Below are 48,782 nucleotides of genomic sequence, written 5' to 3'. Positions count from 1 at the left end.
CCGCGACGAGCCTCTCGTACTCGGCATCGAGACCTCCTGCGACGAGACCGGCGTCGGCGTCGTCCGCGGCACCACCCTGCTGGCGGACGCCGTCGGCCGGGTGGCCGCCACCCCCCGGACCGTCAGAAGAGGCTGATTCCGCCGGCGCCGCCGTTACCGCCGATGCCACCGATGAAGCCCCCGCCGCCCTTGCCGCCGGCGCCACCGGCACCGCCCTGGAAGATGCTGTTGCCGCCCTTGCCGCCGGTACCGCCCGCACCGCCCTGGAGCAGGCCGTCACCGCCGCCACCGCCGCTGCCGCCGCCACCGCCGGAGAGGATGCCGGTGCCGCCGTCTCCGCCCTTGCCGCCCGCGCCGCCGATGACGCCTTCGCCGCCGCCACCGCCGCCACCGCCGCCACCACCGACGAGGATCCCGTTGCCGCCGTTGCCGCCGGCACCGCCCGCGCCACCGACGCCGGTGACACTGCCGCCACCGGAGCCGCCCGCCCCGCCGCCGCCGCCGACGACACCGTCGCCGCCGGCGCCACCGGCCCCTCCGGCGCCTCCGCCGTCCAGGAAGGCCACGGTCGACGTGGGCATCGGGGCCGCCATCGCCTCGGACACCGGCAGGAGGACACCACCGGTGACCACCGCGGCCGCGGCCATGACGGTCGCCAGACGGAGACCTCGGCGCTTCGGGCGAGCCGTTTCGTGGGTGTGAAGAATGCGCGTCATGATTTCTCTCCCGTATCTGTGAGAATTTCAGTGAAGAATTCCGGAGGGCTTTTCCGCCTCCGTGCCGCCTCGTTTTCTTTCCGGTGAGGCCGCACTTCAAGTAGGCCCGAACGGGGAAGAGGGGTCACGTTCCGAGGACTCGGGACTTGACGGAGCGGCGGACGCCGGGTAGCGCCCGGACCAGCGGCAGGGGGCGGCGCGAACGGATACGGATCGGCACCGGTCGGCGCGGATCAGGCGCGGATCGACTGCGGATCAGACGCGGATCAGACGGGGATCAGCTGAGGACCGGCCGGGCCCAGGAGGGCGGTTCCGGCGGTGGGACACGGTCGGCCGGCGCGGGCCCCGGGGCCGGGTCCGGGTGCCGGTCCGGTTGCACCGCCGGTTGCACCGCCGGCGCAGGGGTCTGCGGGCCGGCCTCGTGGATGGCGCCGCGCAGGGCCGCCACGAAGTCCAGACAGGTGTCGTAGCGGTCGTCGGGGATCTTCGCCAGGGCCCGCCGCAGTACCTCGTCGGCGTCACCCGGGATCTCCGGCCGCTCCTCGCTCAGGGCGGGCGGCGGGTCGTACTGGTGGGCCCAGAGCAGGTCCAGGTGGTCCGCCCGCTCGAAGGGCGGGGCCCCCGCGAGGGTCTCGTGGACCACACAGGCGAGGCTGTACTGGTCGGACCTGCCGTCCACCGGGCGCCCGGCGATCCGCTCGGGTGCCACGTAGTCCAGCGTGCCGACGAACTCGCCCGCGGTCGTGAAGCCGGTCAGCGACAGCGACTTCTTCGCCAGCCCGAAGTCGGTGAGGTAGACGTGCTCGGGGTGGTCGCTGTCGACGCCCTTGGCCACCAGCACGTTGCCGGGCTTGACGTCCCGGTGCACCAGGTCGCGCGCGTGGGCCGCGTCGAGCGCGGAGGCGAGCTGGGCGGCGATGCGCAGCGCGGCCGGCAGCGGGAGCGGGCCCTCGCGGTCGAGCAGGGCGCGCAGGTCGAGGCCGGAGACGAAGCACATGGCGATGTAGAGGATCCCGTCGGCCTCGCCGGCCTCGAAGACGGGCACGATGTTGGGGTGGTCGATGGCCGCGGCCACCCGCGACTCCTGCGCGAAGCGGTTGCGGAAGGACTCGTTGCGGGTGTACTCCGGGGCGAGCAGCTTCAGGGCGACCGTGCGGCCGAGGCGCAGGTCCTTGGCGCAGTAGACGACGGCCATGCCGCCGCGGCCGAGTTCGCGTTCCACCCGGTAGCCCGCGATCTCGGCCCCGATCAGCCCGGAGGGGCTCTCGGGGGGCCAACTCACGCCTGAATTCTACCGGGCCGTCCCGGTACGGGGGCATCCCCGGACGGCCAGGCCACCCGGTAGGGGGGGCGTGGCGTAGCCCAGGGCACCCCCCGCCCGGGCGCATACCCGAGGCCCCGGGCCACCCCGTACGGGCGTACGGCAGAGGCCCGGGTCTCCCTTACGGGACCCGGGCCCCGCCTATCCGGCGGCGTCCGTCACGCCGCCACCGGAACCTCCGGCTCCGCGCCGTTCACGGCGGGCGCGAGCGCCAGCTCCAGGACCTGGCGGACGTCGGTGACGGCGTGGACGTCCAGCTTGTCCAGCACCTCGGCCGGAACGTCGTCCAGGTCGGGCTCGTTGCGCTTGGGGATGATCACGGTGGTGACCCCCGCGCGGTGGGCGGCGAGCAGCTTCTGCTTCACACCGCCGATCGGCAGCACCCGGCCGGTCAGCGAGACCTCGCCGGTCATGGCGACGTCCGTGCGGACCAGGCGGCCGGAGAGCAGCGAGGCGAGGGCCGTGGTCATCGTGATGCCCGCGCTCGGGCCGTCCTTCGGCACCGCGCCCGCCGGGAAGTGGATGTGCACGCCCCGGTCCTTCAGGTCGGCGACCGGCAGCTCCAGTTCGGCGCCGTGGCTGCGCAGGAAGCTCAGCGCGATCTGCGCCGACTCCTTCATCACGTCACCCAGCTGACCGGTGAGGGTCAGCCCCGCCGCGCCCGTCTCCGGGTCGGCCAGGGACGCCTCCACGTAGAGCACGTCACCGCCGGCACCGGTGACCGCCAGACCGGTCGCCACTCCGGGCACGGCCGTACGGCGCTCGGCCGGGTCCTGGGCGGACTCGGGCACGTGGTGCGGGCGGCCGATCAGGTCGCGCAGATCGGCGTCGGTCACCGTGAAGGGCAGCTCCCGCTCGCCCAGTTCGTGCTGCGCGGCGATCTTGCGCAGCAGCCGTGCGATGGACCGCTCCAGCGTCCGCACGCCCGCCTCGCGGGTGTACTCGCCGGCGAGCTTGCGCAGCGCGCCCTCGTCGAGGGCGACCTCGTCCTTGTCCAGTCCGGCCCGCTCCAGCTGGCGCGGGAGCAGGTGGTCACGGGCGATGACGACCTTCTCGTCCTCGGTGTAGCCGTCCAGGCGGACGATGTCCATGCGGTCGGCGAGCGCCTCCGGGATGGCCTCCAGGACGTTGGCCGTGGCGAGGAAGACCACGTCGGAGAGGTCCAGCTCGACCTCCAGGTAGTGGTCCCGGAAGGTGTGGTTCTGCGCCGGGTCGAGCACTTCCAGCAGGGCGGCGGCCGGGTCGCCCCGGAAGTCGGACCCCACCTTGTCGATCTCGTCCAGCAGGACCACCGGGTTCATCGACCCGGCCTCCTTGATGGCGCGCACGATGCGGCCGGGCAGCGCCCCGACGTAGGTACGGCGGTGGCCGCGGATCTCGGCCTCGTCGCGGACGCCGCCGAGCGCGACCCGGACGAACGCGCGCCCCATGGCGTGGGCGACGCTCTCCCCGAGGCTGGTCTTTCCGACACCGGGCGGGCCGACCAGGGCGAGCACGGCACCGCCGCGCCGCCCGCCGATGACACCCAGGCCCCGGTCGCTGCGCCGCTTGCGCACGGCCAGGTACTCGGTGATGCGCTCCTTCACGTCCTCCAGACCCGCGTGCTCGGCGTCCAGGACCGCCTTGGCGCCCTGGATGTCGTAGGCGTCCTCGGTCCGCTCGTTCCACGGCATCTCGAGGACCGTGTCCAGCCAGGTGCGGATCCACGAGCCCTCGGGCGACTGGTCGGAGGCGCGCTCCAGCTTGTCGACCTCCTTCAGGGCCGCCTCGCGGACCTTCTCCGGCAGGTCGGCGGCCTCCACCCGGGCGCGGTAGTCGTCGGACTCCTCGCCCTCCTTCTCGCCGTTGAGCTCGCGCAACTCCTTGCGCACCGCCTCCAGCTGACGGCGGAGCAGGAACTCGCGCTGCTGCTTGTCGACGCCCTCCTGGACGTCCTTGGCGATGGTCTCGGCCACCTCCTGCTCGGCGAGGTGGTCGCGCAGCTGCTGGGTGGCGAGCTTGAGGCGGGCGACCGGGTCGGCCGTCTCCAGCAGTTCGACCTTCTGCTCGGTGGTCAGGAACGGCGAGTAGCCGGAGTTGTCGGCCAGTGCCGAGACGTCGTCGATGGCCTGGACGCGGTCCACGACCTGCCAGGCGCCGCGCTTCTTCAGCCAGTCGGTGGCGAGCGCCTTGTACTCCTTGACCAGTTCCGCGACCTGGCCCGGCAGCGGATCGGGCACGTTCTCCTCGACGCGGGCGCCCTCGACCCAGAGCGCGGCGCCGGGGCCGGTGGTGCCGGCGCCGATCCGCACCCGGCTCCGGCCACGGATCAGAGCCCCCGGGTCGCCGTCGGCCAGCCGGCCGACCTGCTCGACGGTGCCGAGGACACCGGTCCTGGCGTACGTGCCGTCGACGCGGGGCACCAGCAGCACCCTGGGCTTCCCGGGTTCGGAGCGGGCGGCGGCCTGGGCGGCCTCCACCGCGGCCCGTACCTCGGCGTCGCTCAGGTCCAGCGGAACCACCATGCCGGGCAGCACGACCTCGTCGTCGAGCGGCAGCACGGGCAGGACGAGCGTGAACGCCGTGGACTCAGCAGCCATGATCTCCCCTTAGGCAGTCAACTTGAGCTATGCCGACTCAACTACAGGGGCGGTGCCGATGTTCCCGGGCTCGTGTTCGCTGTCAGCGATCACCGATTCCGTGCGGCGGGGCCGGCCGGTGCCAGCGGCGCACCAGCGGCCAGGCGGCCACGCCGACCGCCAGGGCGACGAGGTGGCCCCAGTCGGTCACCGGGTCCTCGAAGTCGTACAGGCCGTCCAGGACCGCGCCGCCGGCGAGGAACAGCAGCGGCCAGCGCAGCCGGGGGCCGAGCAGTCCGGCCAGGGCGCCCACGCTGGCGGCCACGCCGAAGCTGACGCCGTAGTCGAGGCGGTGCAGCGAGGTGCCGGGCAGACGACCGGCGAGGACGGCCAGACCCACCGGTATCTCGGTGGCGAGGGTGGCCAGGACGTGGCCGGCCAGGAAGACACAGGCGGTGCGCACCCCGCCTATCCGCCGCTCCAGCGCGGTGAGCGCCAGCACGAACGCGGCCGCGTACGGCGACAGGAGACCGCCCGCGATCCACAGCGCGCTGGCCAGCAGCACCGGCACGGGCGAGCGCAGCAGGTGGGCCACGTCCGTGCTGGAGTCCTGGTGGAGGGTGTGCACCCAACCGGGCTCGGCCAGCGCCGCGACCAGGGAGGTGACGGCGAGGACGGCCGCGTAGGCGACGGTGAATGGGGTACCGGCCGGCGTCGGCAGCAGGCCGGCGAGCACCGGGGGCGGGGCGGCGCGGGCGGCGCCGCCGGGAAGGGTCCTGCTCGCCGGGACGGGCTCGGAGGTGTGCGCGGGGCCCGTCGTGCTCCGTTCCACGGTGAGGCACTCCTTCCGTCGCGCCCCACCCTCGGCGCTCGGCGTGGTCCTGTCTATGACCGGCGCCACGCGTGAGCCGTTCCACGGCAGCCCCTCACCCGCCGGCCGCGTCCGGCGCCCGGCCGCGGCCACTCGTCCGTGGGCGTCCTGGGTAATTCCCGTGAAGGACAGGCTCCGTTCGAGCAGGATGGGGTCATGACTGCCGTGTACGACACTCCCGTGGTCCTGGACCGGCGCGACGGCCCGTACGGCGAGGTGGTGCTGCGCAGACACGGTGCGCTGCTCCAGATCATCGCCAACGGCTGCTTCCTGATGGACACCTCCGACGGCCGCTCGGAGCGGCTGCTGGTCGACGCCGCCCGCGAGGCGCTGGACGGGCGCCCGGCACCGGAGGTGCTGATCGGCGGTCTGGGCGTGGGGTTCTCGCTCGCACACGCCGCCGCCGATCCCCGGTGGGGGCGGATCACCGTGGTGGAGCGGGAGCCCGCCGTCATCGGCTGGCACCGCGGCGGACCGCTGGCCGAGGTGTCCGCCGGAGCGCTCGCCGACCCGCGCACCAGGATCGTCGCAGCGGATCTCGTGTCGTACGTCAATGAGACATCGGACACGTTCGACGCCCTGTGCCTCGACATCGACAACGGCCCCGGCTGGACGGTCACGGAGGACAACGACGGCCTCTACGCACCGGCCGGACTCGCCGCCTGCGCACGGGTGTTGAGGCCCGGCGGGGTACTCGCGGTGTGGTCCGCCGAGCGGTCTCCGGAATTTGAAGGAAGCTTGCGGAATGCCGGGTTCCAGCAGGTGCGTACCGAAGAGGTGCCGGTTGCCCGGGGCGTTCCGGACGCCGTTCACCTCGCGGTCCGACCTGGATAGCGACAGCGCGGTGAGTCCCCGTAATGTGCTGCCCTGACGCGGATCATTCAAGCGTCAAACGCAGACATGGGATCACCCCACGGATTCCGGAAAGCAACAACAGGGGCGGGCGATGGAGCAGACACACACCTCCCAGAGCGGCGCGGCGACGGCCACCCCGGGCGCGCAGCGCCGGGTGCTGGTCGTCGAGGACGACACCACGATCGTCGACGCCATCGCGGCCCGGCTCCGCGCCGAGGGATTCCTGGTGCAGACGGCGGCCGACGGCCCGGCCGCGGTCGACACGGCGGAGGCCTGGCAGCCCGATCTGCTGATCCTCGACATCATGCTGCCCGGCTTCGACGGGCTCGAGGTCTGCCGGCGGGTGCAGGCGCAGCGGCCGGTGCCGGTGCTGATGCTCACCGCGCGGGACGACGAGACGGACATGCTGGTCGGGCTCGGCGTCGGCGCCGACGACTACATGACCAAGCCGTTCTCGATGCGGGAGCTGGCGGCCCGGGTGCACGTGCTGCTGCGCCGGGTGGAGCGGGCCGCGCTGGCCGCCACCACCCCCCGCTCGGGCATCCTGCGCCTCGGCGAGCTGGAGATCGACCACGCGCAGCGCCGGGTGCGGGTGAAGTCCGAGGACGTCCACCTGACGCCCACCGAGTTCGACCTGCTGGTCTGCCTGGCGAACACCCCGCGCGCGGTGCTCTCCCGGGAGCAGTTGCTGGCCGAGGTCTGGGACTGGGCGGACGCCTCCGGCACCCGCACCGTCGACAGCCACATCAAGGCGCTGCGGCGGAAGATCGGCGCCGAGCGCATCCGCACCGTGCACGGCGTGGGCTACGCGCTGGAGACGCCGGCCCCGTGAGCGGCGACGGGCGCCAGGCCGCACGGAGGAGCCCCGGGAACCTCGGCGAGGAACCCTGGGGCGGCGTCCGCCCGTTCTCGATCAAGACCAAGCTGGGCGCGCTCGTCATCATCGCGGTGCTCATCACCACCGGACTGTCGATCGTCGCGGTGCACACCAAGACGGAACTGCGCTTCATCACGGTCTTCTCGATGATCGCCACGCTGCTGATAACGCAGTTCGTGGCCCATTCGCTCACCATGCCGCTGGACGAGATGAACGCGGTGGCCCGCTCGATCTCCCACGGCGACTACACGCGCCGGGTGAAGGAGAACCGCCGGGACGAACTCGGCGACCTGGCCGAGACGATCAACGTCATGGCCGACGAGCTGGAGGCCCAGGACCGGCAGCGCAAGGAACTGGTGGCGAACGTCTCGCACGAGCTGCGCACCCCGATCGCGGGTCTGCGCGCGGTGCTGGAGAACATCGTCGACGGGGTCACCGAGGCCGACCCGGAGACCATGCGCACGGCCCTGAAGCAGACCGAACGGCTCGGCCGGCTGGTGGAGACGCTGCTGGACCTCTCCCGGCTGGACAACGGCGTCGTACCGCTGAAGACGCGGCGGTTCGAGGTGTGGCCGTACCTCTCGGGCGTGCTGAAGGAGGCCAACATGGTCGCCTCCGCGCGCGCCGGGATCGCCTCGGGCTCGGGCAGTCACACCCGTACGGACGTCCATCTGCACCTCGACGTCTCGCCGCCGGAGCTGACCGCGCGCGCGGACCCCGAGCGCATCCACCAGGTCGTCGCGAACCTGATCGACAACGCGGTCAAGCACAGCCCCCCGCACGGCCGGGTGACGGTGCGGGCGCGGCGCGGGCCGCAGCCGGAGTCGCTGGAGCTGGAGGTCCTGGACGAGGGCCCCGGCATCCCCCGCTCGGAGTGGCACCGGGTGTTCGAGCGGTTCAACCGCGGGGCGGTGACCCGCCCGCACGGGCCGGGCAGCGACGGCGGTACGGGGCTGGGGCTGGCCATCGCCCGGTGGGCGGTGGATCTGCACGGCGGCCGGATCGGTGTGGCCGAATCCGAGCGGGGCTGCCGGATCATCGTCACCCTTCCGGGACTGACTTCCGCCCCGAGTTGACGTAGGGTCCGAACCGGAAGCACAAGATCCACGACGGTCGCCGCCACTCCGCGCAGCTGGACACGTGTGATCAGGGCAGGCCCGCGCCATCCGCCGGTCGACGGCGCGCCGGGCCCGGTCCGGTGCACCCTCCCACATGCGGAACCACGCTTGTTTCCCGCCATATCAAGCCCTGAAACAAGATTTCTGATGTGACTTACGCGACGATGAACGGGCCCGACCTGACCTCAGCGGTCTTGGAGGCGTAGCCTTTATTCCCGCTGTCCATCACCTTGTGAAGCGGAAGAGGGCGGTTGCCGCCGTGTCGCCACAGTCCCCCAGTAACTCGAGCATCTCGACCGACGACCAAGCCGGGAAGAACCCCGCTGCCGCGTTCGGTCCGAACGAGTGGCTCGTCGACGAGATCTATCAGCAGTACCTCCAGGACCCGAATTCGGTAGACCGCGCCTGGTGGGACTTCTTCGCCGATTACAAGCCGGGGGCTCCTGCCACCCCGGCTCCGGCGGGTGCTGCGGCCACGGGGGCCGCAGAGACCACCACGGCCCCGCAGGCGCAGCCCGCGGCCCCGGCCCCCCAGGCCGCCGCCCCGGCCCCCGCGAAGCCCGCCCCGGCTCCGGCCCCCGCCCCGGCGGCGAAGGCCCCGGCCCCCGCCCCGGCCAAGCCGGCGCAGCCCGCACAGGCGCCCGCTCAGCCGAAGGCGAAGGCCGCCCCCGCCGCCGAGGCGCCCGAAGGTCCCGAGTACGTGACGCTGCGTGGCCCGTCCGCCGCCGTCGCGAAGAACATGAACGCCTCGCTGGAGCTGCCGACCGCCACCTCGGTCCGCGCGGTCCCGGTGAAGCTGCTGTTCGACAACCGGATCGTCATCAACAACCACCTGAAGCGCGCCCGGGGCGGGAAGATCTCCTTCACGCACCTGATCGGCTTCGCGATGGTGCAGGCCATCAAGGCCATGCCGGCGATGAACTGGTCGTTCGGCGAGAAGGACGGCAAGCCGACCCTGGTCAAGCCGCCGCACGTCAACCTCGGCCTGGCCATCGACCTGGTGAAGCCCAACGGCGACCGCCAGCTCGTCGTGGCCGCCATCAAGAAGGCCGAGACGCTGAACTTCTTCGAGTTCTGGCAGGCCTACGAGGACATCGTCCGCCGCGCCCGCGACGGCAAGCTGACGATGGACGACTTCACCGGTGTCACGGTCTCCCTGACCAACCCCGGCGGCCTGGGCACCGTCCACTCCGTGCCCCGCCTGATGCCCGGCCAGTCCGTGATCATGGGCGTCGGCTCCATGGACTACCCGGCGGAGTTCCAGGGCACCAGCCAGGACACCCTGAACAAGCTCGGCGTCTCCAAGGTCATGACGCTCACGTCGACCTACGACCACCGGGTCATCCAGGGCGCCGCCTCCGGCGAGTTCCTGCGCCAGGTCGCCAACCTGCTGCTCGGCGAGAACGGCTTCTACGACGACATCTTCGAGGCCCTGCGGATCCCGTACGAGCCGGTCCGCTGGCTGCGGGACATCGACGCCAGCCACGACGACGACGTCACCAAGGCCGCCCGCGTCTTCGAGCTGATCCACTCCTACCGGGTCCGCGGCCACGTCATGGCCGACACCGACCCGCTGGAGTACAAGCAGCGCAAGCACCCCGACCTGGACATCGTCGAGCACGGCCTCACCCTGTGGGACCTGGAGCGCGAGTTCGCCGTCGGCGGCTTCGCCGGCAAGTCGATGATGAAGCTGCGCGACATCCTCGGCGTGCTCCGCGACTCGTACTGCCGCACCACCGGCATCGAGTTCATGCACATCCAGGACCCCAAGCAGCGCAAGTGGATCCAGGACCGCGTGGAGCGGCCGCACTCCAAGATGGAGCGCGAGGAGCAGCTGCGCATCCTGCGCCGGCTGAACGCGGCGGAGGCCTTCGAGACCTTCCTGCAGACCAAGTACGTCGGCCAGAAGCGCTTCTCGCTTGAGGGCGGCGAGTCCGTCATCCCGCTGCTCGACGCGGTGATCGACTCCGCGGCCGAGTCCCGTCTGGACGAGGTCGTCATCGGCATGGCCCACCGCGGCCGCCTGAACGTCCTCGCCAACATCGTCGGCAAGTCGTACGCGCAGATCTTCCGCGAGTTCGAGGGCAACCTCGACCCGAAGTCGATGCACGGCTCCGGCGACGTGAAGTACCACCTGGGCGCCGAGGGCACCTTCACGGGCCTCGACGGCGAGCAGATCAAGGTCTCGCTGGTCGCCAACCCCTCCCACCTGGAGGCGGTCGACCCGGTCCTGGAGGGCGTCGCCCGCGCCAAGCAGGACATCATCAACAAGGGCGGCACGGACTTCACGGTGCTGCCGGTGGCGATCCACGGCGACGCGGCCTTCGCGGGCCAGGGCGTGGTGGCCGAGACCCTGAACATGTCGCAGCTGCGCGGCTACCGCACCGGCGGCACGGTCCACATCGTCATCAACAACCAGGTCGGCTTCACCGCGGCCCCCGAGTCCTCGCGTTCCTCCATGTACGCGACGGACGTGGCCCGCATGATCGAGGCCCCGATCTTCCACGTGAACGGCGACGACCCCGAGGCCGTCGTGCGCGTCGCGCGGCTCGCCTTCGAGTTCCGCCAGGCGTTCAACAAGGACGTGGTGATCGACCTCATCTGCTACCGCCGCCGCGGTCACAACGAGTCGGACAACCCGGCCTTCACCCAGCCGCTGATGTACGACCTGATCGACAAGAAGCGCTCGGTGCGCAAGCTCTACACCGAGTCCCTCATCGGTCGCGGCGACATCACCCTGGAAGAGGCCGAGCAGGCCCTCCAGGACTACCAGGGCCAGCTGGAGAAGGTCTTCACGGAGGTCCGCGAGGCCACCTCGCAGCCGGCCGCCGGAGACGTCCAGGCGCCCCAGGACGGCTTCCCGGTCGCGGTGCCGACCGCGGTCTCCGCGGAGGTCGTCAAGCGGATCGCCGAGTCCCAGGTCAACATCCCCGACCACATCACCGTCCACCCGCGGCTCCAGCCGCAGCTGCAGCGCCGGGCGGCGATGGTCGAGGACGGCACGATCGACTGGGGCATGGGCGAGACCCTCGCCATCGGCTCCCTGCTGCTGGAGGGCACCCCGGTGCGCCTGGCGGGCCAGGACTCCCAGCGCGGCACCTTCGGCCAGCGCCACGCGGTCCTGATCGACCGGGAGACCGGCGAGGAGTACACCCCGCTCCAGTACCTCTCCGAGGACCAGGCCCGCCTGAACGTCTACAACTCGCTGCTCTCCGAGTACGCGGCCATGGGCTTCGAGTACGGCTACTCGCTCGCCCGCCCCGAGGCGCTCGTGATGTGGGAGGCGCAGTTCGGCGACTTCGTCAACGGCGCCCAGACGGTCGTGGACGAGTTCATCTCCTCGGCCGAGCAGAAGTGGGCCCAGACGTCCGGCGTCGTCCTGCTGCTGCCGCACGGCTACGAGGGCCAGGGCCCGGACCACTCCTCGGCCCGCCCGGAGCGCTTCCTCCAGATGTGCGCGCAGAACAACATGACGGTCGCGATGCCGACCTCGCCGGCGAACTACTTCCACCTCCTGCGGTGGCAGGTGCACAACCCGCACCACAAGCCGCTGGTCGTCTTCACCCCGAAGTCGATGCTGCGCCTGAAGGCCGCGGCGTCGAAGGCGGAGGAGTTCACCACCGGCGAGTTCCGGCCGGTCATCGGCGACGGCACGGTCGACCCGGCCGCGGTCCGCAAGGTCGTCTTCTGCGCCGGCAAGGTCTACTACGACCTGGAGGCCGAGCGGGTCAAGCGCGGCGTCACGGACACGGCGATCATCCGCATCGAGCGGCTGTACCCGCTGCCGGGTGCCGAGCTCCAGGCGGAGATCAAGAAGTACCCGAACGCCGAGAAGTACCTGTGGGCGCAGGAGGAGCCGGCGAACCAGGGTGCCTGGCCGTTCATCGCGCTCAACCTGATCGACCACCTGGACCTGGCGGTCGGCGCGGACGTCCCGCACGGCGAGCGGCTGCGGCGCATCTCGCGCCCGCACTCCTCGTCCCCGGCGGTGGGTTCGGCCAAGCGCCACCAGGCCGAGCAGGAGCAGCTGGTGCGTGAGGTGTTCGAGGCGTAGTCCTCGGCGGTCCAGCCGAAGCCAAGGGCCCGGTACCGAGTTCGCTCGGTACCGGGCCCTTCGCGTGTCCGGAGGTCCGGTCGGGCCTCATCGGCGCTGCCGGCCCGTCTCGTGTCCGCCGGCGCTGCCGGCCCGTCGGGGGTCCGGAGGTCCGGTCGGCCCGTCGGGGGTCCGGAGGTCCGGTCGGCCCGTCGGGGGGCCGGAGGTCCGGTCGGGCGCCGCCCGCGGCCGCGGGTGCGTCGTGGCCGGCCGTGCGGTCCGTGGACCTACTCGTCGTCCTCGTCGTCGAGCCGTGCGAGCCAGGTGGCCAGGCGCTCGACGGGCACCTCGAAGTCCGGGTTCAGATCCACGAACGTCCGCAGCTGCTCGGCCAGCCACTCGAAGGTGACCTCCTCCTCGCCACGCCGCTTCTCCAACTCCTCGATACCCCGGTCGGTGAAGTACATAGGGCCACGTCTCCTGCGTCAACGTCCAGCGGACCAACACTCCCCACCAGCCTATGCGGCCCGCGGGAGCCCCCGCGCACCCCTCCCGCCCCTCACCCGGCCCTCACCCGGCCCTCACGCGGAAGAGCGCCTTGACTTCCCGGACCCACGATATATCGTGTTTGACAGGCAACGCGATATGGCGTGTCAGGCGACGAGTCACAGCCGGCTCGCGACCGTGTCCGCCGCCGAGGAGGCCCCATGCCCGAGTGGTCCGTCACCGAGCCCCGGAAGCTGACCTTCGACGCCCCCGTGCGCGACCTCCGGGTCCGGATCGTCAACGGCACGGTGAACGTGATGGGCACGGACGAGCCCGCCGCGCGCCTGGAGGTGTCGGAGCTGGAAGGGCCGCCCCTGGTGGTCACCCAGGATGGCGGCACACTCACCGTCGGCTACGAGGACCTGCCGTGGAAGAGCCTGCTGCAGTGGCTCGACCGCGGAAGCCGGCGCCGCAGCGCCGTGGTCTCCCTCGCGATCCCGGCCGACGCCCGCGTCGAGGTGGGGGTGGTCGGCGCCGGCGCGGTCGTCTCCGGCGTCAGCGGCCCGGCGGTGGTCAGGGGGGTGACCGGCGACACCACCCTGGTCGGCGTCTCCGGGCCGGTCCGCGCCGACACCGTCTCGGGGAGCCTGGAGGCCCAGGCCGTCACCGGGGACCTCACCTTCCACTCGGTCTCGGGGGACCTCACCGTGGTCGAGGGCTCCGGCCTCTCCGTGCGCGCCGACACCGTCAGCGGCTCCATGATCGTGGACCTCGGTCCGGACGGCCCCACGGACGTCGGCCTCACCAGCGTCTCCGGCGAGATCGCCATCCGCCTGCCGCACCCGGCGGACGCCGAGGTCGAGGCCAACACCGCGAGCGGCACGATCTCCAACGCCTTCGACGGTCTGCGGGTGCACGGCCAGTGGGGCACGCACAAGATCACCGGCCGGCTCGGCGCCGGCAACGGCCGGCTCCGCGCCACCACGGTCTCCGGTTCGATCGCCCTGCTGCGCCGCCCGCCCCGGGACGACGAGGAGAGCGCCCCCTGGGATGCCGAGCCCCCGCGGACCCCCGGCCCCGGCACCGCACCTCACCCGGCCGACGGCGCCCCGGCCGACGGCACCCCGGCCACCGGGACCCCGGCCGCTCCGGGGGACAATCCCGTCTGCGGCCGGGATGCCGACGCCACCGGCACCCCGGCCGACGGCACGACCGACAAGAAGGTGCTCTGACATGCCTCCCGTCTTCGCCCACGGCCGCCTCCGCCTGTACCTGCTCAAGCTGCTCGACGAGGCCCCGCGCCACGGCTACGAGGTGATCAGGCTGCTGGAGGAGCGCTTCCAGGGTCTCTACGCCCCCTCGGCGGGCACGGTCTACCCGCGCCTGGCCAAGCTGGAGGCGGAGGGCCTGGTCCGGCACACCACCGAGGGCGGCCGCAAGGTGTACGCCATCACGGACGCCGGCCGTGCCGAACTGGCCGAGCGCAGCGGTGAACTGGCCGACCTGGAGCTGGAGATCCGCGAGTCCGTCGCGGAGCTGGCCGCCGAAATCCGGGCCGACGTGCGCGGGGCGGCCGGCGACCTGCGCCGGGAGGTGCGCGCCGCCGCCTCCGCGGCCCGCCGGAGCGCGGGGGCGTCCGGGGCGGGGTCCCCCGGGGAGCCCGGCGCATCCGGCGAGCCGGGCGACAAGGAGGCGTGGAGGGCCGCCAAGGAGGAGATGCGCCGGGTCAAGCAGGAGTGGAAGGAGCAGGCGCGGCGCGCCAAGGACGAGAGCCGCCGGGCCCGCGAGGAGGCCCAGCGGGCGCGCCGTCAGGCCCAGGAGGCGCAGGCGCGGGCGCGGGCCCAGGCGCAGGAGGAGATGCAGCGGATCGCCCGCCGGGTCCAGGACCACTTCCTGCGCGGCGACTGGCCGACCGCCGTCCGCGAGGGCCTGACGGAACTGGCCAGGGAGTTCGGCGAGTTCGGCAAGGACGTCGGCAAGGAGTACGGCGGCAGCCGGGGCTTCGGCGACCCCGCCGGGGAAGCGGCCGCGTCCGCCCCCGCGGCGGAACCGCACCGCACCGCCGCGGACGAGGAGTTCCCCGTCGCGTACGAACCCGCCTGGGCCCACGACGACTTCACCGGCGACCCGGCCCGCGACCTGGACCGCCTCCTGGACCGCTTCCGCGACGGGATCCGCGACACGGCCCGCGACCACGGGGTCACCGCCGCGCAGCTCCAGGAGGCCCGGCACCACCTGTCGGCGGCGGCGGCCCGCATCGCGGCGGTACTCCACGCCCCCAGGCCCTGACCCGAGCCCGTCCGGACCGCTCGGCCACTCGGCCACTCGGCCACTCGGCCACTCGGACCCATCGGGCCGGTCGGGCCGGTCGGGCCGGTCGGGCCGGGGCCGAGGGCCCGGGCGCCTCGGCGTCAGGAGTTGGTGAGCACGATCTTCCCGAACTGCTCGCCGGAAGCAAGCCGTTCGAAGCCCTCGCGGGCCCGGTCGAGCGGCAGCTCCTCGTCGATGACGGGGCGCACCCCGGTCGCGGCGCAGAAGGACAGCAGGTCCTCCAGTTCGTCCTTGGTGCCCATGGTGGAGCCGACGACCTTCAGCTCCAGGAAGAAGATCCGGGTCAGCTCGGCGTGCGAGGGCCGGTCGCCGCTGGTGGCGCCGGAGATCACGAGCGTGCCACCGGGCCGCAGGGACTTCACCGAGTGGGACCAGGTGGCGGCGCCCACGGTCTCGATGACGGCGTCCACCCGCTGCGGCAGCCGCGCGCCCGGCTCGACGGCCTCCACGGCCCCCAGTTCCAGGGCGCGCTTGCGCTTCGCCTCGTCGCGGCTGGTGGCGAAGACCCGGAGCCCCGCCGCCTTGCCCAGCACGATCGCGGCCGTGGCGACCCCGCCGCCCGCGCCCTGCACGAGGACCGAGTCCCCGGGCCGTACCCCGGCGTTGGTGAACAGCATCCGGTACGCCGTCAGCCAGGCGGTCGGGAGGCAGGCGGCCTCGGCGAAGGACAGCTCCTTGGGCTTGGGCAGGATGTTCCAGGTCGGTACGGCGACCTGCTCGGCGAAGGTGCCCTGGTAGCGCTCGGTCAGGATGGAGCGCGGCTCGTCGGGGCCGACGCCGTGGCCGCTCTGGCCGATGACGGAGTGCAGGACGACCTCGTTGCCGTCCGCGTCGATCCCGGCGGCGTCGCAGCCGAGGATCATCGGCAGCCGGCCCTCCGGGAGGCCGACGCCCCGCAGGGACCAGAGGTCGTGGTGGTTGAGGGAAGCGGCCCGCACGGTGACGGTGCTCCAGCCGGGACGGGCCTCGGGAGCCGGACGCTCCCCCAACTCGAGGCCGCTGAGCGGCTGGTCGCGGTCGATTCGGGCGGCGTAGACAGCGAACATGCTGCCGACGATAGGTGCGCGCCGCGGACGGGGCGGCAGGGGTCCGGGCCGTCACCCGATCGGGCCGTCCGGCGGGTAAAGAAAATGGTCCCGCCCCCCGGGGGACGGGACCATTCGGCGCAGCGTCAGTGACGGGCGACGCCCTCGGCCCGGGCAGCCGCGGCGACCGCCGCGGTCACCGCCGGAGCCACCCGCTCGTCGAACGGCGACGGGATGACGTAGTCGGCGGCGAGGTCATCGCCCACCACGGCGGCGAGCGCCTCCGCGGCGGCGATCTTCATGCCCTCCGTGATCCGCGTGGCCCGCACCTGGAGCGCGCCGGCGAAGATGCCGGGGAAGGCCAGCACGTTGTTGATCTGGTTCGGGAAGTCCGAGCGCCCGGTGGCGACGACCGCGGCGTACTTGTGCGCGACCTCCGGGTGCACCTCGGGGTTCGGGTTGGCCATCGCGAACACGAAGGCGCCCTTGGCCATGGAGGCCACGGCCTCCTCCGGGACCGTACCGCCGGAGACGCCGATGAAGACGTCCGCGCCCGCGAGGGCGTCCTCCAGCGAGCCGGTGAGGCCGGCCTTGTTGGTGAAGGAGGCCAGGTCGCGCTTGACCTGCGTCAGGTCCTCCCGGTCGGCCGAGACGACGCCCTTGCGGTCCGCCACGGCCACGTCCCCGATGCCGGCCTCGACGAGCATCTTGGCGATGGCGACACCGGCCGCGCCGGCGCCCGAGATGACGGCCCGCAGCTGACCGATCTCACGCCCGCTGAGCCGCGCCGCGTTCCGCAGCGCCGCGAGCGTCACGACGGCCGTACCGTGCTGGTCGTCGTGGAAGACCGGGATGTCCAGCCGCTCCTGGAGCCGGCGCTCGATCTCGAAGCACCGGGGCGCCGAGATGTCCTCCAGGTTCACTCCGCCGAAGGAGGGAGCGAGCCGGACGACGGTCTCGACGATCTCGTCCACGTCGGTGCAGTCGAGCGCGATCGGCACCGCGTCGACACCACCGAACTGCTTGAACAGGATGGCCTTGCCCTCCATCACGGGGAGGGAGGCCTGGGGACCGATGTCCCCGAGTCCGAGCACGGCGGTGCCGTCGGTGACGACGGCGACCACGGAGGACTTCCATGTGTAGTCGTTGACCAGCTCCGGCTGTTCCGCGATCGCGGTGCACACGCGAGCGACGCCGGGCGTGTACGCGAGGGAAAGGTCGTCCTTGTCACGGACCGGCACGGTGGCCTGCACAGCCATCTTGCCGCCGCGGTGCAGCGCGAACACCGGATCGAAGGAATCGAGGGGCTCGGCCCCGCCGTCCTGGTCCGTCGTGCCGTCGCTGCGAGGATTGACGATCTCCGCTGCCACTTTGTCTTACCCCTTAGGTCTGCATGGTTTGAGGGTCGACCACTCCTGGTGAGGGGTGGGCGGGCACCACGTACGGCTCGATTGCGGATACGTACGAGCACATACGTGACGGGCGCGCCGCACACGCGCCCTGAGCCCCGGATGAGGGGTGTAAAGAACCTTCTTACCGGACGGAAGGTGCCCGCGACGAGTCCATTAGGTGCAAGGTCACATCGGGCGGCCGGAAGGCGACGCACGGGTGACGGGCGGCCGAAGGGGCCGCAATGGCGTCAAAACCGCAGCGTCCGGGTGATCACATACTGAGACACGGTGAAGATTTTCCGGCAGGGACGCCGGATTTCCGCAGATGGTTCGGAGGCAATGGACCAAGGATGTACCGACCTGATGCGGTTCGGGGGTCACCCGTTATCCGATTTTGACATTGTGACCCACCTGAATGGCGCAGTCCGAATGGCAAGATGCCGTAAACCCACGAGGTCGCGACACCCGAAGGTGTGTGTTTCCGTCGACCCATCGGCAACTCTTCCCATCCGCCGGAGGAACCACGATGACCGCAAGCTCCATCCGTCGTACGACCGCCGCGCGGCCCCGTCTGGCCGCGGTCGGTGCGATCGCGGTCGCAGGGGCCCTGCTGCTCACCGGCTGCGGTGACCAGACCAAGGACAAGAACGACGACTCCGGCAGCGCGTCCACCAACAGTGCCCCGCTCGCCGACAAGCTCCCCCAGGACATCCGGAGCAAGGGCAAGATCAAGGTCGGCTCGGACATCGCGTACGCCCCGGTGGAGTTCAAGGACTCCTCCGGCAAGGCCGTCGGTCTGGACCCGGACCTCGCCGCCGCCATGGGCAAGCAGCTCGGGGTGACGTTCGAGTTCGAGAACGGCACCTTCGACGCCCTGCTCACCGGTCTGCGTTCGGGCCGCTACAACATCGCCATGTCGGCGATGACCGACAACAAGAACCGCCAGGAGGGCGTCGACCCCGACACGGGCAAGAAGGTCGGCGAGGGCGTCGACTTCGTCGACTACCTGACCGCCGGTGTCTCCATCTACACCCGCAAGGGTGACACCGGGGGCATCACGAACTGGTCGGACCTGTGCGGCAAGAAGATCGCCGTCGAGCGTGGCACCGTCTCCGAGGACCTGGCCAAGCAGGAGGCCAAGAAGTGTCCCAAGGGCAAGAAGCTCACCATCGAGGCGTTCGACGACGACCAGCAGTCCCAGACCCGTCTCCGCTCCGGCGGTGTGGACGCGGCCTCCTCCGACTTCCCGGTGGCGGCCTACGCGGTCAAGACCTCCGGCGGCGGCAAGGACTTCGAGATCGTCGGTGACCAGGTCGAGGCGGCCCCCTACGGCATCGCCGTCTCCAAGACGGACACCCAGCTGCGCGACGCCCTCCAGGCCGCGATGAACGCAATCATCCAGAACGGCGAGTACGAGAAGATCCTCAAGAAGTGGGGCGCCCAGGACGGCGCCGTCAAGGAGTCCGTGATCAACGGCGGCAAGTGACCCGCGGCACCTGAAGCGGCCACTGAGAGGCAACACCCGTGACTGACATCGACAAGACGGCGGGGCCGACGGCCACGCCCCCGGCCGGCGCCGAGGCCATCAAGGCCATCCCGGTCCGGCACTACGGACGCTACGTCTCCGCCGTCATCGCGATCGCACTCCTCGTCGCGATCATCTACGCGTTCGGCCAGGGCAGGATCAACTGGCACGCGGTTCCCGACTACTTCTTCGACGACCGGATCATGACCGGTGTCGGCAAGACCCTGCTGCTGACGGTCCTGTCGATGCTGATCGGCATCGTCGGCGGCATCCTGCTGGCGGTGATGCGGCTGTCGAAGAACCCGGTGACCTCGTCGATCGCCTGGTTCTACATCTGGTTCTTCCGCGGCACCCCGGTCCTGGTCCAGCTGTTCCTCTGGTTCAACCTGGGCCTGGTCTTCGAGTACATCAACCTGATGCCGTTCTACAAGGACTACTGGTCGAACTTCATGACGCCGTTGCTGACGGCGCTGCTCGGCCTGGGTCTGAACGAGGCGGCGTACATGGCCGAGATCTGCCGGGCGGGCCTGCTCGCGGTGGACGAGGGCCAGACCGAGGCGGCCCACGCGCTGGGCATGAGCCACGGCAAGACCCTGCGCCGGGTGGTCATCCCGCAGGCGATGCGCGTGATCGTGCCGCCGACGGGCAACGAAGTGATCAACATGCTGAAGACGACCTCGCTCGTGGCGGCCGTCCAGTATCCCGAACTCTTCCGTTACGCCCAGGACATCGGCCAGAACTCCGGTGCCCCGGTGGAGATGTACTTCCTCGCCGCGGCCTGGTACCTGATCATGACCTCGGTGCTGAGCGTGGGCCAGTACTACATCGAGCGGTACTACGCCCGCGGCTCCAGCCGCCAGCTGCCGCCGACGCCGTGGCAGAAGGTGCGCACGAACATGCTGTCCCTGGGCCGGCCCAAGGGAGGCATGGCATGACCGAGAAGCTGAGCAAGACGCAGGACAGCCGCCCGCAGGGCACCGTCCCGATGGTCAAGGCGGAGGGCGTCCACAAGTCCTTCGGCCACGTCGAGGTGCTCAAGGGCATCGACCTGGAGGTCAAGCCGGGCGAGGTGTTCTGCCTCATCGGCCCCTCCGGCTCCGGCAAGTCGACCTTCCTGCGGTGCATCAACCACCTGGAGAAGATCAACGCGGGCCGGCTGTACGTCGACGGCGAGCTGGTCGGCTACCGCCAGCAGGGCGAGAAGCTGTACGAGCTGCGCGACCGCGAGGTCGCCATGAAGCGCCGGGACATCGGCATGGTCTTCCAGCGCTTCAACCTGTTCCCGCACATGACGGCCCTGGAGAACGTCATCGAGGCGCCGGTGCAGGTCAGGGGCGTCAGCCGGACGCAGGCCAGGGAACGCGCCATGCAGTTGCTGGAGCGCGTGGGCCTGGCCGACCGGGCCGGGCACTACCCCTCGCAGCTCTCCGGCGGCCAGCAGCAGCGGGTGGCGATCGCCCGGGCGCTGGCGATGGACCCGAAGCTGATGCTGTTCGACGAGCCGACCTCGGCCCTGGACCCGGAGCTGGTCGGTGACGTCCTGGACGTCATGCGCGACCTCGCCGAGTCCGGCATGACCATGGTCGTCGTCACCCACGAGATGGGCTTCGCCCGCGAGGTGGGCGACAGCCTGGTCTTCATGGACGAGGGCGTGGTGGTCGAATCCGGTCACCCGCGGGACGTGCTGACCAACCCGCAGCAGGAGCGGACGCAGTCGTTCCTGTCCAAGGTGCTCTGACACCGCGCGGGCGAAAGACGAGTGAGAGGGGCGGTACGGGTCTCCCGTGCCGCCCCTCTCGCTCATCCCCGGCTCACTTCAGCGCCAGCAGCAGCGTGTCCGAGGGCGAGCACCACACCGGCCGGGCCTCGCCGAAGCCCCGCTCCAGCAGCGTGCGCGCGTGCCAGGCCGCCGAGGGCATGGCCCCGTCCGCGTGCTCGCCGTAGATCTCGAAGCGGCGGGCGGTGGGCTCGGCGAGGACCGGGTCCTCGGCCGCCAGCTGCCACCACTCCGCCCAGTCCAGTGCGCCGTCGCGCTTGGCCTGATCCATGCGGGCGTGGCGCCGGGCGCGCTCGGCCGCGTTGATCCGGGGCGTGCTGTCGTCGATCATGTGGTCCGCGTTCATGAAGACACCGCCGTCGCGGACCAGCCCCGCGACCTGACCGTAGAGGGCCGCGAGGGGTTCGCTGTGCAGCCAGTGCAGGGCCGTGGCCGTCAGGACGGCGTCGTAGGAGTCGTACGGCAGCCGCGCCGGCCAGTCGGGGTCCTTGAGGTCGGCGGTGACGAGGGTGACGCGGTCGTCGCCGTCGAAGGTGCCGTGCGCGATGGCGAGCAGGGCCGGGTCGAGGTCGACGCCGGTGCTGGTGGCCTCGGGGAAGCGCCTCAGCAGCCGGTCGGTGATGCTGCCGGTGCCGCACGCCAGGTCGAGCACGCGCGGGGCGGTGCCGACGAACGCCTCCACCATGTCGAGCATGATCCGGAAGCGGTCCTCCCGGTCCGGCATGTACCACTCCTGCTGCCGGTCCCAGCTCTTCTGCCAGGCCGCCCAGTCGGTTCCGGTACTCGTGGTCATGGAACCCCGACTCCCCTCGGTTCGCGTAATACCCTGGAAGCACGACCGGCTGTTACCCGACCGCAGACACGACGATAAAGCGCCTCCGTAAGGACTACAAGTGGAACTGGCCTATTACTCGGATTACGCGGTACGCCTCGTCAACAGCGAGGAGCCGGCCCGGGGCAAGGACACCCTGACCACGGTCGAGGCCGTCCGCGATCTCTTCGGCGGCAACGCGTCGGCGGCCCGCCGGGCCACCGACGCCGACGTCACGCGCTTCCGCTCGGTCCGGGCCCGGCTGCGCGCGGTCTTCGAGGCGGCCGACAAGGGCGACGAGACGCTGGCCGTGGACCTGCTCAACTCGCTCCTGCTGGAGTTCCCGGTCAGCCCGCAGATCTCCGGGCACGACTTCCGCGACGAGGACGGCCGGCCGCTGTGGCACATGCACCTGGCCGACCACCCGTCCAACGCCACCGCCGGCTACGCGGCGATCGCGGCGATGGGCCTGGCCTTCCACCTCACCGAGTACGGCGTGGACCGCCTCGGCCTGTGCCAGGCGCCCCCCTGCCGCAACGCCTACCTGGACACCTCCACCAACCGCTCCCGGCGCTACTGCTCGGACCGCTGCGCCACCCGCGCCAACGTGGCCGCCTACCGGGCCCGCAAGCGCCTGGAGGCCGACCGGTCGGGCAGCAGCGGCCTGGCCGCCGAGAGCGCCCAGCGCAGCAGCGTGAACGGCGAACGCTGACCGGCCTTGAGCGGCCGGAACCTGAACCACGCCGTCCCGAGGACGAGCTCCTCGGGCACCACCCCGTAGTCCGTGCTGTCCCCGCCCGCGTACGGGTTGTCCCCGAGCACCCACCAGCCGCCCTCGCGCCGCTCCACGGCACGCTTGACGACCAGCAGGTCCTGCTGGAAGGGATGGCGGAGCACCACCACGTCCCCGGGCCTGACCACTCCCCCGTACCGCACGAGCAGCTGGTCCCCGTGGTGCAGCGTCGGCACCATGGACGGGCCCGTCACCTCGGCCAGTCCGAAGGGCGCCACCGCCCTCCCCCGCTCGGTCTCCTGCGACAGCTCCGGCATCCCCGGCACCTCCCCGGTCCGTTCCTCCACCAGTCTCAGTCTCACCCTGGACTTTTGTCCTAAGCCCTAGGGGGCACCCGAGAAATCGCCTTCCCCAGGGAGTAATGTCGCACCTGAGAAGACGATCACGAGGAAGGAATGCTCCATGCTTTCCCGCCTGTTTGCCCCCAAGGTCAAGGTCAGCGCCCACTGCGACCTGCCCTGCGGCGTGTACGACCCGGCCCAGGCCCGCATCGAGGCGGAGTCGGTGAAGGCCGTCCAGGAGAAGATGGCCGGTAACGACGACCCCCACTTCCAGGCGCGCGCCACCGTCATCAAGGAGCAGCGCGCGGAGCTCGCGAAGCACCACGTCTCCGTGCTCTGGAGCGACTACTTCAAGGCCCCGCACTTCGAGAAGTACCCGGAGCTGCACCAGCTGGTCAACGACACCCTGAAGGCCCTCTCGGCCGCCAAGGCGTCCACCGACCCGGCGACGGGTCAGAAGGCTCTGGACTACATCGAGCAGATCTCCAAGATCTTCTGGGAGACCAAGCAGGCCTGACCCCTGCCGCTCTTTCGGTCACCCTCCGCACCCGGTTCCCGGGCCGCCGTACCCCGGCGGGCCGGCGGACCGGGTGCGGTCGTTCCGCGCCGCCGGTCTCCCGGACCGGTGGGTGCCGGCCGTACCCGCTGTGCCAAGCTGGGCGGGTGACCGCCCTGGAGGACCTGCGCCGGCTGCGCCGCGTGCGCGACCGCATGGACCGCGAGTACGCCGAGCCGCTCGACATGACCGAGCTCGCCCGGGACGCGCTGATGTCCCCGGGGCACTTCCAGCGCAGCTTCCGCAAGGCGTACGGGGAGACGCCGTACAGCTACCTGATGACCCGCCGGATCGAACGGGCCAAGGCTCTGCTGCGCCGGGGCGACCTCACCGTGACCGAGGTGTGCCTGGCCGTCGGCTGCACCTCGCTCGGCTCGTTCAGTTCCCGCTTCACCGAGCTGGTCGGCGAGACACCGAGCGCCTACCGCGCCCGCGACCACGAGGAGAGCGCGGTGATCCCGTCCTGCGTGGCCCGCAGACTGACCCGGCCGCGCCGCCGCCCGTACTGAGACGCCGCCCGCGCGGCGGCGGTCCTAGGGTGAGCCCATGGACGTGAAACTCGCGCAGTGCTTCATCGCCGTGGACGACCACGACAAGGCCATCGCCTTCTACCGCGACGTGCTCGGTCTGGAGATCCGCAACGACGTGGGGTTCGAGGGGATGCGCTGGGTGACGCTGGGTTCCCCACTCCAGCCGGACGTGGAGATCGTCCTGGAGCCGCCGGACGCGAGCCCGGACGCCTCCCCCGCCGACAAGCAGGCACTCAACGAGCTCCTCGCCAAGGGCCTGCTGCGCGGGGTCATCTTCACCACCCCGGACTGCGACGCGCTGTACGAGCGGGTGCGGGAGTCCGGCGCCGACGTCCTCCAGGAGCCGACGGACCAGCCGTACGGGGTGCGCGACTGCGCCTTCCGGGACCCGGCGGGCAACCAACTCCGGTTCCTCGAGCGGCCGGTGGCCTGAACCCGCCGCGCCGGCCGCCGCATACACTCCCGGCATGATGATCCGCTGGACGTATGCGTTCGCCGACCGTCCCGCCGCGCGCCTCGGCGCGGCGTGCGCCTTCTGGACGGCCGTGACCGGTACGCGGCTGTCCGCGTACCGCGGGGACGACGGCGAGTTCGTGACGCTGCTGGCAGACGGGGCGGATCCCAGCGTGAAGCTCCAGGGGGTCACCGAGGGGGACGGCGGCGCCCACATCGACCTGTGCACCGAGGACGTACGGGAGCTGACCGGCCTCGCCCGCCGGCTCGGCGCCGCTCTCGTGGCCGACCACGGCGACTGGGCCGTGCTGCGCTCGCCCGCCGGTCAGGCGTTCTGCGCCGTGCCCTGGCACGGGGAGGCGGTCCGTCCGCCGGTGGTGTCCGGCAGCCGGCTGGACCAGGTGTGCCTCGACATCCCGCCGTCCCGGTACGACACCGAGTGCGCCTTCTGGGCGGAGCTGACCGGGTGGGAGCGGCGGGCGGGCTCCCGGCCGGAGTTCGCCGTGCTGCTGCCTCCGGCGGGCCTCCCGCTGCGGCTGCTGCTCCAGCGGCTCGGCGAGGAGCGCCCGGCCTGCGCCCACCTCGATCTCGCCTGCGCGGACGTCTCCGCCGTCCGCGCCCGGCACGAGGACCTGGGCGCCTCCCGGGTGCACGAGGGCGCCCACTGGACGGTCATGCGCGACCCGGCCGGCGGCACGTACTGCCTGACCGGCCGCGACCCGGAGACGGGCGGCCTGCCCGCCGGCCCGCGGTAGCCGCGCGGCCGCCGGGGGCCGTTCGTGCTGGGTCAGCCCCAGGGCTCCACGTCCACCACCGCCTCGACGGGCACGGGGCCGTACACGTGCGGGAACTCCTCCCCGCCCGGCTCGGCCGACTCGTACCTCACCGGCACCCCGACCCGGGCCGGGTCCACGACGAGGACGACCAGGTCGTCCGGGCCGTCGTAGTCGCCGTAGAGGAAGCCGGCGACCCGCGGGAGCTGTTCCCGGGTGGAGAAGTGGATGAAGCCCTCCTGCCGGAGGGTGCGGCCCCGGGTGGACAGCTCCCAGGTTCCGCGCTCGCGCGCCTGCTCCCACAGGGAGCGCTCGGTGATGTGCAGGATGGGCGGAAGTTTCGGCATGCGCCCACGCTACGGCGTCCCCCGGCCGCCCCTCCCGCTCAGAGCGAGCCGTTCTCCGCGCCGGAGGCCGACTCCCCCTCCGGGCCCCTGCCACCCGGCGGCGCCGACGCCCCGGCGGTCCGGCCGGCATCGGCGCTCCGGCCCGTCCCGGCCGCTTGGCCGGGGTCGGTGGGCCGGCCCGCACGGCCGGCATCGGCCGTCCCGGCCGTCTCGCCCGCGCGGGCGGACTGGGCGTTGGCCGGGCACCGGGGGTCACGGCACGGGCCCGGAGCCCAGACCGGAACCCAGGCGCCCAGGGTCTTGTGCCGTTTGACGACTCTCTCGACCGGCTGTCCGCAGACGGGACAGACGGGGTTGTCGCTGTCCATGCCCTCAGCGTATGGCGGTGGCGGCCTCAGCGCTTCCTGCCGTAGGTGCGCACCAGCGCTCCCTTGCCGAGGGTGCGCAGCGATTCCAGGGTGGACTCCGCCTTCAGCGCGCGCGGACCCTGCCGGGCAGGTCGTCGGCAGCCCGGTCCGGGAAAGGGAAAAAACGGCGGCCCCGCACACTGTGGGATGTGCGGGGCCACCTGGCCGGAGTCCCGAAGACCGCGCGGGGTCAGGAGCCGCGCGGGCCCGGAACTCCGGGTTCTCGACGGCCGCCGGAGACGGCCGCCTCAGCTGGTGCACCGGGGACGGCGGCCTCAGCTGGTGCGCCGGGTGACGAACTCGGCGAGCGCCAGCAGACCGCCCGCCGCCTCGGGATCGGGGACCGCGCGGGCCAGTTCCTGCACGGCGCGGGCCATCCGGTCGGCCGCCTCGGCCTGCGCCCAGTCCCGGCCGCCCGCCCGCTCGACGGCCAGCGCGGTACGCGCGATCTCCCCGGCCTCCGCCTCCCCGGCGTGGTACGGCTTCTCGTACAGCGCGGCGAGTTCGGCCGCCGCCGGGGTGCCGGAGGTGAGCGCCGCCACCACCGGCAGCGACTTCTTGCGGGCGGCGAGATCCGCGCCGGCCGGCTTGCCGGTGTGCTTCGGGTCTCCCCATATGCCGATGACGTCGTCGATCAGCTGGAAGGCGAGCCCGGCCTGCCGGCCGAAGCCATCCAGCGCGGCCACCTCCTCCTCGTCCGCGCCCGCGTAGAGCGCGCCGAGCGCGCAGGCGCATCCCAGCAGGGCGCCGGTCTTGGCCTCGGCCATGGCGAGCACCTCGTCCAGGCCGACCGCGTCCGGAGCACGCCGCTCCAGGTCGGTGTCGGCGTGCTGGCCCTCGCACAGCTCCACCACGCAGGCGGCGAGCCGGGCCGCGGCCGGGACGGAGGCCGGGTGCGGGTCCTCGGCGAGCAGCCGCAGGGCCAGCGCCTGAAGGGCGTCCCCGGCGAGGATCGCGTCGGCGTCGCCGAACACGGTCCAGGCCGTCGGCCGGTGCCGGCGGGTGGTGTCCCGGTCCATCACGTCGTCGTGCAACAGCGTGAAGTTGTGGACCAGTTCGACCGCCGCCGCCGCCCGGACGGCCGCCGGGCGGGCCTGCGCTCCGCCGAGCGCGGCGGCGGCCGCCAGCACGAGCGCCGGTCTGATCGCCTTGCCCGCGTTGCCCGCCGCAGGAGTGCCGTCGGCGTGCTGCCAGCCGAAGTGGTAGAGGCCGATCCGGCGCATCGAGCCGGGCAGCGACTCCACGGCCGCGCGCAGCTCCGGGTCGACCAGGGCCCGGGCGCGCTCCAGCTGCGCCGCCGCCTCCTGCCCGTCGAGCGGACCGGCGGCCTCACCCCCGGACACCTGCCACGTCTCCCCCGGTGCGCCGGGACGTGCCGCACCGGCGGGGTGCTCCCCGGTCTCCGTCTCCGTCATGAACTCGGCCATGCCTCCCCCTCGCCAGGTCCGCGGAGGCCGGCGGCACCGGCCCGGCCGGACGCGTACCCCGAGGGCCTACCCGCCGCGGCGGGCGGAGACACGGCCGCGACGTGCGGAAACGTCACCTCCACCGGCCGATCTCGACGTTCTCCAGCACGCCGAGCGCGTCGGGCACCAGGACGGCGGCCGAGTAGTACGCCGTCACCAGGTACTTGATGATGGCCTGCTCGTTGATGCCCATGAACCGGACCGACAGGCTCGGCTCGATCTCGTCCGGGATGCCGGACTGCCTCAGGCCGATGACGCCCTGCTCCGACTCGCCGGTACGCATGGCGATGATGGAGGTCGTCCTGGCCTCGCTGATCGGGATCTTGTTGCACGGGTAGATCGGCACTCCGCGCCAGGTGGGGATGCGGTTGCCGGCGATGTCGATGGTCTCCGGGACCAGGCCCCGCTTGTTCAGCTCCCGGCCGATGGCGGCGATCGCGCGCGGGTGGGCCAGGAGCAGCTTGGTGCCCCGGCGGCGGCTGAGCAGCTCGTCCAGGTCGTCCGGGCTCGGCACGCCGTCGTGCGGCTGGATCCGCTGGTCGTACTCGCAGTTGCTGAGGAGGCCGAACTCCGGGTTGTTGACCAGCTCGTGCTCCTGGCGCTCCTTCAGCGCCTCGACCGTGAGCCGCAGCTGCTGCTCGGTCTGGTTCATCGGCTGGTTGTAGAGGTCGGCCACGCGCGAGTGGATGCGCAACACCGTCTGCGCGATGCTCAGTTCGTACTCGCGGGGCCGCGGCTCGTAGTCGACGAAGGTGTGCGGGATGTCGGGCTCGCCGGAGTGGCCGGCCGCCAGCTCGACCTCCTTCTCGCCGTACTTGTTGGTCCGCTGCCTCGGCAGCGAGCGCAGTCGCTCCAGGTGCTCGCGCAGCGAGTCGGAGCGCTCCGCGACCTGCTCGAAGTCCTGGCGGCTGAGGATCAGCACCGTGCTCGCGGTGTCCGCGCGGACGGTGTACTCCCAGATCGCCTCCGGGTCCAGCAGCGACTGGTCGCCGAAGTAGGCGCCGTCGGCGAGGACACCGAGGACGGCGTCGTCGCCGTAGGGACCCGTGCCGATCTTCTCCACCCGGCCGTGGGCCAGCAGGTAGACCTCGTTCGTCTGGTTGCCGAAATCGGCGATGACCTCGCCGGGCGCGAAATCGCGCTGGCGGCAGCGGCGGGCCAGCTCGGTCAGCACCTCTTCGTCCTCGTACGCCCGCAGGGCCGGCAACTCACCCAGCTCGGCCGGGATGACCTCCACCTGGTCCCCGGTCTTCACAAAAGTGATGCGGCCGTCCCCGACGGCGTACGTCAGCCGCCTGTTCACCCGGTACGTGCCGCCCTGGACGTCCACCCAGGGAAGGGTGCGCAGCAGCCAGCGCGAGCTGATCTCCTGCATCTGCGGAACGGACTTGGTAGTGGTGGCCAGGTTCCGCGCTGCCGCCGTCCCGAGGGACTGCTGCGGCTTGCCCTGATCCGTGCGGACCTCTTCGCCTACCGACATAGAGAAATGCCCTCCCAAAGGTATGCCCGGCGCCGTATCGCAGCGGGCACCGGTCTCGTCTCCGAGCGTTCCAGCAGTCAGGGGGGCGGCGCCATTACCCGAAAGAGCGGGAATGGATCATCGCACTAGTGGGCAGAAAGAGGGACCTCGCTCCGGCCTCGCCGGTCCGCCGGCTGTCCGGATCGGCTCGCACAACGTACGAACGATGTGTCCCGTGGCGTCCGGTTTCGGTAGAAGCAGGCAGGACGAAACGGCCGCGACCGGCGGCCGGACCGGCACGGCACTAAGGAGTCGGGCATGGCCCCACCCATGTCGGCGAGCGGTTTTCTGGACGCGCTCCGGGCGGAGGGCGTCACGGTCGTCGAGGTCGGCGACTGGCAGCATCACAACCGCAATCACAAGGGCCCCTGGGGCCCGGTCCACGGCGTGATGATCCACCACACGGTGACACAGGGCAGCGCGCAGACGGTGGAGCTGTGCCGCGACGGCCACCCGGACCTGCCGGGACCGCTGTGCCACGGGGTGATCACCAAGGACGGCACGGTGCACCTGGTCGGCTACGGCCGCACCAACCACGCGGGGCTCGGCGACGACGAGGTGCTGCGGGCGGTGATCGCCGAGAAGGGGCTGCCGCCGGACAACGAGGCCAACACCGACGGCAACCGGCACTTCTACGGCTTCGAGTGCGAGAACCTCGGCGACGGCGAGGACCCGTGGCCACCGGAACAGCTGGAGGCGATCGTGCGGGCCGCCGCGGCGGTGTGCCGCGTGCACGGCTGGACCGAGCGGTCGGTCATCGGGCACCTGGAGTGGCAGCCGGGCAAGGTGGACCCCCGCGGCTTCACGATGCGGTCGCTCAGGGAACGGATCGCCGAACGCCTGAAGGGATAGCGCCGCCGGGCAGGTGAAGGGTGGCGCCGGCGGAGCCTGCCCGGCGGACGCCTGCCGCCGGACGCTGGACGGGATGGCGCCGCCCGACGCGGGGGACGGCGCGCGCCGGACGCCTGCGAGGGCGGCGCCGGGCGGAGCGGGCCGGCGGTCGCCCCGAGGGGGCGCCACCCGCGTGAGCGGGCCGGCGGGCGACAATGGAGTGTGACCGGCCCGGACGTCCTGACCCCCCGCCTCCCCTCCCCGCTCCAGGAGGTGGGGGACGACCGTTTCACGCGCCGTGGGCTGCGGCTGCTGCTCAAGCGGGACGACCTCATCCACCCGCGGCTGATCGGCAACAAGTGGCGCAAGCTGGTGCCGAACCTCGCGGCCGCGCGGGGCCGCGCCCTGGTCACCTTCGGCGGGGCCTACTCCAACCACCTGCGGGCCACCGCCGCCGCCGGCCGGCTCCTGGACGTGCCGACCACGGGCGTGGTCCGCGGCCAGGAGCTGGCCGGCCGCCCGCTCAATCCGTCCCTGGCCCGGTGCGCGGCGGACGGCATGCGGCTGCACTTCGTCGACAGGTCGACCTACCGGCACAAGTCCGAGCCCGAGACCCTGGCCCGGATCCTGCGCGCGGCCGGCGCCGAGGAGGCGTACGTCGTACCCGAAGGCGGCAGCAACGCCGAGGCGGTACGCGGCTGCCGGGCCCTCGGCGCGGAACTGCGCGGCCAGGCCGACGTCGTCGCGCTCGCCTGCGGCACCGGCGGCACCCTCGCCGGTCTCGCCGCGGGGCTGGCGGCCGGGCAGCGCGCGCTCGGCATACCGGTCCTGAAGGGCGGCTTCCTGGAGGCCGCCACGGAAGCCCTCCAGGAAGCCGCCTTCGGCGCCCGCACCGGCACCTGGTCCCTGGACGACCGCTTCCACTTCGGCGGCTATGCCCGGACGACACCTGAACTGGAGGAATTCGCTCAGGACTTCGAGCGGCGGCACCGAGTGGCCGTGGAGCGTCTCTATGTCGCCAAGTTGCTGTACGGAATCGTCGCCCTCGCGGAGGAGGGCGCCTTCGCGCGCGGGACGACGATCGCGGCCGTCATCACCGGCCGGCCCTTCCCCACGGCAGCCCCGGCAGGCCCGGCAGGCCCGGCTGCTTCCGACGCCCGGGAGGTCCCGGACGCCCGGGAGGTCCCGGACGCCCAGGAGGCCCCGGACGCCCAGGAGGTCCCGGACGCCCGGGAAAACCGCTAGCCGGCCTCCCTGAAGGCCGCCGCCTCCTCCAGGTCCAGGCGTCGCAGCAGGGCGCGCAGCATCTCGTCGTCGATGTGGCGGTGGTCGCGGAGCCTGACGAAGACCTCGCGTTCGGCGCTGATCATCTCGCGGGACAGCCGGCGGTAGGTGTCGTCCACGGACTCGCCGGTGACCGGGTTGACCTGGCCGAGCCGCTCCCAGACGGCGTTGCGGCGGCGCTCCAGGACCGTGCGCAGCCGGTCGGCGAGCGGCGGCGGCAGGGCGTTGCGCTCGTCCGCGAGCAGTTCGTCGAGCCGGGCCTCGGCGACCCGGGACGCCTGCGCCTGGGCGTTGGCCTCGGCGAGGGTCTCGGCCTGCCGGTCGCGACCGGGGAACTTCAGCATCCGGATCAGCGGGGGCAGGGTGACCCCCTGGACGACGAGGGTGCCGATGACGGTGGTGAAGGTCAGGAAGAGGATCAGGTTGCGGGGGCCGTCGGCCATGGCCGGCGGGATGGCGAAGGCGATGGCCAGGGAGACGACCCCGCGCATGCCCGCCCACGAGGTGACCATCGCGCCCCGCCAGGTGGGGTTCTCCTCCCGCTCCCGGATGCGCGCCGACAGCAGCCTGGGCAGGAAGGCGGCGGGATAGACCCAGACGAACCGGGCCACCACCACGACCAGGAAGACGACGACCGCGTACCAGGCGGCGGAGGCGCCCTCGTACTCCCCGAGCCGCTTGAGGACGACCGGCAGCTGGAGACCGATGAGGGCGAACACGGCGGACTCGAGCACGAAGGCGACCATCTTCCACACCGCCTCCTCCTGGAGCCGCGTGGCGAAGTCGACCTCCCAGGCACGGTGGCCGAGGTAGAGGGCGACGACGACCACCGCGAGCACCCCGGAGGCGTGCACCTGTTCGGCGACCCCGTAGGCGACGAAGGGGATGAGCAGGGACAGGGTGTTCTGCAGGAGGGGCTCGGTCAGGTGCGTCCGCAGCCAGTGCAGGGGCGCCATGAGGACGAGACCGACCCCGACACCGCCGACCGCGGCGAGCACGAACTCGCCGATCCCCCCGGCCCAGGTGGCACCCTCGCCGACGGCGGCGCCGAGCGCCACCTTGTAGGCGGTGATCGCGGTGGCGTCGTTCAGCAGCGACTCGCCCTGGAGGATGGTGGTGATCCGGGAGGGCAGGCCGACCCGGCGCGCGACCGCCGTGGCGGCCACCGCGTCCGGCGGCGCGACCACCGCGCCGAGCACCAGCGCGGCGGGCAGCGGCAGTCCGGGCACGATCAGGTAGGCGGCCCAGCCGACGACGACGGTCGCGAAGAGCACGTAGCCCACCGAGAGCAGCGCCACCGGCCGCAGCTGCGCCCGCAGGTCGAGATAGGAGCTGTCGCTCGCCGAGGTGTACAGCAGCGGCGGCAGCAGCAGGGGCAGGACGACGTGCGGATCGAGGGTGTAGGACGGAACCCCGGGCAGGTAGGAGACCGCCAGGCCAGCCGCGACCAGCAGCAGAGGCGCCGGTACGGGGGCGCGCCGGGCCGTGGCGGCCACCGCGGCGCTGCCCGCCACCAGCAACAGCAGGGGCATCACGTCCATGGTCCTCGCCCACCTCGTTTTTCCGCGCGGTCACCCGCACGCCCGTCGTAATCTGGCAATCATGAAACAGTGCACGCACGCCGACGCGCTGCCGCACCCCGAACCGGCACCGCTCGACCGGACCTGTCCGGAGTGCCGGCGGGACGGCACGCACCCGGTGCAGCTGCGGCTCTGCCTGACCTGCGGGCACGTCGGCTGTTGCGACTCCTCGCCGGGACGGCACGCGACGGAGCACCACCAGACGTCCGGTCACCCGGTGATGCGGACCTTCGAGCCCGGCGAGGACTGGCGGTGGTGTTTCGTGGACCACGTACTCGTGTGAGCGTGCTCGTATGAGCGAGACCGTCCCGCCCGACCGGGTTCTCGTGTGACACTGCATGCGGCGGCTGCCGCACGACGGTTCGAGCCTCTGACGTCTGGGTACGTCAACCCGGCGCGCGCTCTTCCCTTTTGGGCCCGCAAACCCTCTAGACACGGAGCGTATCCACAGCTTTACTGTGAGTGACGCCAGGGGGTCGGGGTCCCGGGACAGGAACGTTCGGAGCGCGATAGCGTCACCGCTTGAACCACGTACGCGTTACCCCGGGGGGCGACCCTCGGCCCCGTAAAGCTTGTACCACCATGGAGGTGAGGGTGTCCCAGATCGCAGGCGAGCCCGCGGCGAACCAGGACTTCGTGGAAGTCCGGCTGCCGGCTGCGGGTGCCTACCTGTCGGTGCTGCGGACGGCCACGGCCGGTCTCGCGGCCCGCTTGGACTTCACCCTGGACGAGATCGAGGACCTGCGCATCGCCGTGGACGAGGCCTGCGCGATCCTGCTCCAGCAGGCCGTGCCCGGCTCGGTCCTCAGCTGTGTCTTCCGGCTCGTGGACGACTCGCTGGAAGTCACCGTGTCGGCACCGACCACCGACGGCCACGCCCCTTCGCGGGACACCTTCGCCTGGACCGTGCTGTCGGCCCTCGCGGGCAAGGTCTCCTCCGCCGTGGACGAGGACAAGACGGTGTCGATCAGCCTCTACAAACAGCGCGGCGCCGGCCCCGGGCCGGCGTGAGGAACGGGGACGGGCCGGTGCGGGACGAAGAGCGCGGCACACGGGAGCTGCCGACCGGGGACGGGGGTGCCCCCTGGTCGACCAGCGCCGAGACCTCCGGGGCGAGCCCCCTGGACGGTTCCCGGCGCATGGCGGACGGCATCGACGGCATCCCCGAGCAGGCCAGGCCGCACCCGGAGGACGACTCCGCGCGGGCCGGCGGTGACGATGCCGGACAGGGCACGCCACCCCCGGCACGCGGCGGCGCCGGATCCGCCGTCCGCGCAGGGGCCAGGGCTCGGGGAAGGGCTACGGGCGGGACGATGAGCGAGCACGAGCGAGACGCCGACGACGACACGCCGGGCGCGGAGGCCGTGCGGGCCGTACAGCACGACGCCCAGGACCGCAGCGGTGCGCGGGCGAAGTTCGTCGAGCTGCGCAAGCTGCCGGACGGCAGTCCGGAGTACGCGGAGCTGCGCAACCAGCTGGTCCGTATGCACCTCCCGCTCGTGGAGCACCTGGCGCGCCGGTTCCGCAACCGCGGCGAGCCGCTGGACGACCTCACCCAGGTCGCCACGATCGGCCTGATCAAGTCCGTCGACCGGTTCGATCCCGAGCGGGGCGTGGAGTTCTCCACCTACGCCACTCCGACCGTCGTCGGCGAGATCAAGCGGCACTTCCGCGACAAGGGCTGGGCGGTCCGCGTGCCGCGCCGGCTGCAGGAGCTGCGGCTCTCGCTGACGACCGCCACGGCCGAGCTGTCCCAGCTGCACGGCCGGTCCCCGACGGTCCACGAGCTGGCCGAGAAGCTCGCGATCTCCGAGGAGGAGGTCCTGGAGGGCCTGGAGTCCGCCAACGCGTACTCCACGCTGTCCCTGGACGTCCCCGACACCGACGACGAGTCGCCGGCGGTCGCCGACACCCTCGGCGCCGAGGACGAGGCGCTGGAGGGCGTGGAGTACCGGGAGTCCCTCAAGCCGCTGCTGGAGGACCTTCCGCCGCGCGAGAAGCGGATCCTGCTGCTGCGCTTCTTCGGGAACATGACCCAGTCGCAGATCGCGCAGGAGGTCGGCATCTCGCAGATGCACGTCTCCCGGCTGCTGGCCCGCACGCTGGCCCAGCTGCGGGAGAAGCTCCTCGTCGAGGAGTGACCCGTCACCGGCGCGCGAGCACCGCGCCGGCAAGCGAGCTCCGCTCAGGCGAGACCCCTCCGGCCTCCGCCCGGCGGAGCTCCGCGCCTCTCCGCCCGGCGAGGATCCCCCACTCGGCGAGGCCTCTCCCGTCCGGAGTCCGTCGGGACCCGAGGGGTCCGGTGGGCGCTACTCGCCCCGGCCCGGTCCCTTGATCCCCAGGGCCCGGGTCGTCTCGCCGTTGACCAGGAGCACCAGCGCGGCCACGGCGACCACCGCGACGGCGATACCGGCCGGGATGGCCATGCTGTCGGCCTGGAGCAGGTTGTAGGCCACCGGCAGCGCCATGACCTGGGTGATCACCGCGGGGCCCCGGCTCCAGCCGCGCCGCAGCAGCAGACCGCGCGCCGCGAGCAGCGGCAGCAGCCCGAGGGCGAGCAGGGTGATCCCGAGGGTCACCGCCTGCTGCCGGTCGTCCGGCTCGCCGGTGAGCCCGCGGACCAGCACCCACAGGCCGCCGGCCACCAGGGCGGCCCCTTCCAGGGCGGCCAGCGCGGCCGCGTAGGTCAGCCGGCGCGGGCGCGGTTCCGCGGCGGCCGCGGTGGTGTCGGGGGCGGGATTTCGCTGACTGCTCACCCCAGCAGGGTAGCCGTCCGCCCCCGAGCGCCCGGCCGCGCCCCGCACGCCGCGTGTGCAGGCTCACGCCCTCGTCTCTTACCGGATCCCTACCTCGGTCTGGGCCGGGTACCCCCCAGTAGGTACGCTGCCATGCATGCGTGCACTTCTCGTGGTCAATCCGGCGGCAACCACCACCAGCGCACGCAGACGTGACGTTCTGATCCACGCCCTGGCGAGCGAGATGAAGCTGGAGGCGGTCACCACCGAGTACCGGGGTCACGCGCGCGACCTCGGCCGGCAGGCGGCGGAGAGCGACGACATCGACCTGGTGGTGGCGCTGGGCGGCGACGGCACGGTGAACGAGGTCGTCAACGGCCTCCTGCACGCCGGCCCGGCTCCGGAGCACCTCCCCGGTCTCGCCGTCGTCCCGGGCGGTTCCACGAACGTCTTCGCCCGCGCCCTGGGCCTGCCCAACGATCCGGTCGAGGCCACCGGCGCACTGCTGGACGCGCTGCGCGAGGGCAGCGAGCGGGTCGTCGGCCTCGGACTGACCTCGGGCACGCCGGGCTCCGAGGACGAGGCGGTGCCGGCCCGCTGGTTCACGTTCAACGCCGGGCTCGGGTTCGACGCGGGCGTGGTGGGCCGGGTCGAGCAGCAGCGCGAACGCGGCAAGAAGTCGACGCACGCGCTCTACGTCCGTCAGGTGGTCCGGCAGTTCCTCGGCGAGCCCAACCGGCGGCACGGCACGATCACCCTGGAGCGGCCCGGCGCGGACCCGGTCGGCGATCTCGTGGTCGCCATAGTCTCGAACACGTCCCCGTGGACGTTTCTCGGCAATCGCCCGATGTACACGTCACCTAAGGCCTCGTTCGACACGGGCATCGATGTGCTCGGTCTCAGCCGCCTGTCGACGGCCGCGGTTGCCCGGTATGGCACCCAGTTGCTCACTTCGTCCCCCGAGCGCGGCCCGCACGGCAAGCACGCGGTCTCCCTGCACGACCAGGACCAGTTCACCTTGCATTCGAAGGTTCCCCTGCCGCTTCAGATGGACGGTGACCACCTGGGGCTGCGAACGAGCGTGACGTTCACAGGCGTACGCCGTGCACTGCGTGTGATTGTGTGAGCGGAACGGGCGAAAGTCCTTTCACTCGAACGTTTAGGCCAGGATCCACCCCATGGAAGTACGGCTGTGACCTAGTCGACACCGAGGAATCAAAAAAAACTTTCCGGAAGGGGTTGTATCCGCCGCTGAGGTTTGCGAGTCTCTACGTGGCGATCGGGACGGCCCGCAAGACCGGCCTCCACTGATCACCGGAACCCCTCTCCAAACCAAGGACCACGCCGGGAAGACTCGGCGGTCGGCCCTTCACTTGTTGAGGGATTCGTGAAAGCGTTCACATTCACAAGCAACTTGCACGTAATACCAAGGAGAGGTAGCAGCCATGGACTGGCGTCACAACGCCGTTTGCCGCGAGGAAGACCCCGAGCTCTTCTTCCCCATCGGCAACACCGGTCCTGCGCTGCTGCAGATCGAGGAAGCCAAGGCCGTCTGCCGTCGCTGCCCGGTGATCGAGCAGTGTCTGCAGTGGGCGCTCGAGTCCGGTCAGGACTCCGGCGTCTGGGGTGGTCTCAGCGAGGACGAGCGCCGCGCCATGAAGCGCCGCGCCGCCCGCAACCGGGCCCGTCAGGCCTCCGCCTGACACACCCACCCCTGCTGACAGCCTGAGCTTGGCGGCGCGCACAGCACGTGCGCATCTCCCGCCCCCGAGCCGCAGCGCGCAGTACCCCCGATGCGCTTAGCCCTATAGCAGAGCAGCAACGAGCACGAGCCTCGGACCAATGGCGGTCCGAGGCTTTTTGCTGTGCCCACCGACGGGCCGTGCCCGCCGGCACCCCGTGTCCACCGGTCGCCGCGCCCGCCGTTCGGCCGCACCCACCGTTCGCCGTACCCGGCAGTCGCCGCCCGGCAGTCACCGGCAGTCGCCGCTCGGCCGGCGCGTCACCGCGCGCGGGTCACTTCTGCGCGCGTACCGGGATGTCCAGGATCACCCGGGTCCCCCGCTCCGGCGCCGGGACCATGTCGAACGAGCCGCCCAACTCGCCCTCCACCAGCGTCCGTACGATCTGGAGGCCGAGGTTGCCCGAGCGGTGCGGGTCGAAGCCCTCGGGCAGGCCGACACCGTCGTCCTGGACGGTGACCAGCAGGCGGGCCTCCTTCGTGGTGCCGCCGCGCAGCGCGGAGACCTCGACCGTGCCGGTGTCGCCCTCGCGGAAGCCGTGTTCCAGGGCGTTCTGGAGAACCTCGGTGAGGACCATGGACAGCGGGGTGGCGACCTCGGCGTCGAGTATGCCGAAGCGTCCGCTGCGCCGGCCGGTCACCTTGCCCGGCGAGATCTCGGCGACCATGGCCAGCACCCGGTCGGCGATGTCGTCGAACTCCACCCGCTCGTCCAGGTTCTGGGACAGCGTCTCGTGCACGATCGCGATCGAGCCGACCCGGCGGACCGCCTCCTCCAGGGCTTCCCGGCCGCGCTCGGAGTCGATCCGGCGGGCCTGGAGGCGGAGCAGGGCGGCGACCGTCTGGAGGTTGTTCTTCACCCGGTGGTGGATCTCCCGGATGGTGGCGTCCTTGGTGATCAACTCCCGCTCGCGGCGGCGCAGTTCGGTGACGTCACGGAGCAGCACCAGCGAACCGATGCGCGTCCCCTTGGGCTTGAGCGGGATGGCCCGGAACTGGATGACGCCGTCATGGGCCTCGATCTCGAACTCGCGCGGCGCCCAGCCGCTGGCCACCTTGGCGAGCGCCTCGTCCACCGGCCCCCGGGTCGGGGCGAGTTCGGCCGTGGTCTGTCCGAGGTGATGGCCGACGAGGTCGGCGGCGAGGCCGAGGCGGTGGTACGCGGACAGGGCGTTCGGGGAGGCGTACTGAACGATGCCGTCCGCGTCCAGCCGGATCAGGCCGTCGCCGACGCGCGGGGAGGCGTCCATGTCGACCTGCTGGTTGGGGAACGGGAAGGAACCGGCCGCGATCATCTGCGCGAGGTCGGAGGCGCTCTGGAGGTAGGTCAGCTCCAGGCGGCTCGGGGTGCGCACGGTGAGCAGGTTGGTGTTCCGGGCGATCACACCCAGCACGCGGCCCTCACGGCGTACCGGGATCGACTCGACCCGTACGGGGACCTCTTCGCGCCACTCCGGGTCGCCCTCGCGCACGATCCGGCCCTCGTCCAGCGCCGCGTCCAGCATGGGGCGGCGGCCGCGCGGGACCAGGTGGCCGACCATGTCGTCCTGGTAGGAGGTCGGACCGGTGTTGGGCCGCATCTGGGCCACCGAGACGTACCGGGTGCCGTCCCGGGTGGGCACCCACAGCACCAGGTCGGCGAAGGAGAGGTCGGAGAGCAGCTGCCACTCCGAGACCAGCAGGTGGAGCCACTCGAGATCGGAGTCGTCGAGGGCGGTGTGCTGGCGGACCAGTTCGTTCATGGAGGGCACGGTGCGAGCGTACCCGGGGCCTCGCGGGTGCCCGAAAAACACCCGCGGGCCGCGGCGCCTGGAAGGGACCCTCAACCCTCCCGGCACCGCAGCCCGGAGCATCATCGGCCGTGGGGTGTGCGGTCCCGGTCGGCCGAAGGTCGAGGAGCCGGGGCAGTCAGGGCAGAGAGCTCCGGTTCCTCGGTCCGCCTTCCTGTGCGGGGAAGACGGAGGCTTGTTCACTTGGATTGTGGACTAGACCATACGGGCGTGTCCACGGTGCTCACGGGGTGCGCGCCGCGGGGGCGCGGGCACCCGATGCCACGCAGCCTAGCCCGACCGGGTCACTCGTGGGGCCAGATGGACATCGCAATTTCCGCGAGTGCTTCCAATTCCTCCCGGCGCGCGCCGTCGCGGGCCTGCTGTGACATGCCCTGGATCATCGCGCCGGCGTGCCGGGCGAGGGCGGCGGCGTCGGTGCCCGCGGGCAGCAGGCCCGCCACGACGTCCGCGCGGATCCGGGACTCGAGGGCGGCGATGTTGGCGTTGCGCCGCTCGCGCAGCTGCGCCTCCACCTCGGGACTGGTGCAGTTGGTGGCGGCGTGGACGATCAGGCAGCCGTGCGGATGGTCCGGGTCCGTGTACCGGGCGGCGGCCTCGCGCAGCATCCGCTCGACGGCCGCGCGGGCCGTGGGCTCCTCGGCCAGGGCGCGGTCGCCGAAGTCGCCGTGGGTGCCGCTGTAGACCCGGACGACCTCGTCGAACAGGGTGCGCTTGTCGCCGAAGGCCGCGTACAGACTGGGGGCGCCGATTCCCATGATCCGGGTGAGGTCGGAGACCGAGGTGGCCTCGTACCCGTGCTCCCAGAAGGCCATCAGCGCTTTCTCCAGCGCCGTGGCCCGGTCGAAGGAGCGCGGCCGGCCCCGCGTCCGGCCCCTGCCGCCCTGCGTCTGTGTCTCCTGACCCGTCACCATGGCGGCCATTTTATAGCGCCCCCTAGAAAATTGTCGGCGGGGTGCTGTACGGTTTTTTTGTAACGACCACTAGGGAAATCCGGAGGGGCGGACATGGGCGTGCTCACGGGCAGGACGGCGCTGGTCACGGGGGCGAGCCGGGGTATCGGGCGGGGGATCGCCGAGCGCCTGGGGCGGGACGGGGCGCGGGTGGCGGTGCACTACGGCCGCAATGAGAGCGCCGCGAAGGAGACGGTCGCGGCGATCGAGGCGGCCGGCGGAGACGCGTTCGCGATCGGTGTGGAACTGGGGACGCCGGGGGACGCCGAGCGGGTGTGGCAGGAGTTCGACCGGCACGCCGAAGGACTGGACATCCTGGTGAACAACGCCGGGATCGGCACGTCGCCGCCGATCGGGGAGATCGGCGAGGAGGAGTACGACCGGGTGTTCGCAGTGAACACGAAGGCGCCGTTCTTCCTGGTCCGGCACGGACTGCCGCGCCTGCGCGACGGCGGCCGGATCGTCAACATCTCCTCCGGGCTCGCGCGCACGGCGGTGATGCCGGACAAGGTGGCGTACGCGATGACCAAGGCCGCCCTCGACGTCTTCTCACGGGACCTGTCCAAGCTGCTGGGCCCCCGCGGCATCACGGTGAACTCGGTGGCACCCGGGGTCATCGACACCGACAACACCGCGGACTACCTGTACGGGACGGAGGACGGCCTGGCCAGGGCCGCCGCGATATCCGCCCTGGGGCGCGTGGGGACGCCGGCGGACGTCGCCGACGTGGTGGCCTTCCTGGCGTCGGACGCCGGCCGCTGGGTGACCGGCCACTGGCTGGACGCGACGGGCGGCTCGCTCACCTGAGAACGGCCTCCCGCCGGGCCGCCGAGGGGCCCGGGAACCGGCTTCCGGGGCGCGCCCGGGGACCCCGATTCTGTTAGATTGGTCTAAACCACATAGAGACGCACACAGCCCTCTTCAGAACGGCAGGCCCAGCGTGGAAGTTGTCATCGTTCCGGACGCCGCGGCGGGCGGCGAGCTGATCGCCGAGGCCATGGCCCAGCTGCTGCGACGCAAGCCCGACGCTCTGCTCGGCGTGGCCACCGGCTCCACCCCGCTGCCCATTTACCAGGCACTGACCGCCAAGGTGCGCGCCGGCGAGGTGGACGCCTCACGGGCGCGGATCGCACAGCTCGACGAGTACGTGGGGCTGCCCGCGGACCACCCCGAGTCCTACCGCTCGGTGCTGCGCCGCGAGGTGCTGGAGCCGCTGGGCATAGACATGGCCTCGTTCATGGGGCCGGACGGCACGGCGTCCGACATACAGGCGGCCTGCCACGCGTACGACCGCGCCCTCGCCGCGGCCGGCGGTGTCGACCTCCAGCTGCTCGGCATCGGCACCGACGGTCACATCGGGTTCAACGAGCCGTGCTCCTCGCTCGCCTCGCGCACCCGGATCAAGACGCTGACCGCGCAGACCCGGATCGACAACGCCCGCTTCTTCGACGGGGACATCGAGCAGGTCCCGCACCACGTCATCACCCAGGGCATCGGGACGATCCTGGAGGCCCGGCACCTGGTGCTGCTGGCCACCGGCGAGGGCAAGGCGGACGCGGTCGCCGCGACGGTGGAGGGCCCGGTCGCGGCCGTCTGCCCGGCCTCCGCGCTCCAGCTCCACCCGCACGCCACGGTCGTCGTCGACGAGGCCGCCGCGTCCAAGCTGAAGCTGGCCGACTACTTCCGGCACACCTATGCCAACAAGCCGGAGTGGCAGGGGATCTAGTCCGGGGCACCGGGGGCGCGGTAGCGGGACACCCGCCGGCGCCCCCGCCGGTCCCCCGCCGCGCCGGCCCGGGCGCCGGCCCGGGCGCCGGCCGATGACACGGACGGTGCCGCCACCCGCCGCCGCCCGCCTACTCCGCCGGGCGTTGGACTAGACCAACAGCAGGTGCAACGGTATACAGAGGAGATCACGGAGCGTGCGGGTGGAGTCGGACACCGCAACCCGTGCCACGATGTGAGCCGTGGCCGATGGGATGTCGGTCGCTTGCGGCATTCGGAGCCGGGAAGGCAGAGCATGAGCACCGACGTCAGCAGTGCGGAGAACGAGGCAGGCACCACCGTCCGTACCGCGCGCGTGCCCAAGTACTACCGCTTGAAGAAGCACCTGCTCGACATGACGGAGACGCAGGCACCGGGCACGCCGGTGCCGCCCGAGCGCACGCTGGCCGCCGAGTTCGACACCTCCCGCACCACGGTCCGCCAGGCCCTCCAGGAACTGGTGGTGGAGGGCCGGCTGGAACGCATCCAGGGCAAGGGCACCTTCGTGGCCAAGCCCAAGGTCTCCCAGGCGCTGCAGCTCACCTCGTACACGGAGGACATGCGGGCCCAGGGCCTGGAGCCGACCTCGCAGCTGCTGGACATCGGGTACATCACCGCCGACGACCGGCTCGCCGAGCTGCTGGACATCACCGCCGGCGGGCGCGTGCTGCGCATCGAGCGGCTGCGCATGGCCAACGGCGAGCCGATGGCGATCGAGACCACCCACCTGTCCGCCAAGCGCTTCCCGGCGCTCAGGCGCTCGCTGGTGAAGTACACCTCGCTCTACACCGCACTGGCCGAGGTCTACGACGTCCACCTCGCCGAGGCCGAGGAGACGATCGAGACCTCGCTGGCCACCCCGCGCGAGGCGGGTCTGCTCGGCACCGACGTCGGCCTGCCGATGCTGATGCTCTCCCGCCACTCGCTGGACCGCGAGGGCAAGCCGGTGGAGTGGGTGCGCTCGGTGTACCGCGGGGACCGGTACAAGTTCGTGGCGCGGCTGAAGCGGCCGGCGGAGTAAGGACCCGCCAACGGCGGCCTTGGCCGCACGTGTTCGCTGAATCGATATACCGATATGCGGACGAGGGCTTCCGCTGTCACGACACCGTCACCTAGATTGCGTGCGCATTAAACAGGTGATCGCGAGGGGACGGGAGCCGTGGCATGTCAAAAACGCCTGAAGTGAGACCACCGGTGGTGACACCGGGCAGGGTGATCATCGCCCTCTGTCTCGTCGCGCCCTTCGTGGCGATGCTGTGGGTCGGCTCGTACGCGAAGGTCGACCCCACGTTCATCGGTATCCCGTTCTTCTACTGGTACCAGATGCTCTGGGTGCTGATCTCCACCGCGCTCACGATGGTCGCGTACCAGCTGTGGCAGCGTGACCAGCGCGCCCGCAAGGCGGCGGCCCGGCACGAGGAGGTGGCGAAGTGAAGGACGGCGTCAACGGCGTCGCACTCGGCGTCTTCATCTTCTTCTTCCTGGCCGTCACGGTCGTGGGCTTCCTGGCCGCGCGCTGGCGCAAGGCCGAGAACGAGCACACCCTGGACGAATGGGGCCTGGGCGGCCGGTCGTTCGGCACCTGGATCACCTGGTTCCTGCTCGGCGGCGACCTGTACACGGCGTACACCTTCGTCGCCGTGCCGGCCGCCATCTACGCGGCGGGAGCGGCCGGCTTCTTCGCGGTGCCGTACACGATCCTGGTGTACCCGCTGATCTTCACCTTCCTGCCCCGCCTGTGGTCGGTCTCGCACCGCCACGGGTACGTCACGACGTCCGACTTCGTGCGCGGCCGGTTCGGCTCGAAGGGCCTGTCGCTCGCGGTGGCGGTGACCGGCATCCTGGCGACGATGCCGTACATCGCGCTCCAGCTCGTCGGCATCCAGGCCGTGCTGGACGTGATGGGCGTCGGCGGCGGCGAGAACACCAACTGGTTCGTGAAGGACCTGCCGCTGCTCATCGCCTTCGGTGTGCTGGCCGCCTACACCTACTCCTCCGGCCTGCGCGCCCCCGCCCTGATCGCGTTCGTCAAGGACACGCTGATCTACATCGTCATCGCGGTGGCGATCATCTACATCCCGATCAAGCTGGGCGGGTTCGACGACATCTTCGCCAAGGCCGGCGAGGCGTTCAGCCAGGTCAACCCGGTCACCGAGAAGCCGCGCGGGGCGATCGCCCCGCCGGAGACCGGCCAGTGGACGTACGCCACGCTGGCCCTCGGCTCCGCGCTGGCCCTGTTCATGTACCCGCACTCGATCACCGCGACCCTGTCGTCCAAGAGCCGTGAGGTGATCCGCCGCAACACCACGATCCTGCCGCTGTACTCGCTGATGCTGGGTCTGCTGGCGCTGCTGGGCTTCATGGCGATCGCGGCCGGGGTGAAGGTCACCAACGGCCAGCTGGCCATCCCGCAGCTGTTCGAGGACATGTTCCCGGACTGGTTCGCGGGCGTGGCCTTCGCGGCGATCGGCATCGGCGCGCTGGTGCCGGCGGCCATCATGTCCATCGCGGCGGCCAACCTCTTCACCCGCAACATCTACAAGGACTTCATCAAGCCGGACGCGACGCCCCAGCAGGAGACCAAGGTCTCCAAGCTGGTCTCCCTGCTGGTGAAGGTCGGCGCCCTGGTCTTCGTCCTCACCATGGACAAGACCGTGGCCATCAACTTCCAGCTGCTCGGCGGCATCTGGATCCTGCAGACCTTCCCGGCCCTGGTCGGCGGCCTGTTCACCCGCTGGTTCCACCGCTGGGCGCTGCTGGCCGGCTGGGCGGTCGGCATGGTCTACGGCACGGCCGCCGCGTACGGCATCGCCTCGCCGACGCAGAAGCACTTCGGCGGCAACGCCAAGGAGATCCCCGGCATCGGCGAGATCGGCTACATCGGTCTCACCGCGATCGTCCTGAACATCCTGGTGACCGTGGTCCTCACCGTCGTCCTGAAGGCCGTCAAGGCCCCCGAGGGCGTGGACCAGACCCGGCCGGAGGACTACACGGCGGACGCCGGCGATCCCGGGGTCCAGGTGGAGCTGCCCGCGGCCACCGCGGGCGCCGGCCACTAGCACCCCACGCACCACCCCGAAGCGGGCCGTCGGACAGCACGTGTTCCGGCGGTCCGCTTCCTTGCACACTCGGACCATGGACATCGCGATCCGCCCCGCCGAGCCGGGCGCCCATGGCCGACATCGCGCGGCCCGGGGAGGCGGAGATCCGGATGCTCGCGGTCGCCCGGGAGGCCCGCGGCCGGGGTGCCGGCGAGGCGCTCGTGCGGGCGTGTGCCGGGCGCGCACGGGCCCTGGAGGGCTGCACGGCGGTCGTCCTGTCGACCCAGCGCACCATGCACGCCGCCCATCGCCGCTACGAACGCCTGGGCTTCCGCCGCGTTCCCGAACGCGACCGGAATCCGCTGCCGGAGCTCGACGACATCACTCTCCTCACCTACGAGTTGACGCTCTGACACCGGCGCGACACAACATCTGGGGGTGACACGACAGCCCGGCACTAGATGTATGCTCGTCCTCGCTGTCCGCAGGGGAATCCGGTGCGAGTCCGGAACTGTCCCGCAACGGTGTACTTGCGCGTATCCGCGTGCCTGCCCAGTCCGAGGACCTGCCGACAGCGCGCCCGGCCGTCCGGCCCGGGCGCGTATCGACGTCCGGGCCTCGCGGAGTGGGCCGGTGGACGCGACGCCCTCGCGTGCTCGCGGCTGCCCCTGCCCTCCGCCAGGCCCCGTGCCGAGCGAGGGAGACCCCACGTGACCATCGCGCCAGCCGACCCGGCTTCAGTCAGCGAGCTGGAGACCGACGGTCCCGGTGCCGTGCTGCTGCGGACCCTGACCGAGCTGACCGCCGACCTGCCCGACGCGGACCCGGGCCGGGTCGCCGCCGCCGCGCTGCGCGGCCGGTCCGCCCGGGCCGACGAGGCGGAGCTGCGGGAACTGGCCACGGAGGCCGCGGCGGGTCTGATCTCCGAGGACCCGGCCTACTCGAAGCTGGCCGCCCGGCTGCTGACCCTCACCATCCGGGACGAGGCCGCCTCGCAGGGCGTGACGTGCTTCACCGAGTCGGTCGAGGTCGGCCACCGCGAGGGCCTGGTCGCGGACCGCACCGCGGACTTCGTCCGGCTGCACGCGCAGCGGCTCGACACGCTGATCGACACCGCGGCCGACGACCGGTTCGGCTACTTCGGCCTGCGCACCCTGCACAGCCGCTACCTGCTGCGCCACCCGATCACCCGCAAGGTGATCGAGACGCCCCAGCACTTCATGCTGCGGGTGGCGAGCGGCCTGGCCGAGGACGACACGGCCCGCTCCGTGGACGAGGTCGCGGCGCTGTACCGGCTGATGAGCCGCCTGGACTACCTGCCCTCCTCCCCCACGCTGTTCAACTCCGGCACCCGGCATCCGCAGATGTCGTCCTGCTACCTCCTCGACTCGCCGCTGGACGAGCTGGACTCCATCTACGACCGCTACCACCAGGTCGCCCGGCTGTCGAAGCACGCCGGCGGGATCGGTCTGTCCTACTCCCGCATCCGCAGCCGCGGTTCGCTGATCCGCGGTACCAACGGGCACTCCAACGGGATCGTGCCGTTCCTGAAGACGCTGGACGCCTCGGTCGCCGCGGTGAACCAGGGCGGGCGGCGCAAGGGCGCGGCGGCGGTCTACCTGGAGACCTGGCACTCCGACATCGAGGAGTTTCTGGAGCTGCGGGACAACACCGGTGAGGACGCCCGCCGTACGCACAACCTGAACCTGGCGCACTGGATCCCGGACGAGTTCATGCGCCGGGTCAACGCCGACGAGCAGTGGTCGCTGTTCTCCCCCGCCGACGTGCCCGAGCTGGTGGACCTGTGGGGCGAGGAGTTCGACGCCGCCTACCGCAAGGCCGAGGCCGCCGGGCTGGCGAAGAAGACGATGCCGGCCCGCGACCTGTACGGCCGGATGATGCGCACGCTCGCGCAGACCGGCAACGGCTGGATGACGTTCAAGGACGCCGCCAACCGCACCGCCAACCAGACCGCGGTGCCGGGCAACGTGATCCACTCCTCCAACCTGTGCACGGAGATCCTGGAGGTCACCGACGACGGGGAGACGGCCGTCTGCAACCTCGGGTCCGTGAACCTGGGCGCCTTCGTGGCCGGCGGGGACATCGACTGGGAGCGGCTGGACGAGACCGTCCGCACGGCCGTGACCTTCCTCGACCGGGTGGTGGACATCAACTTCTACCCGACGGAGCAGGCGGGGCGTTCCAACGCCAGGTGGCGGCCGGTCGGTCTGGGCGCCATGGGGCTCCAGGACGTCTTCTTCAAGCTGCGCCTGCCCTTCGACTCCGCCGAGGCCAGGGCCCTGTCCACGCGCATCGCCGAGCGGATCATGCTCGCCGCCTACGAGGCGTCCGCCGACCTCGCCGAGCGCAACGGCCCGCTGCCCGCCTGGGAGGAGACCCGCGCCGCCCGCGGGGTCCTGCACCCCGACCACTTCGACACCGACCTCACCTGGCCCGAGCGCTGGGACGCCCTGCGGGCGCGCATCGCGCGGACGGGCATGCGCAACTCGCTGCTCCTCGCCATCGCGCCGACGGCCACCATCGCCTCCATCGCGGGCGTGTACGAGTGCATCGAGCCGCAGGTGTCCAACCTGTTCAAGCGCGAGACGCTGTCGGGTGAGTTCCTCCAGGTCAACTCCTACCTGGTGCAGGACCTGAAGGACCTCGGCGTGTGGGACGCCCGCACCCGCGAGGCGCTGCGCGACGCCAACGGCTCGGTGCAGGACTTCGTCTGGATCCCCGAGGAGGTGCGCAAGCTGTACCGCACGGCGTGGGAGATCCCCCAGCGCGGCCTGATCGACATGGCCGCCGCCCGCACCCCGTTCCTCGACCAGGCCCAGTCGCTGAACCTCTTCATGGAGACGCCGACCATCGGCAAGCTCTCCTCCATGTACGCCTACGCCTGGAAGGCCGGGCTGAAGACCACGTACTACCTGCGCTCGCGGCCCGCGACGCGCATCGCCCGCGCCGCCCAGGCGCAGGCCACGATCCCCGTGCAGCAGGTCGCCGACCCCGAGGCGGTCGCCTGCTCCCTGGAGAACCCCGAGTCCTGCGAGGCCTGCCAGTAATGCCCGCCCCCCACCCGACCACCACCCCTGGAGGACGGCGCTCCGCGCCGACAGCAATGAACCGGAACGCCAATCTCCTCGACCCGGGCTTCGAGCTGACCCTCCGCCCCATGCGCTACCCGGACTTCTACGAGCGCTACCGGGACGCCATCAAGAACACCTGGACCGTCGAAGAGGTCGACCTCCACTCCGACGTCGCCGACCTCGCCAAGCTCACTCCCGAAGAGCAGCACCTCATCGGCCGCCTGGTCGCCTTCTTCGCCACCGGCGACTCCATCGTGGCCAACAACCTGGTGCTGACGCTGTACAAGCACATCAACTCCCCGGAGGCGCGGCTGTACCTGAGCCGGCAGCTCTTCGAGGAGGCCGTCCACGTCCAGTTCTACCTGACGCTGCTGGACACCTACCTTCCCGACCCGGACGACCGCGCCGCCGCCTTCGCCGCCGTGGAGAACATCCCCTCCATCCGCGAGAAGGCCGAGTTCTGCTTCAAGTGGATCAACGAGGTCGAGAAGATCGACCGCCTGGAGACCCAGGCCGACCGGCGCCGCTTCCTGCTCAACCTGATCTGCTTCGCCGCGTGCATCGAGGGACTCTTCTTCTACGGCGCCTTCGCGTACGTCTACTGGTTCCGCAGCCGCGGTCTCCTGCACGGCCTGGCCACCGGCACCAACTGGGTCTTCCGTGACGAGACCATGCACATGTCCTTCGCGTTCGAGGTCGTCGACACCGTCCGCAAGGAGGAGCCGGAGCTGTTCGACGACGCGCTCCAGCAGCAGGTCACCGACATGCTCGCGGAAGCCGTCGAGGCCGAGCTGCAGTTCGCGCGCGACCTGTGCGGTGACGGCCTGCCGGGCATGAACACCGACTCCATGCGCGCGTACCTGGAGTGCGTCGCCGACCAGCGCCTCACCCGCCTCGGCTTCGCGCCCGTCTACGGTTCGGAGAACCCGTTCTCCTTCATGGAGCTGCAGGGCGTCCAGGAGCTGACGAACTTCTTCGAGCGCCGTCCCTCGGCCTACCAGGTCGCCGTGGAGGGCACGGTCGACCTGGACGAGGACTTCTGACGGTCGGCAGCCGCTCGGCGCCGCCCGCCCGCACCGCCTTCGAGGGGGTGCCGGCGGTAACGATTATCCTTATCAAACACGAATGGTTGTTTTCTTCATTTTTTATCA

The 48,782-nt window shown here is 71.6% G+C and carries 44 protein-coding genes, 1 pseudogene and 1 riboswitch; of the genes and pseudogenes, 29 read left to right on the top strand and 16 right to left on the bottom strand.

All coding sequences use genetic code 11. The features are described 5' to 3' along the window. Positions 1-122 precede the first annotated feature (122 nt). The 4 genes from ABZ576_RS32745 to ABZ576_RS32730 all read right to left on the bottom strand — a co-directional run bounded on the left by ABZ576_RS32745 (position 123) and on the right by ABZ576_RS32730 (position 5,427). Positions 123-716, bottom strand: a complete 594-nt coding sequence (locus tag ABZ576_RS32745; protein WP_360749200.1) for a hypothetical protein — start codon at positions 714-716, stop codon at positions 123-125. Positions 717-993: 277 nt separating this feature from the next. After that, complete coding sequence (locus tag ABZ576_RS32740) at positions 994-1,998, bottom strand: serine/threonine-protein kinase (protein ID WP_360749197.1); 1,005 nt, start codon at positions 1,996-1,998, stop codon at positions 994-996. Positions 1,999-2,195: 197 nt separating this feature from the next. Further along, on the bottom strand, positions 2,196-4,616 hold the full coding sequence (lon, locus tag ABZ576_RS32735) for an endopeptidase La (RefSeq protein ID WP_360749194.1): 2,421 nt from the start codon (positions 4,614-4,616) through the stop codon (positions 2,196-2,198). Positions 4,617-4,698: 82 nt separating this feature from the next. Beyond that, positions 4,699-5,427, bottom strand: coding sequence for a rhomboid-like protein (locus ABZ576_RS32730; protein ID WP_360749191.1), 729 nt, complete (start codon positions 5,425-5,427; stop codon positions 4,699-4,701). Positions 5,428-5,622: 195 nt separating this feature from the next. Here ABZ576_RS32730 and ABZ576_RS32725 point away from each other — a divergent pair, with 195 nt between their 5' ends. The 4 genes from ABZ576_RS32725 to ABZ576_RS32710 all read left to right on the top strand — a co-directional run bounded on the left by ABZ576_RS32725 (position 5,623) and on the right by ABZ576_RS32710 (position 12,370). After that, a complete protein-coding gene (locus ABZ576_RS32725) occupies positions 5,623-6,300 on the top strand; it encodes a spermidine synthase (protein ID WP_360749189.1) in 678 nt (225 codons plus the stop codon). A gap of 112 nt (positions 6,301-6,412) precedes the next feature. Further along, positions 6,413-7,153 carry a response regulator transcription factor gene (locus tag ABZ576_RS32720; protein ID WP_360749186.1) on the top strand — a complete coding sequence of 247 codons (741 nt, stop codon included), beginning with the start codon at positions 6,413-6,415 and terminating at the stop codon, positions 7,151-7,153. Further along, positions 7,150-8,274, top strand: coding sequence for an ATP-binding protein (locus tag ABZ576_RS32715; RefSeq protein ID WP_360749183.1), 1,125 nt, complete (start codon positions 7,150-7,152; stop codon positions 8,272-8,274). The genes ABZ576_RS32720 and ABZ576_RS32715 overlap by 4 nt, the downstream gene beginning before the upstream one ends. 301 nt (positions 8,275-8,575) lie before the next feature. Next, a complete protein-coding gene (locus tag ABZ576_RS32710; RefSeq protein ID WP_360749180.1) occupies positions 8,576-12,370 on the top strand; it encodes a multifunctional oxoglutarate decarboxylase/oxoglutarate dehydrogenase thiamine pyrophosphate-binding subunit/dihydrolipoyllysine-residue succinyltransferase subunit in 3,795 nt (1,264 codons plus the stop codon). Positions 12,371-12,636: 266 nt separating this feature from the next. On the opposite strand, the gene ABZ576_RS32705 is transcribed toward ABZ576_RS32710, so the two are convergent. Next, the gene (locus ABZ576_RS32705) at positions 12,637-12,816 is read right to left on the bottom strand and encodes a DUF6104 family protein (RefSeq protein ID WP_003992906.1); all 180 of its coding nucleotides are present in this window, start codon (positions 12,814-12,816) and stop codon (positions 12,637-12,639) included. A gap of 240 nt (positions 12,817-13,056) precedes the next feature. Here ABZ576_RS32705 and ABZ576_RS32700 point away from each other — a divergent pair, with 240 nt between their 5' ends. After that, on the top strand, positions 13,057-14,067 hold the full coding sequence (locus ABZ576_RS32700; RefSeq protein ID WP_360749177.1) for a hypothetical protein: 1,011 nt from the start codon (positions 13,057-13,059) through the stop codon (positions 14,065-14,067). A 1-nt stretch (position 14,068) separates the two neighbouring features. Then, positions 14,069-15,124, top strand: coding sequence for a PadR family transcriptional regulator (locus ABZ576_RS32695; protein WP_360749174.1), 1,056 nt, complete (start codon positions 14,069-14,071; stop codon positions 15,122-15,124). Between the two features lie 122 nt (positions 15,125-15,246). Here the strand turns inward: ABZ576_RS32695 and ABZ576_RS32690 are convergent, their stop codons facing one another. Next, the gene (locus tag ABZ576_RS32690) at positions 15,247-16,212 is read right to left on the bottom strand and encodes a zinc-binding dehydrogenase (RefSeq protein ID WP_360749171.1); all 966 of its coding nucleotides are present in this window, start codon (positions 16,210-16,212) and stop codon (positions 15,247-15,249) included. 125 nt (positions 16,213-16,337) lie between these two features. Then, entirely contained in the window at positions 16,338-17,561 is a 1,224-nt protein-coding gene (locus ABZ576_RS32685) for an NADP-dependent malic enzyme (RefSeq protein WP_360749168.1), read from the bottom strand. A 547-nt stretch (positions 17,562-18,108) separates the two neighbouring features. Here ABZ576_RS32685 and ABZ576_RS32680 point away from each other — a divergent pair. From ABZ576_RS32680 to ABZ576_RS32670, 3 genes are read left to right on the top strand one after another with little or no spacing between them, the layout of a single operon-like run. Continuing rightward, entirely contained in the window at positions 18,109-19,068 is a 960-nt protein-coding gene (locus ABZ576_RS32680) for an ABC transporter substrate-binding protein (protein ID WP_360749165.1), read from the top strand. A gap of 38 nt (positions 19,069-19,106) precedes the next feature. Continuing rightward, complete coding sequence (locus tag ABZ576_RS32675) at positions 19,107-20,042, top strand: amino acid ABC transporter permease (RefSeq protein WP_360749162.1); 936 nt, start codon at positions 19,107-19,109, stop codon at positions 20,040-20,042. Next, the gene (locus ABZ576_RS32670) at positions 20,039-20,845 is read left to right on the top strand and encodes an amino acid ABC transporter ATP-binding protein (RefSeq protein ID WP_360749159.1); all 807 of its coding nucleotides are present in this window, start codon (positions 20,039-20,041) and stop codon (positions 20,843-20,845) included. Before ABZ576_RS32675 ends, ABZ576_RS32670 begins: the two co-directional genes overlap by 4 nt. 73 nt (positions 20,846-20,918) lie before the next feature. Here the strand turns inward: ABZ576_RS32670 and ABZ576_RS32665 are convergent, their stop codons facing one another. Further along, positions 20,919-21,677 (bottom strand): class I SAM-dependent methyltransferase, encoded by a 759-nt coding sequence (locus tag ABZ576_RS32665; RefSeq protein WP_360749156.1) that lies wholly within the window; start codon positions 21,675-21,677, stop codon positions 20,919-20,921. Between the two features lie 100 nt (positions 21,678-21,777). Between ABZ576_RS32665 and ABZ576_RS32660 the strand changes: the two genes are divergently transcribed. Continuing rightward, entirely contained in the window at positions 21,778-22,407 is a 630-nt protein-coding gene (locus ABZ576_RS32660) for a CGNR zinc finger domain-containing protein (protein WP_360749153.1), read from the top strand. Here the strand turns inward: ABZ576_RS32660 and sodX are convergent. After that, positions 22,311-22,745, bottom strand: a complete 435-nt coding sequence (gene sodX / locus ABZ576_RS32655) for a nickel-type superoxide dismutase maturation protease (protein WP_360749207.1) — start codon at positions 22,743-22,745, stop codon at positions 22,311-22,313. The two genes, ABZ576_RS32660 and sodX, sit on opposite strands and share 97 nt — an antisense overlap. Positions 22,746-22,890: 145 nt before the next feature. Here sodX and sodN point away from each other — a divergent pair, with 145 nt between their 5' ends. The 4 genes from sodN to ABZ576_RS32635 all read left to right on the top strand — a co-directional run bounded on the left by sodN (position 22,891) and on the right by ABZ576_RS32635 (position 25,063). Then, the gene (gene sodN / locus ABZ576_RS32650; protein WP_360749150.1) at positions 22,891-23,286 is read left to right on the top strand and encodes a superoxide dismutase, Ni; all 396 of its coding nucleotides are present in this window, start codon (positions 22,891-22,893) and stop codon (positions 23,284-23,286) included. Between the two features lie 194 nt (positions 23,287-23,480). Then, the gene (locus tag ABZ576_RS32645) at positions 23,481-23,834 is read left to right on the top strand and encodes a helix-turn-helix transcriptional regulator (RefSeq protein WP_360749205.1); all 354 of its coding nucleotides are present in this window, start codon (positions 23,481-23,483) and stop codon (positions 23,832-23,834) included. A gap of 37 nt (positions 23,835-23,871) precedes the next feature. Next, a complete protein-coding gene (locus tag ABZ576_RS32640) occupies positions 23,872-24,288 on the top strand; it encodes a VOC family protein (protein WP_360749147.1) in 417 nt (138 codons plus the stop codon). A 34-nt stretch (positions 24,289-24,322) separates the two neighbouring features. Further along, entirely contained in the window at positions 24,323-25,063 is a 741-nt protein-coding gene (locus ABZ576_RS32635; RefSeq protein WP_360749144.1) for a VOC family protein, read from the top strand. Positions 25,064-25,095: 32 nt separating this feature from the next. On the opposite strand, the gene ABZ576_RS32630 is transcribed toward ABZ576_RS32635, so the two are convergent. From ABZ576_RS32630 to ABZ576_RS32620, 3 genes are all read right to left on the bottom strand, one after another. Next, on the bottom strand, positions 25,096-25,428 hold the full coding sequence (locus ABZ576_RS32630) for a DUF952 domain-containing protein (RefSeq protein WP_360749141.1): 333 nt from the start codon (positions 25,426-25,428) through the stop codon (positions 25,096-25,098). A gap of 682 nt (positions 25,429-26,110) precedes the next feature. Beyond that, the gene (locus ABZ576_RS32625) at positions 26,111-27,262 is read right to left on the bottom strand and encodes a family 2 encapsulin nanocompartment cargo protein polyprenyl transferase (RefSeq protein ID WP_360749138.1); all 1,152 of its coding nucleotides are present in this window, start codon (positions 27,260-27,262) and stop codon (positions 26,111-26,113) included. A 112-nt stretch (positions 27,263-27,374) separates the two neighbouring features. Beyond that, positions 27,375-28,781, bottom strand: a complete 1,407-nt coding sequence (locus ABZ576_RS32620; protein ID WP_360749135.1) for a family 2B encapsulin nanocompartment shell protein — start codon at positions 28,779-28,781, stop codon at positions 27,375-27,377. 297 nt (positions 28,782-29,078) lie between these two features. On the opposite strand from ABZ576_RS32620, the gene ABZ576_RS32615 reads away from it, so the two are divergent. Together ABZ576_RS32615 and ABZ576_RS32610 are read left to right on the top strand one after the other, a co-directional pair. Beyond that, positions 29,079-29,672, top strand: a complete 594-nt coding sequence (locus ABZ576_RS32615; protein WP_360749132.1) for an N-acetylmuramoyl-L-alanine amidase — start codon at positions 29,079-29,081, stop codon at positions 29,670-29,672. A 201-nt stretch (positions 29,673-29,873) separates the two neighbouring features. After that, the gene (locus tag ABZ576_RS32610) at positions 29,874-30,896 is read left to right on the top strand and encodes a pyridoxal-phosphate dependent enzyme (protein ID WP_360749130.1); all 1,023 of its coding nucleotides are present in this window, start codon (positions 29,874-29,876) and stop codon (positions 30,894-30,896) included. Here the strand turns inward: ABZ576_RS32610 and ABZ576_RS32605 are convergent. Further along, positions 30,893-32,476: a Na+/H+ antiporter gene (locus ABZ576_RS32605; RefSeq protein ID WP_360749127.1), complete on the bottom strand. Its 1,584-nt coding sequence runs from the start codon at positions 32,474-32,476 to the stop codon at positions 30,893-30,895. The two genes, ABZ576_RS32610 and ABZ576_RS32605, sit on opposite strands and share 4 nt — an antisense overlap. 61 nt (positions 32,477-32,537) lie before the next feature. Here ABZ576_RS32605 and ABZ576_RS32600 point away from each other — a divergent pair, with 61 nt between their 5' ends. The 3 genes from ABZ576_RS32600 (at position 32,538) to ABZ576_RS32590 (ending at position 34,656) form a co-directional block, all read left to right on the top strand. Then, positions 32,538-32,798, top strand: coding sequence for a UBP-type zinc finger domain-containing protein (locus ABZ576_RS32600; RefSeq protein WP_360749124.1), 261 nt, complete (start codon positions 32,538-32,540; stop codon positions 32,796-32,798). Positions 32,799-33,109: 311 nt separating this feature from the next. Then, positions 33,110-33,526, top strand: coding sequence for an anti-sigma regulatory factor (locus ABZ576_RS32595; RefSeq protein ID WP_009190566.1), 417 nt, complete (start codon positions 33,110-33,112; stop codon positions 33,524-33,526). Positions 33,527-33,543: 17 nt separating this feature from the next. Then, positions 33,544-34,656, top strand: coding sequence for an RNA polymerase sigma factor SigF (locus ABZ576_RS32590; RefSeq protein WP_360749121.1), 1,113 nt, complete (start codon positions 33,544-33,546; stop codon positions 34,654-34,656). A gap of 168 nt (positions 34,657-34,824) precedes the next feature. On the opposite strand, the gene ABZ576_RS32585 is transcribed toward ABZ576_RS32590, so the two are convergent. After that, entirely contained in the window at positions 34,825-35,271 is a 447-nt protein-coding gene (locus ABZ576_RS32585; protein ID WP_360749118.1) for a hypothetical protein, read from the bottom strand. Positions 35,272-35,407: 136 nt separating this feature from the next. Between ABZ576_RS32585 and ABZ576_RS32580 the strand changes: the two genes are divergently transcribed. Both ABZ576_RS32580 and ABZ576_RS32575 read left to right on the top strand, forming a co-directional pair. Then, positions 35,408-36,376, top strand: a complete 969-nt coding sequence (locus ABZ576_RS32580) for a diacylglycerol kinase family protein (RefSeq protein ID WP_360749115.1) — start codon at positions 35,408-35,410, stop codon at positions 36,374-36,376. 319 nt (positions 36,377-36,695) lie between these two features. Further along, complete coding sequence (locus ABZ576_RS32575) at positions 36,696-36,953, top strand: WhiB family transcriptional regulator (protein ID WP_003992873.1); 258 nt, start codon at positions 36,696-36,698, stop codon at positions 36,951-36,953. A 313-nt stretch (positions 36,954-37,266) separates the two neighbouring features. Here the strand turns inward: ABZ576_RS32575 and ABZ576_RS32570 are convergent, their stop codons facing one another. Beyond that, positions 37,267-38,733, bottom strand: coding sequence for a PAS domain-containing sensor histidine kinase (locus ABZ576_RS32570; protein WP_360749203.1), 1,467 nt, complete (start codon positions 38,731-38,733; stop codon positions 37,267-37,269). 332 nt (positions 38,734-39,065) lie between these two features. Continuing rightward, positions 39,066-39,695 (bottom strand): TetR/AcrR family transcriptional regulator, encoded by a 630-nt coding sequence (locus tag ABZ576_RS32565; RefSeq protein ID WP_360749113.1) that lies wholly within the window; start codon positions 39,693-39,695, stop codon positions 39,066-39,068. 93 nt (positions 39,696-39,788) lie between these two features. Between ABZ576_RS32565 and ABZ576_RS32560 the strand changes: the two genes are divergently transcribed. From ABZ576_RS32560 to ABZ576_RS32525, 8 genes and pseudogenes are all read left to right on the top strand, one after another. After that, positions 39,789-40,541, top strand: coding sequence for an SDR family oxidoreductase (locus ABZ576_RS32560; RefSeq protein WP_360749110.1), 753 nt, complete (start codon positions 39,789-39,791; stop codon positions 40,539-40,541). A 133-nt stretch (positions 40,542-40,674) separates the two neighbouring features. Then, positions 40,675-41,460: a glucosamine-6-phosphate deaminase gene (gene nagB, locus ABZ576_RS32555; RefSeq protein WP_360749107.1), complete on the top strand. Its 786-nt coding sequence runs from the start codon at positions 40,675-40,677 to the stop codon at positions 41,458-41,460. Between the two features lie 294 nt (positions 41,461-41,754). Beyond that, positions 41,755-42,519 carry a GntR family transcriptional regulator gene (locus tag ABZ576_RS32550; protein ID WP_360749104.1) on the top strand — a complete coding sequence of 255 codons (765 nt, stop codon included), beginning with the start codon at positions 41,755-41,757 and terminating at the stop codon, positions 42,517-42,519. A 143-nt stretch (positions 42,520-42,662) separates the two neighbouring features. Continuing rightward, positions 42,663-42,932: a DUF3311 domain-containing protein gene (locus tag ABZ576_RS32545; RefSeq protein ID WP_360749101.1), complete on the top strand. Its 270-nt coding sequence runs from the start codon at positions 42,663-42,665 to the stop codon at positions 42,930-42,932. Next, positions 42,929-44,557: a monocarboxylate uptake permease MctP gene (gene mctP, locus ABZ576_RS32540; RefSeq protein ID WP_360749098.1), complete on the top strand. Its 1,629-nt coding sequence runs from the start codon at positions 42,929-42,931 to the stop codon at positions 44,555-44,557. Before ABZ576_RS32545 ends, mctP begins: the two co-directional genes overlap by 4 nt. A gap of 110 nt (positions 44,558-44,667) precedes the next feature. Next, positions 44,668-44,952: pseudogene (locus tag ABZ576_RS32535) on the top strand (GNAT family N-acetyltransferase); the annotation flags it as partial. 75 nt (positions 44,953-45,027) lie between these two features. Further along, a riboswitch (cobalamin riboswitch) is annotated at positions 45,028-45,105 on the top strand. Between the two features lie 144 nt (positions 45,106-45,249). Then, complete coding sequence (locus ABZ576_RS32530) at positions 45,250-47,607, top strand: ribonucleoside-diphosphate reductase subunit alpha (RefSeq protein ID WP_360749095.1); 2,358 nt, start codon at positions 45,250-45,252, stop codon at positions 47,605-47,607. Positions 47,608-47,663: 56 nt separating this feature from the next. Continuing rightward, a complete protein-coding gene (locus ABZ576_RS32525; protein ID WP_360749092.1) occupies positions 47,664-48,674 on the top strand; it encodes a ribonucleotide-diphosphate reductase subunit beta in 1,011 nt (336 codons plus the stop codon). The last annotated feature ends 108 nt before the right edge of the window (positions 48,675-48,782 follow it).

Source organism: Streptomyces sp. NPDC013455, assembly GCF_040632975.1.
Taxonomy (GTDB): domain Bacteria; phylum Actinomycetota; class Actinomycetes; order Streptomycetales; family Streptomycetaceae; genus Streptomyces.
Note: the sequence above shows the minus strand (reverse complement) of the source record. Positions and strands in the feature narration are given on the sequence as shown.

Coding starts and splice junctions, on each gene's coding strand:
- ABZ576_RS32745 (WP_360749200.1), bottom strand. CDS start 716: ATGACGCGCATTCTTCACACCCACGAAACGGCTCGCCCGAAGCGCCGA.
- lon (WP_360749194.1), bottom strand. CDS start 4,616: ATGGCTGCTGAGTCCACGGCGTTCACGCTCGTCCTGCCCGTGCTGCCG.
- ABZ576_RS32725 (WP_360749189.1), top strand. CDS start 5,623: ATGACTGCCGTGTACGACACTCCCGTGGTCCTGGACCGGCGCGACGGC.
- ABZ576_RS32720 (WP_360749186.1), top strand. CDS start 6,413: ATGGAGCAGACACACACCTCCCAGAGCGGCGCGGCGACGGCCACCCCG.
- ABZ576_RS32705 (WP_003992906.1), bottom strand. CDS start 12,816: ATGTACTTCACCGACCGGGGTATCGAGGAGTTGGAGAAGCGGCGTGGC.
- ABZ576_RS32700 (WP_360749177.1), top strand. CDS start 13,057: ATGCCCGAGTGGTCCGTCACCGAGCCCCGGAAGCTGACCTTCGACGCC.
- ABZ576_RS32695 (WP_360749174.1), top strand. CDS start 14,069: ATGCCTCCCGTCTTCGCCCACGGCCGCCTCCGCCTGTACCTGCTCAAG.
- ABZ576_RS32690 (WP_360749171.1), bottom strand. CDS start 16,212: ATGTTCGCTGTCTACGCCGCCCGAATCGACCGCGACCAGCCGCTCAGC.
- ABZ576_RS32680 (WP_360749165.1), top strand. CDS start 18,109: ATGACCGCAAGCTCCATCCGTCGTACGACCGCCGCGCGGCCCCGTCTG.
- ABZ576_RS32670 (WP_360749159.1), top strand. CDS start 20,039: ATGACCGAGAAGCTGAGCAAGACGCAGGACAGCCGCCCGCAGGGCACC.
- ABZ576_RS32665 (WP_360749156.1), bottom strand. CDS start 21,677: ATGACCACGAGTACCGGAACCGACTGGGCGGCCTGGCAGAAGAGCTGG.
- sodX (WP_360749207.1), bottom strand. CDS start 22,745: ATGCCGGAGCTGTCGCAGGAGACCGAGCGGGGGAGGGCGGTGGCGCCC.
- sodN (WP_360749150.1), top strand. CDS start 22,891: ATGCTTTCCCGCCTGTTTGCCCCCAAGGTCAAGGTCAGCGCCCACTGC.
- ABZ576_RS32645 (WP_360749205.1), top strand. CDS start 23,481: ATGGACCGCGAGTACGCCGAGCCGCTCGACATGACCGAGCTCGCCCGG.
- ABZ576_RS32640 (WP_360749147.1), top strand. CDS start 23,872: ATGGACGTGAAACTCGCGCAGTGCTTCATCGCCGTGGACGACCACGAC.
- ABZ576_RS32635 (WP_360749144.1), top strand. CDS start 24,323: ATGATGATCCGCTGGACGTATGCGTTCGCCGACCGTCCCGCCGCGCGC.
- ABZ576_RS32630 (WP_360749141.1), bottom strand. CDS start 25,428: ATGCCGAAACTTCCGCCCATCCTGCACATCACCGAGCGCTCCCTGTGG.
- ABZ576_RS32625 (WP_360749138.1), bottom strand. CDS start 27,262: ATGGCCGAGTTCATGACGGAGACGGAGACCGGGGAGCACCCCGCCGGT.
- ABZ576_RS32620 (WP_360749135.1), bottom strand. CDS start 28,781: ATGTCGGTAGGCGAAGAGGTCCGCACGGATCAGGGCAAGCCGCAGCAG.
- ABZ576_RS32615 (WP_360749132.1), top strand. CDS start 29,079: ATGGCCCCACCCATGTCGGCGAGCGGTTTTCTGGACGCGCTCCGGGCG.
- ABZ576_RS32605 (WP_360749127.1), bottom strand. CDS start 32,476: ATGGACGTGATGCCCCTGCTGTTGCTGGTGGCGGGCAGCGCCGCGGTG.
- ABZ576_RS32600 (WP_360749124.1), top strand. CDS start 32,538: ATGAAACAGTGCACGCACGCCGACGCGCTGCCGCACCCCGAACCGGCA.
- ABZ576_RS32580 (WP_360749115.1), top strand. CDS start 35,408: ATGCGTGCACTTCTCGTGGTCAATCCGGCGGCAACCACCACCAGCGCA.
- ABZ576_RS32575 (WP_003992873.1), top strand. CDS start 36,696: ATGGACTGGCGTCACAACGCCGTTTGCCGCGAGGAAGACCCCGAGCTC.
- ABZ576_RS32570 (WP_360749203.1), bottom strand. CDS start 38,733: ATGAACGAACTGGTCCGCCAGCACACCGCCCTCGACGACTCCGATCTC.
- ABZ576_RS32565 (WP_360749113.1), bottom strand. CDS start 39,695: ATGGTGACGGGTCAGGAGACACAGACGCAGGGCGGCAGGGGCCGGACG.
- ABZ576_RS32560 (WP_360749110.1), top strand. CDS start 39,789: ATGGGCGTGCTCACGGGCAGGACGGCGCTGGTCACGGGGGCGAGCCGG.
- ABZ576_RS32550 (WP_360749104.1), top strand. CDS start 41,755: ATGAGCACCGACGTCAGCAGTGCGGAGAACGAGGCAGGCACCACCGTC.
- ABZ576_RS32545 (WP_360749101.1), top strand. CDS start 42,663: ATGTCAAAAACGCCTGAAGTGAGACCACCGGTGGTGACACCGGGCAGG.
- ABZ576_RS32525 (WP_360749092.1), top strand. CDS start 47,664: ATGAACCGGAACGCCAATCTCCTCGACCCGGGCTTCGAGCTGACCCTC.